The following is a 56,042-nucleotide window of genomic DNA, read 5'->3' as shown; positions in this document are numbered from 1 at the left end:
GCGGGGGACGGACGATGACCTACCGGCGTGCGGCGATACCGGTCCTGACCGGGGGATTGCTGCTCACGGCGCTGTTGTGGTGGGCGGGGTCGAGCGCGCACGCGCTGAACCTGCCGGGCACCGTCGACGTGATCGGCGGCCGGGCGGCCGCGGAACTCGGCACGTGGCTGACCCCCTGGTCGTACGACCCGCCGGGCTGGGGGCAGCCCTTCGGCGCGCCGACGGGCGGCACCGACTACCTCACGCTGTACAGGACCGGGCTGCAGATCCGGTTCGCCGCGGTCTTCGCGTTCTTCGTGCCCGGGGCGCTGCTCCTGCTGCGCAGACTGCCCCCGGTGCACGGCCGGTGGCCCGCCACGCTGCTCGCGGTGTGGGCGTGGGGCCTGGTGGCCGGAACGCTGGCGGTCACCGTCTCCGCGCCGTGGCTGATCGCCTCGCACGGGCACGGCAGCTACCGCTTCCTGCCCCAGCTGGCCTCGGTGATCACCACCGGGCGGCAGGCCGTCGCGGTGGCCGCGCTGCTCGCGGCGGTGGTGACGGTGCTCACGGCGCGCATCACGGCCAAGGGCGCGGACCCGCTCCCCCAGGCGGCCGTCCCGGCGCGTGCGGGCCGTCTGGCCGCGACCGTCGGGACGGCGGTGGTCGCGGTGTCCCTGGTGGTGCTCTCGTACCAGTCGGTCGCCGCCGCCCTCCAGACCTACTCCCCCGGCATCGGCCTGCTCTCCGAGCCGGGCGACCTGCTGCGCCAGTGGCTGCTCCTGGGCGCCTGGACGACCCCGTCCGGCGGCGCGCTGACCGACTGGCTCCTGGCCCGCGCCGCCGACGTGCTGCTGCTCGCCGTGGTCTGGTGGATGCTGCGGCGGCTGCCCGTACTGCTGACACGGGCCACGTTCCCCGCCATGGCGGTCGGCGCGGTCTGCGCGACCGTCCTCGGGCTGATCACCTCGCAGTTGCTGCGGGTCGCCGTGGACGGGGCGGGCCTGCACTGGGGGCTGCTGTACCTCTCCGCCAGCCTGGGCATCGGGGTCCCGGCCGCGCTGACCTTCGGCCTGGCGGCGGGTGTGGCGGCCGCCACCACCCTCCGGGTCGCCGAGCGCCGCGCGGCGGGGGGTGCCTGACACCATGGCCGACCACCACGTCGCCGCCCTGGCGTATCTGTCCTGGAATCCCTCCGCGCCGGCGGACGTCCTGCTGCGGCTGCTCACACACGACGACCAGGCGATCAGGCGGAACGTCGCCCAACGCCGAGGTCTTCCGCCGGGGGTGGTCGACGCGATCGTGACCGACCCCGACCCGGAACTGCGGATCGAATTCGCCACGAGCGCGAACGCGGACCCCGCCCAGCGGGCCCGCCTACTCGACGATCCGTCGCGCAGGGTCGTCATGGCCCTGGCCATCGGCCCGACGCCGTACAGGAAACCCGTGGAGCCCCTGCCCGACCGGGCGTACGAACGACTCCTCGCCCACCCGGACGGGCGGATCCGCTGCGAGACCGTCACCTCGCACGCCGTGCCCGGCCACCTCCTGGCGGGACTGGCGGACCGTCCGGACGGCCCCCTGCGCCAGGCGGCCTGCCGCGCGTGGGACTCCCTCACCGACGACACCAAGGAGGCGCTGCTCCACGACGACGACCTCGACGTGCGACGCACCGCCGCAATGCGCGTCTGCCATCAGGACGCAGAACGCACGGCCTGGCTCGTGGAGAGCCTCGCGGACTCCTGGCTCCAGAAGACGGTGCTCCGCCACGGGAAGCTGAGCCGCGAACTCGCCGAACGCCTGGTCACCGACGACCACCCGGGGTCCGTCGCCGCCAACCCCTCCCTCCCCCCGGACCTCGTCGCGCGGTTGGCCACCCACCCGGATCCACACGTACGGCTGGTCGTCTCCGCCAGGCCGGAACTGACGGAGCGGGAACGCGCGGCCGTCGACTACACCGTGGGCCCCGAGGACCGCCTGGACGTGCTGGACTGGGTGTGGGAGGCCCGGGACGACCCGGAGGTCCTGCGGCGATGTGCGACCTCCGCGCACACGTGGCTGCGCCGCAGCGCCGCCGTGTGCCCTGGCCTGGAGCCCGAGTACGTCGAACTGCTCTCCCGGGACGAGGACTTCGCCGTGCGGCTCCTGCTGTGCGAGTTCCACCCGGAGCCGCCGCCGGAAACCCTGCTGGACCTCTACCTCAACGGCACCCACCGCGCGGTCATGATGTTCGCCTCCCACCTGCGGTTCCCCGCCGCGGGCCTCGCGGAGCGGTTCGCGGACTCGACGGACCCCGAGGAACGTCGTCTCGCCTTGACCGACCCGGACCTGCCCGTGGAGACCCTGGAGGAGTTCGCCCGCGACCCCGACCGGCGCTGGGCGGCGGCCCGTCACCCGCGGCTGCCCGTACCGCTGATCCGCGAACTGCTCGACGACCCCGACACGACCCATCTCGCCGCCGGCAACCCCGGTCTGCCCGCCGAGGACATGCACCGGCTCCTGGACGGCGCCGGGGTCTCCGACTAGCCGGACAACGCCCTTGGCGACCGGGCGGTACGCCCGGTCGCCAAGGGGGACTTCACTGCGGCCGCCTGGGAAGCGGAGCTAGAGCGCGCCGCGCTTCACCCTGCGGAGCAGGAGGAATCCCGCGATCGCCAGGACCGCTCCGAGGCCGGCCGGCCACAGGTTGGTCCCGGTGTCGGCCAGACCGCCGTTGATCGCCTGCTGGTTGGCCTGTCCCGCGGGGCTCGGGGCGAACCCGCCGGGGGCGGGGGACTGCCCGGGCGCCGTCGACTGCTGTCCGCCCTGCTCCTCGCCCTGCTGCCCGCCCTGCTGCTCTCCGTGGTGCTCGTGGCCGCCGGCGGGCGGGTTGGCGGTGTCGTCCTGGCCCGCCGTAGGCGTGGTGTCGGCCTTGGGCGTCACTGTGACGGGAGCGTCGGGGGTGTTGTCGCCTCCGTTCTGGTCGTCGTCCGGGGTGTCGGCCGGGGGTTCTTCGGCGCCGGGGTTGTCGTTGCCCCCATTGCCGGGCTCCTCCGCGCCGGGGTTGTCGTTGCCCCCGTTGCCGGGCTCCTCCGCACCGGGGTCGTCGTTCCCGCCGTTGCCGGGCTCCTCCGCACCGGGGTCGTCGTTCCCGCCGTTGCCGGGCTCCTCCGCACCGTCGTCGCCGGCGCCGCAGGTGCGGCCCTGGTTGATGCAGTCGGCCACCTCCTGCATCAGGCCCTCGTCGAAGATGTTGATGAAGTCGCCGTGGTCGGTGATCGGCTTGTGCAGGTTCTCGGGGAAGGAGTCCACCGCGAACAACGGCACCGTCTTGCCGCCGTCCTGGACGCTCGGCGCCTGGACGTCGTACACGATCCGCTGGACGAGCTGCGGGATGGCCTTGAAGCCCTGCGGGCAGTTGCCGCCCGCGTCGGCGAAGGCCACGTGGGTGCGGTGGTTGGCGCTGTCGACGTTCTGGCCGTCCCAGCAGCTCTGGAACCGGAAGGTGCGGACCACGTCGCTGCCGTCGGGGCAGAGCGGGTACTTGTCCTTCAGCTGCCGGTCCTCCAGACCCGTGCAGCTCCAGGAGGCGTTGGCGTTGGCCGGCCCGTTGACGAAGGCCTTGGCGTCGCCCGTGATGATGCGCAGCAGGCGCGGCATGGGCGTGACCTTGCTGACGGGGTTGCCGACGAACGTGAGCGTGACCTCCTTGGGCGTCACGATCTTCCCGGCGTTGCCCTCGGTGCCGCCGCCGGGCGCCCCGGCGTCCCGCTCCACGGTGCCGTCCTGCACGCGCAGCACGGGCCAGTAGTACGACGACTTGTCGCCCTGGTCCTTGCAGCTGGTCTCCGCCTTGGCGAGGTCGTCGATGGTGGCGAGTCCGTTGTTGGACTGGTTGCCGATGTAGTCGTGGAAGTGGTGGGCGCCGTTGGTCACTCCGGGGGCGACGATGATGTTGTCGGAGTTGAACAGACCGCCTGCGTTGACACCGCATTCGGACGAGAACGTGCCGGAAGAGGCGTCCGACGGCTGCGGGCCGCGCGGCGCGTTCGGGTTCACGCTCATGATGTCGGCGAAGTCCGCCACGACGGGGCCGTTGCCGCCCTGGCCGCCGCCCTGCCCGGCCGGGGCGCCCTGGTCGCCCTGACCGTTCTGGCCGCCGTCACCCGTGGACGGCTGCGGGCTGCCCTCCTGGCCCTCCTGGCCCTGCTGGCCTTCCTGGCCCTGCTGGCCCTCCTGGCCCTGCTGGCCTTCCTGGGCATCGGTGGAGCGGACCGTACACCCCGCGAGGCCCTCGACACCCTGCGGGGGGTCCCCCACACGGTCGATGGCCTGCAGGATGCGCGCGATCGTCGCGGCGCGCTTGTCCTTCAGCGGGCCCAGGACCGCGTTGTCCACGAAACCGGGGTCCTGCTGCTGGGCTGCCGACGTCTCCTTCAGCCTCTGGTAGGCCTCGGCTATCTGCTGGTCCAGAAGGGCGAGTTCCTTGTCGACGTCCTCCTTCGCCTGCTCGGGCACGGAGGTGAGCTCCGTGCCGACGTCCGGACAGTCGACCGTGATCGCCTGGCCCGCGGAGGTCGTCTGGGCCGTCTGACCCGACGAGTCCCCCTCGGTCGCCGAGGCGAACACGTTCGCCGTTACCAGGACACCGCCTCCCAGCATCAGGGCGACGGCTACAAAGGTGCCGCTACGTGTGCCGGTAGCACGTCTGCGCGAATTGCGTACCAAGGAAACCCTCCTGCGCGCCTGATGATTGGCGGCCTGAACACGACAAGCCGTCCACACATACGGACACCACCCCCGGAGTGTTCAACCGCCCCAGGAATTCACAGGAGTTACTGGTCAAGGCCGTGGCCGCCCGGGCCGGGCCCGGTGGCGTCACGCCACCGGGCCCGGCCGGCGGGAGCGCCTCACCAGGTGTGGGCCACGTCGATCACCAGGCGGTCGGAGAGTTGGAACACCCGGAACGGCAGCCGGGCCCGCACACCGAGGCCCACCTGCGTGTCACCCTCGAAGCTCGACGCGAACCTCGCGTCCCGGAAGGTGCGGTAGCCGGTCAGGTCGACGCCCGGCAGCGTCCGCCCCGCCCGGCCCGGGTACGTCGCGGCGCCGGTCTGCGGGTCGTACGAGGGGGCGGCCACCCGGATCTCGATGATCGCCCCGCCGGAGACCGGTATGACCCGCCCCGAGCCGTCCTGGTGGACGGCGTCGACGTACTGCACGGTGTAGCCGATCGCGTCGGTGCCGGCGGTGGGCACGTCGAACACCACACGGTCGTAGCACTCGTGGCTGCCGGTCCTGATGTCGGTCAGTGACCCGAGGTCGGCGTCCGTCCCGGACTTCGGGAGGCTGCCCCAGCCCGTCGGGCACGCCGCCGCGGGCGCCGCGGCCACCGCGGGCGCCGCCACGGCCACCCCCGCACCCGCCATCACCAGGGCGGCCAGCACCACCCCGTATCGTTTCGCACGCATGGTTCCCCCTTGCATTGCGGCTCTTGCTTCCTTTCCATGTACGACATGCCGGGCAAGGGTTTGGTTGTGCCGCGACGCCCGGAACGCACCGTCTGCCCGACGGTCCATGGGCCCGCCGTCTCCCGTCAGCCGCCGGCGCTGGGGAACGCCGTCTTCAGGGCCTGCGTGACCGTGGTGAGGGTGGCGTCCGACGGTTCGCGCAGGCACACGTCGATGCGCACCTCGAAGGGCTTGCCGTACGCCGCCGAGCGGCCGTAACCCCAGGCGAGGATCTCCGTGTCGCCCCGCACTGTTTGGCAGCTCTTGCCGGCGGGTGCCGGCTCGCTCATCCGGAGGGGCTTCGCCAGGTCGGCCTTGCCCGTCGCGGCGGTCCGGAACGTCATCAGCACCCCGTCCTCGCCGAGTTCCTCCAGCGGCTCGCAGGCGGGCAGCGCGTCCTCCGCCAGGTCGGGGCAGGAGTCGCGTGGCGGGAGGCTCAGGGACTGCGAGGAGACGAAGCCCGTCGCCGTGCCGCGATCGTCGACGGACAGGCCGTGCCAGGTCCGCGGCACCCGCAGCGTCAGTCCGGTGCCGCTCAGGAGGCGGACCGTCGTGCGGTCCCCCGTGGCTCCCGGCGACGGCGTCGCGGCGGGGAGGGCGTGCCGCTGTCCCGGCGCGTCGGCCGGCGTCCGTGCCTCACCCGGTGGCCGCAGCCCCGGTACGAAGGTCACGCAGCCCACGACGGCGGCCACCGCCGTGGCCGCGCCGGCGACTGCCGCGCGGCGCCGCCTGCGCCGCCGCACACGCCACCTGATCCGCGTCATGCGGTCGGCGGGGCCGGCGGTCTGCGGCACCGCGTCGTGCAGGAGGCGGCGCAGCGCCTGTTCCGTCTCGTGCCACTGCTCGTCAGGCGCGGCGCGCATGGTCCTCACTCCCCTCCACGGGACGGCCGCCCGGCCCCGACTCCCGCACCGCGCAGGCCCCCTGCCATCGCGCTCCCGTCCCGGTTGAACTCCTCACTCCTGTTCCAACCGGGTGGAGCGCCGTTCGGTTGCCCGGGGAACACACGCCGCCGACCAGGCCTCCCGCCCCGAACCGTGACGTGCGTCACATTGCCGGAAACGGCTCAGCCCTGAGCGGTGGTCCACCGGGTTGAGGACGTCAACGGGGCGCATCGCCCCGCCGTGACACCTTTCGAACGAAGTGATGGAACGACATGGCTCCCACACCCACCACGCGTGCACTGCGGCCGGCAGCGGCCGCCGGTGTCCTCGCGCTCGCCCTCGCGCTCGCCGGATGCTCCCAGGGCGACGGCGGTACCGCCGCATCCGCCGGCTCCTCCTCCGACGGCTCCACGTCGCCCTCGCGGGCCGCCGCCAACGGTGAACTGGCCATTCCCGAGGGAGCCGACGAGGGCACCAGACAGCAATACGTGTCGCAGAACACCATTGCCGCCTGCATGCGGAAGAAGGGCTTCACCTACACCCCGCACGTGTCGGGCGCCGACGCCGCCGCCATCCCGGTCGACGGTCAGGACTACGAACTGGCCAAGAAGTACCGCGACAAGTACGGCTTCGGCTTCTTCGCGGCCGCCGTCTACCCGGACGACCCCGACGTCCCCGGCAGCAAGGCCCACGAGGCCCAGGAGATGACCAACCCGGACGAGGCCTACCTCAACGCGCTGTCCCCGGCCCAGCGCAAGGCCTACGACAAGGCGATGGGCACCGCGAAGCAACTCGCGAGCGGGAAGAAGGTGATGCTTCCGGGATGTGTGAAGGAGGGAATCGAGAAGGCTTACGGGCCGGAGAAGTCCCAGGCCGAACTCGACCGTGAGCACGCCGCGAACGAGGAGCGGGACCGCGCCGCGAAGCAGGCCCTCAACGGGGATCCCCGGTTGATCTCCCTGGCGCAGCGGTTCGCGTCCTGCCTGCGCGACGAGGGCATCGCGGTGACGACGACGCAGCCGACGGCCATCGGGGACATGGTGAAGTTCGCGACGGCCCAGCAGACCCCGCAGGACGGCGTCCAGAAGATGGACCAGGACACGGCGCGGGCCAAGCTCACCCAGGAGATCACCATCGCCCGCAAGGACCTGGAGTGCGGCAAGGAGTTCCGCGCCGCGTACTTCCCCAAGCTCGCCAAGCACCCCTTCTCCGGGATCACCGGATGAGCCGGCGTGTGCCGAGCGGCCCGAAGGGGCGTGGCAAGCAGGTCGGGATGATCGTGGGCGTGGTCGCGCTCGTCGGCGCGGGCGGCTGGTTCGCCGGTACGCAGATGCAGTCCCCGGCCGACGCCGCCGCCTCCCGCCGGCCGCCTGAGGCGGGTCCGGTCACCGTCGCCGTGGAACGCCGGAAGCTGACCGCGAACGTGATCGCGCAGGGCGGCGTGGAGTTCGGGGCACCGCACGGGGTGTCGCTGTCCGGGTCCGTCGGGTCCGCGGGCGGTGCCGGGGACGGCGAGGCGACCCAGCGGGTCACCAGGCTTCCGCAGGCCGGTGCCACACTGCGCGAGGGCAGCGTCCTGATGCAGGTGAACGGCCGTCCGGTGTTCGTGCTGCGCGGCTCGGTCCCGATGTACCGGGCCCTCGGCCCGAGCAGTTCGGGCGACGACGTCAGGCAGTTGCAGAGCGCGCTGCGCAGGATCGGGCACGATCCGGGGGCCGTCAGCGGGGACTACCGGCAGGGCACCGCGTCGGCGGTGACCCGCTGGTACCAGGGCAAGGGGTTCACGCCGCAGCAGCCGGGCGTCGCCGACCAGCAGCAGCTGGGCGACCTGGAGGCCGCCGTCACCGACGCGCAGCTCGCGGTCCTCGCGGCGCAGGGCGGCGGAGCCGACGGCGGGGGCGAGGGCGGCAAGGGCGGTTCCGGCACGGCGGGCCCGCCGGCCTCCGGCGAGGCGTCCGCCCTCGAACTGCGCTCCGCGCGGCAGCGGCTGGACCGGGCCAACGCGGCGCTCAGCGCGTTCACCGCCACGTACGGCACCAAGGTCCCGGCGGGCGAGGTCGTCTTCCTGCCCGATCTGCCGGTGCGGGTCGACAAGGTCAAGGTGCGCCTCGGTGACACCCCGGACGGCGAGGTCGCCACCGTGACGAGCTCCGACGTGGTGGTGCGGGCCGTCGTACCCGGAGCCGACGGCTCCGCGCTGCGCGAGGGCATGCCCGCGCGGATCGAGACGGCGGACGGCACCCGTGTACGCGGCGTCGTCGCGCAGGTGGGCGGCGCCGGGACCCAGGCGGACGCCGGAAAGGACGGCGACGGCGCCAGCGCGGACGCGAAGGACGAGGGCGGGGCCGAACCCGACGCCGACGCCGGCGCGGAGCCGGGCGCGGACCCGTCCGCTCCGGTCCAGCTGGTGATCTCCGTACCCGAACCCGGCCCGTTGAAGGACCAGTCGGGCGGCACCGCCAAGGTGACCATCGAGGTGGGCGCCTCCAAGGGCGCCGTCCTGGTGGTGCCCGTGGCCGCGGTCCACACCAGCGCCGACGGCAGGGCCCGGGTACGGGTGGACCGCGACGGCGAGGTGGTGAACGTGCCCGTCACCGTGGGCCTCTCGGCCGCCGGGCAGGTCGAGGTGAGGGCGGACGGCGGCTCGCTGGACGAGGGCGACCGGGTGGTGGTCGGACGGTGAGGCGCAGACCCGTACCGCCCCGCCCGGCCCCCGAACAGGCGCCGGACCCGGACACCGTGATCCGGCTCAGCGGCCTGGGCCGGGTGTTCGACACCGACCCACCGGTGCACGCCTTGCGCGACGTGGACCTGCAGGTCAGGAGGGGGGAGCATCTGTCGATCGTCGGCCCCTCCGGCTCGGGGAAGTCCACGCTGCTCAACACCCTGGGACTGCTGGACCGGCCCACGTCGGGCAGCTACTGGCTCGACGGGGTCCTCACCAACACCCTGGGCGATCCCGAGCGGACCGCGCTGCGCGGCAGCCGCATCGGCTTCGTGTTCCAGTCCTTCCACCTGCTGCCGTACCGGACCGTGGACGAGAACGTCATGCTCGCCGAGACCTACCGGACCCCTCGCCCGGGCCGCGCGCGCCGCACCCGCGCCGAGCGCGCCCGGGCCGCCCTGACGCGCGTCGGACTCGGGCACCGCTTCGGCTTCCTGCCGGGCCGCCTGTCCGGCGGCGAACGGCAGCGGGTGGCCATCGCCCGGGCCCTGATGGGCGAGCCCGCCCTGCTGCTGTGCGACGAGCCGACGGGCAACCTCGACAGCGAGAACACCGAGTCGGTGCTCGCGCTCTTCGACGAACTGCAGGCCCAGGGCATGACGTTGCTGGTGATCACCCACGACGACGCCGTCAGCGGGCGGGCCGGCCGGCGGGTGCGGATCCGGGACGGCATGCTCCGGCAGGACAGCGCATGAGGCCCGGTATCCGTGGCGTGCGGCGCCGCGCCCACGCCCACGCCCACGAACGCCCCTTCATGGACCCGCGGGACCTGTGGTCGGAGTCCCTGGCCGGGGTGCTCGCCCGCCCGGTCCGTTCCGCCCTGACGACCTTGGGCACGGTGCTGGGCATCGGCACGCTGGTCATCACGATCGGCGTGGCGTCGACGGCGGCGAACCAGATCGTCGGCCGGTTCGACGCCCTCACCGCCACCTCGGTGACGGTCGTGGTGCCGTCCCCGCCACCTGGATCCGCCGATCCGCCGCTGGTGGACTGGCCGGGTGTCGAAGCGGTCGAGCGCCTCGCGGGTGTGGAGTCGGCCGCCGCCCTGTCCGATTCCGAGGGCAGCGCGAACGTCCAGGTCCGGGCCAACGACGTGGTCGCCCCCGGTGCGCTGACCGAGCAGACCCTGGCGGTCGTCGCCGCCACCCCGGCGCTGCCGGAGGCGGTCCGCGGCACGATGGCCACCGGCCGGTTCTTCGACACCGGTGACATCGCACGCCACGACCGGGTCGCCGTCCTCGGCGACCAGGCGGCCCGGCTGCTGGGCATCGACGACGTACGCGACGCCCCCGCGGTCTTCTTCAAGGGGCAGTCGTACACGGTGATCGGCGTCCTCGGCGGGTTCCGCCGTGAGCAGCGCCTGTCCGCCTCGGTGATCCTGCCCCCGACCACGGCGGCGGACCGGATGGGCATGGAATACGTGACCCGGGTCCTGGTCAACACCTCCCTCGGCGCGGCCCGGCAGGTCGCCCGGCAGGCGCCGATCGCCCTGTCCCCCGGACACGAGGAGGCGCTCACCGTGACCGCCCCACCGGACCTGTCCAAGGCCAGGAAGGGCGTCCAGGGCGACGTCAACGGCCTGTTCCTGGTCCTCGGGCTGGTCTCGCTGGTCGTGGGCGCCATCGGCATCGCCAACGTCACCCTCGTCACCGTGATGGAACGCGTCGGCGAGATCGGACTGCGCCGGGCGCTCGGCGCGTCCCGGCGCCAGGTGGCCGGGCAGTTCCTGGCGGAGTCCACCACCATCGGAGTCCTCGGCGGCGTCGTGGGCGCGGCCCTCGGCGTGGTGGTCGTCGTCAGCGTGGCCGCCGTGAAGGACTGGACGCCCGTCCTCGACCTCCGCCTCGCCCTGGGCGCCCCGGTCGCCGGCGCCCTGGTCGGCCTCCTCGCCGGCCTCTACCCCGCCCTGCGCGCCGCCCGGATGGAACCCGTGGACGCCCTCCGCGCCCCGTCCTGACCCCGCGCCGCCGCGGGCCCGGGCGGACGGCGCGTCCGCCCGGGCCCGCGGTGCCCGTCGGCCGCCGCGTAGCCTGGTCCCGTGGTGCGCAGCAGGGCGGCGGACGTCGACGGCTACCTCTCCGAGGTCGCGGAGGACCGCAGGGAGGCGCTGGTCAGGCTGCGTGAGCAGTGCCGGGCCGAACTGACGGGGTTCGACGAGGTGATGGCGTACGGCATGCCCGTCTACGAGCGCGGGGGCACGGCCGAGATCGCCTTCGCCGCCCAGAAGCAGTACATCTCCTTCTACCTCATGCGCGGCGACGTCCGCGCGGCCTTCGAGGACCGCCTCGCCGGGCAGGACATGGGCAAGGGCTGCCTGCGGTTCCGCAAGCCCGAGCGCATGGACTTCGACCTCCTGCGCGACCTTCTGCGGGCCACCGCGGCCGAGCCCGGGGTGAGCGGGACCGGTAGGTGACGACGACCGCCGGTGGGCCTGGGGCCGGCATGGGCCGCTGAACATCGCGGCGATGCATCTGAGCGGAGCGCTCCTGCCGACGGGCTTCATCACGCTGACCGCTACCGACGCCGACGCTGTCTCCTACGGGCAGACCTTCGTGTCGATCGGCATGCCCGCCATGATCGCAGCCGCCCCCCGCCCCGCCGTCCGGGGTGCCGGACGGCGGGGCGGTGCGGCAGCTCAATCCCCGCTCATTCCTCCGTCGGTCCGAGGTCGGGGGTGTCCCGCAGGTCGACCGTCGCGCGGGCGGTGGCGTGCAGTTCGAGGACGACGAGTTCGTTCGTGCCGGGCCGAAGGACCGGGCCGGGGACGTAGAGGCGCCGCTGGGGGCCGCGGGACCAATGGCGGCCCAGGGCGAAGCCGTTGATCCAGGCGTTGCCCTTGGTCCAGCCGGTGAGGTCCAGGTAGGTGTCGGCGGGCTGCTCCACCTCGAACACCCCGCGATGGAACGCGGGCCCCACCGGCTGCGGGCCGCCGGTGGTGAAGGTCAGGCCCGACAGGTCGTCCAGGGGCAGGGGCCTGCTGCTCCAGCCGGTCAGTTCGCTGCCGTTGGCGGTGACCGCGCCGGTGAGGCCCTTGCGGTCGTGGATGCCCTCCCCGTAGTTGACGCGGCCCTGGTTCTCGACGAGGACGGTCAGGGTCGCTCCGCCGGCCGGCACGGTGACGGCCAGGGCGCCTTCGTGCAGTTCGCGTTCGAGGACGCCGACGGCGGCGCCGTCGAGGAAGACCTGTGCCCGGTCCGCGATCGCGGCGAAGTGCAGCAGGGTGGGGCCCGGCTCGCGCAGGGCGGTCTCGTACAGGACGAAGCCGAAGTCCTGGCCCAGTTCCTCCATGGTCAGCGGGCGCGGCCCGGCCACCGCCTCGCCGAGCCGGTCGGCGGAGCCGAGCAGCGGGGCGTTCGCGGGGAGCCGGACGCCGAGGAGGTTGAGCTTCTTGGACGGCTCGGGCAGGGGCTCGTCGGAGACGGTGGTGTGCCGGGCGAGGACGTCGCGGAAGGCGAGGTACTTGCGGGTGATGTCGCCGGCCTCGTCCAGGGGCGCGTCGTAGTCGTAGGAGGTGATGGTGGGACGGTAGGTGTGCTTGTCGTTGGCGCCGTTGGTGAAGCCGAAGTTGGTGCCGCCGTGGAACATGTACAGGTTGACGCTCGCACCGGCCGACAGCATCTCGTCGAGGTCGGCGGCGGCCGACGCGGCGTCACGGACGACGTGCACACCGCCCCAGCGGTCGAACCAGCCGTTCCAGAACTCGGTGCACATCAGCGGCCCGTCGCCCTGGTGCTCGCGCAGCGCGGCCAGGCCCTGCGCGGGACGGCTGCCGAAGTTGACGGTGCCGAGGACGCCCGGGATGCTGCCGCGGGCGAGGTCGGCGGGCTGGTCGCAGGTGAACAGCGGCACGTCCACACCGCCCTGGTGCAACTTGTCCTGAAGGTGCGTCAGATAGGCGGGGTCCTCGCCGTAGGCGCCGTACTCGTTCTCGACCTGCACCGCCAGGACGGGCCCTCCGTTGGTGGCGAGGTAGGGGACGACCAGCGGCAGCAGCCGGTCCAGGTAGTCGTCCACGGCGGTCAGGTAGCGCGGGTCGGCGGTGCGCATCCGGATGCCGGGCGTGGCCAGCAGCCAGGACGGCAGTCCGCCGCCCTCCCACTCGGCGCAGATATACGGGCCGGGGCGCAGCAGCACGTGCAGGCCCTCGTCCTGGGCGAGTTCCAGGAAGGCCGGCAGGTCCAGGCCGTCCTCGGCGCGGAAGGTGTGCGGCCGCGGCTGGTGGAGGTTCCACGGCACGTAGGTGTCGATGGTGTTGAGTCCGAGCAGCCGTGCCTTGCGCAGCCGGTCACGCCACTGGCCGGGGTGGACGCGGAAGTAGTGCAGGCCACCGGAGATGATGCGGAACGGCTCGCCGCCGAGGCGGAATTCGTTCCCTTCGATCCGCAGTACGGGCATGGGCCGTGCTCCTCCAGTGGAGTCGAGTTCTGGTGCGTGTGGTGCGTGCGGTGCGGTGCGGTCACGGGGTGCTCGCCGGTGTCCGGCGGGGACGCCCCGTGACGGGATGTTTGCGTTGCCATCGCGACGGTGCGGTGACCGCGGGGAAACCGGCGGGGGGTGGGCTCAGCGGCCGCGCGGCGGCGGCGCGGTACTGCTGCGCACGACCAGGCTGGTGGGCACCAGCGTGGTGCCCCGCTCCGCCTCGTCCTTGCGGATCTGCCGCAGCACCCCGTCGACGCAGCGCCGGCCGACCTCGGCGAAGTCCTGGTGGATCGTCGTCAGCGGCGGCACGTACGAGGCGGCCTCGGGGATGTCGTCGAAGCCCACCACGCTGACGTCCTCCGGCACCCGACGGCCCTGCTCGCGCAGCGCGCGCAACAGCCCGAGCGCCATCTGGTCGTTGGCGACGAACACCGCCGAACAGCCCGGGTCCTGCGCGATCCGCAGCCCGGCACGGTAACCCGACTCCGCGGACCAGTCCCCGCGCAGCAGCGGCGGCACCTCGCGCCCCGCCGACTCCAGGGCCGCCCGCCAGGCACCCACCCGGCGCTCCGCGGCGAACGACTCCTTCGGGCCGGCGATGTGCCACACCGTGCCGTGACCGAGACCCAGCAGGTGTTCCACGGCCGCCCCGGCGCCGCTGGCCTGGTCGGTGTCGACCACGCAGTACCGGTCCCCGGCGTCGGAGTCCACCACCACCACCGGCGCGGTCGGCGGCAGGGCCACCGTCATCGCGTCCAGCAGATGGACCTCCATGATCATGACGACCCCGTCCACCGCCAGCTCCCCGAGCCGGGTGAACGCGCCCTGGACCCCGTCCTGCGTGGGCACGGTGACGGGCAGCAGCGTCGTGGCGTAGCCCTCCCGGGCCGCGGACGAGGCCACGGCCTCCAGCGTGCGCATGTTGCCGGTGCTGGAGAGGTTGAACAAGATGACGCCGATGGTGCGGAACTCACCCCGCTTGAGGGCCCGGGCCGCGCTGTTGGGCCGGTAGCCGAGCTCCTTCATCGCGGCCAGCACCTGCTGCCGGGTCTCCTCCAGCACCCCGGGGAAACCGTTGGAGACCCGGGAGACGGTCTGCGCCGAGACGCCCGCCAGCTTGGCCACGTCGGCCATCGACGCACCGCGCCGCCGCCGCTGCGCACCCGCCGCCGAGCTCTGTCCGGTCCCGTCCACGTGCGTCGTACACCTCATACGTTTCACTGCCGTTGGTGGTCAGAAGTCTAGGGGGGCCGAGTTGCGCGGACCGGCGGTCCGCGGACCCCCCGGGCCGGCGCCGGCGCTCCCTCAAAGAGGGCCGCCGGGGCCGGCCACGGATCGTGAGGAGGCGTCAGCCGCCGACGCTGAAGCCCTGGTCCTTGCCGTACTTGACCGAGGCGTCCTGCCAGGTGCCCAGCGCGTCGGACAGCGGCGTGGACGACACGTAGGCCTTGCCGACGGTGTCGTTGAAGATCGAGTTGGCGTACACCTGGTACGGCAGGTACGACCAGCCCTTGACGACGTTCGCCGCCGACTCCGCGAAGATCTCGTTGGCCTTCTGGCCGCCGAAGTAGGGGAACGAAGTGTCCAGGAACGCCTGGGAGTTCAGGTCCGCCGTCGTGGCCGGGAAGGCACCGCCCTTGATGCGGGCCTGCACGCCGGCGTCCTTGTTCGCGTACTTGATGAAGGCGTAGGCCAGCGGCTTGTCCTTGGCCGCCTCCATCACCGCCAGCGAACTGCCGCCGTTCTCCGCGCTGGCGCTCTGGCCCGCCTGCCACTGCGGCAGCGCCGCCGCACGCCAGTCACCGGACGCCGAGGGGACGCCGGAGACGAAGTTGGCGGGCATCCAGGCACCGGTCGACAGCGTGGCGATCGTGCCGTCGGCCAGGCCCTTGTACCACTGGTCGCTCCACGACGCGATCGGCGCGAGGAGCTTCTCGGAGATCAGCTTCTGCCAGACCTCGGTGAACTTCCGGGTGCCCGCGTCACCGAAGTCGACGTTCACCTTCGTGCCGTCCACCGTGTACGGGTGTCCGCCGGCCTGCCAGATCAAGCTGGTGACGAAGCCGGCGTCACCGGTGTCGTTGGTGATGTACGCCTTCGGGTCCGCCTTGTGCAGCGCGCGGGCCGCGGTCAGGTACTCGTCCCAGGTCGTGGGCACCGCGATCTTGTACTTGTCGAGGACCTTCTTGTTGTAGAACATGGCCATCGGCCCGGAGTCCATGGGCAGCGCGTACACCCCGCCGTTGACGGCCACGGAGTTCCACGGGCCGGGCGAGTACGCCTTGGACAGGTCCTTGGCGCCGTACGGGCTGAGGTCGGTGACGGACTTGCCGAGCGCGAACTGGCTCAGCGCGTAGTACTCGATCTGCGCCACGTCCGGCGCCCCGGAACCGGCCTGCACCGCGTTCTGCAGCGCGGTGTACTGGTCGTTGCCCGTGCCCGCGTTGACCAGCTTCACCTTGACCTTGGGGTACTTGGCCTGGAAGTCGGTGACCACCTGCTTCAGCGTCGGCTCCCACGCCCACACCGTCAGGCTGCCGCCCTTGTCCAGCGCCGCCTCGACACTGCCCGCGTCCGCGGCCTTGGCACCCGAGCCGGAGTCGTCGGAGGAACCGCAGGCGGTCAGGGACAGCGCCGCCGCGCAGAGCACCGCGATCGCCTGCGCCGAACGGCGCAGTGGCTTGTTCGTCATCGCATCTCACTTCGTTGTGGTGATGGTCTGCGGCACCGCCCGTCGCCATGGCACGGGTGTGCCGGGCGCAGGACCGCAGGGGGAGGTGGGTACGGCGCCGCCGCGGCGCCGGTGATCACTCCTTGACGCTGCCGGCGGCGAGCCCGGACTGCCAGAAGCGCTGCAGGAGGAGGAAGGCCGCGACCAGCGGCACGATGGTCAGCAGCGAGCCGGTGACCACCAGGTTGAAGACCGGCTGCCCGCCCGCGGTGGCGGCTTGGGCGTTCCAGGCGTTGAGCCCCAGGGTGAGGGGGTACCAGTCCGGGTCCTTGATCATGATCAGTGGCAGGAAGTAGTTGTTCCACGTCGCCACCACGGTGAAGAGCAGCACGGTGACGATGCCGGGTCCCAGCAGCGGCAGGCTGATCCTGAAGAAGGTGCGGATCTCCCCCGAACCGTCGACCCGGGCGGCCTCCAGCAGCTCGTCGGGGATCGCCTCGGAGGCGAAGACCCACATCAGGTAGAGGCCGAACGGCGAGATGAGCGAGGGTACGATCACCGCCCACGGGGTGTTGGTCAGCCCCATCTTGCTGAACATCAGGAACGTGGGCACGGCCAGCGCGGCACCCGGCACGGCGACCGCGCCGATCACCACCGCGAAGACCGCGCGCTTGCCGGGGAAGTCGAACTTCGCCAGGCCGTAGCCGCCCAGGACGGCCAGGAACGTCGCGCCCCCGGCGCCGAGCGCCACGTACAGCAGGGTGTTGAGCAGCCACCGCACGAAAATGTGGTCGTCGTAGGTGAGGGTCTGCCGGATGTTGTCCCACAGGGCGAAGTCACCGCTGAACCACAGCCCGAAGGAGTCCAGCAGGCTCTTCTGGGTCTTGGTCGCGCTGATCAGCAGCCAGGCCAGCGGGACCAGGGTGTAGACCGCCACCAGCGCGGTCAGGACGGTGAGCAGGACGCTGCGCCGGGGCCGGTCGGAAGAGTGCCGCCGGCTCGCCGGGCGCTCGGACGGTGCGGCGCCGCTGCGCTCGCGCTGCGGGGCCGTAACGCCCGCCTGGGTGCTCGCCTGGGCCATCGTCAGGCCTCCTTGCGCATGCCGCGCAGCTGCACGACGTAGGCGATGATCATCGTGACGACCCCCATGACGATCGCGACGGTCGCCGCGTAGTTGTGCTGCTGCCCGGAGAAGGACAGCGAGTAGGTGTAGAGGTTCGGCGTGAAGTACGTCGTGATGGCGTTGGGCGCCAACGGCTTGAGGATGCTCGGCTCGTTGAACAGCTGGAAGCTGCCGATGATCGAGAAGATCGTCGCGATGACCAGGGCCCCGCGGATCGCCGGGATCTTGATGGAGGTGATGATCCGCAGCCGGCTCGCGCCGTCGATCTCGGCCGCCTCGTACAGGGACCGCGGCACGACGTGCAGCGCCGAGTAGAAGATCAGCATGTTGTAGCCGACGAACTCCCAGGTCACGATGTTGCCGATGCTCGCCAGCACCAGGCCCGGCGACAGGGGGTTCGGCAGGGAGGCACCGAAGGTGTCGTTGATGTCGGCGACCAGACCGAAGCGGTCCCCGTACATGAAGCCCCACATCAGCGTCGCCACGACCGCCGGGACCGCGTAGGGCAGGAAGATCGTGATCCGGAAGAACTTCCGGCCGTGCAGCCGCCCGCTGTCCAGCGCGAGGGCGACCAGCAGCGCGATGCCCAGCATCACCGGCACCTGGACGACGAGGAACAGCGCGACGCGCCCGAGGCCGGACCAGAACTGGCCGTCCTGCAAGGCCTGGACGTAGTTGTCCAGGCCGACGAAGGAGGTCCCGCCGATGAGGCGGTCGCGGAACAGGCTCAGGTAGATCGAGTAGCCGATCGGCGCCAGGAAGACCAGCGCGAAGACGATCATGAACGGTGCCACGAAGCCCCATCCCAGCCAGCGCCGGCCCCGGCGTCCCCGGGGAGGAGCGGCCCGGCCGGTGCCCGGTGGCGGCGGTATGGCAGCCATGATCCCATCCTTCACATCGTCGTGCGGGGTCCCGCCGCATCGGGCGGGTCCGGGATGGTTGCGCAAACATCAGCGACCGCAGCCGGCGCACGTTTACGCAAACATTTGATGGACGCGATGTTGGCACCGGCCATCAGGACACGTCAAGGGCCCTCACTCGGTTCCTCCCCGACACCGCCCCGCCAGGACGTCCCCGCACGTCAACAGCCCTTTTACCGACCCCACTTGCCAACCGCCGGCCCGCACAGCGGACCGGCGGCACACACCCTCACTCCGTACGCAGCCCGTCCGCCCGCATCATCCGCCACAACGGCGGAAGGCTCAGCACCGTCACCACCAGGACCGCCACCGCACCGATCCCGGCATACGGCAGGAACACCCACCAGTCCCGCACCGGCTTCACCACGACGCCCAGCATCGCCCGCCCCAGGACCAGCCCTCCCACGATCGCCACGACCGTACCCGCCAGCACCGGCACCGCCGTCTGCCACAGCACCGACCACGCCAACGTCCTGCGCCGCGTACCGAAGGCCACCAGCACCGACAGCAGACGCCGGCGCTCCCTCAACTGCTCGATCTGCGCCACCAGCATCCCCGCCGCGATCAACACCACCGTCAACGTCCCGCCGACCCGCAGACCCGTCTGCACACTGGAGTACTGCCGGTCACGCTGCACGTTCACCAGCCCGCCCACCCGCAGCATCGGATCCACCCGCGCCGCGGCATTGCGCAGGTACTCCGCCGCGTCGGGAACCCGGCGGTCGATCGCGACGGACGCGAACGTCGACGCCTGCGGCAACCGGTGCCCGCCCAGCGCCCCCGGAGTGACCAGGATGCCGTCATGGACCTCGCCCACCGGATCCCGGACCGCCACCACCGCCCGAGCCGTCACCGGCAACGTCCACAACTCGCCCTCCGAAACGCCCTCCGAAACGCCGTCGAGATCGATCCGCCCACCCGGCCGGGCAGCCTCATCGGTGAGGAGGTTCGCCTCCCGGGCCCGCCGCGACCCACCCGGCCGGCGAGCCACAAAGGCATCACCGTCGCGGCACGAGGACAACGAGGCCAGCGAACGCAACGTCGCACAACTGCCCACCGTCAACGTGGTCACGGACCCCGGCCCACCACCCGCATCCGCACGACTCACATACGCCTCCACCGTGGCGACCACCCGCCGCACGCCCTTGACCCGCCGGAACTCCTCGGCCATCCGCTCCGCCAGGACCGGATCGCCCACGCTCTCCGAAGCCGCGGCAACCCGGAAATCCGCACGGACGACATCGGCAGGGGCGGAAGACCCACGCCCCGCCTTCGGAGCGGACGGCGAGGCGAAGTCCTCCTGCATGCCGCCGAACACCATCTGCAGCGCGATCGCACCGGCCACCGCCACGGTGATGCCGCTCACCGCCCGCGACGCCGTCCCACTGCTCAACTGCAACCGGCGCACCGCGAGCTGCCACGCGACCGGCCCCCCGCGCAGCCGCCTCACCACGGCCTCCACCAGCCACGGCAACAGCCCGGTCAACCCCACCAGGACCAGCACCGCACCCAGCGCGACCGGATACACACCACCCGACCCCAACTCCCCGTCCGCCGACCCCGTCACCGACAGCACGCCGACACCGGCCACAGGGCTCACCAGCCGCCACCACAACCGGCGCGGCCGCAACGTGGCATGCCGCACGACCCCCAACGGCTCGATCGCCACCGAACGCAGCGCCGACAGGGTGACCGCAACCGCCCCCACCAGGATCGCCACCACGATCAGACCCGCCAGCAGCAGGTCAGGGGCGACGTCGGCGGGAAAGGCACTCACGCCCCACAACCGCACCGACCCCGCCAGCCGGCGCGCCCCCAGGAACACCCCCGTACCGACCAGCAGACCCAGCACGGCGCCGAACAGCGCCTCGCCCGCCGCGATCCGCCGGGTCATCCCGACATCCGCACCGACCAGCCGCAACGCGGCCAGCCTGCGGTCCCTGCGGTCCCCGCCGAACCGGACGGCCGTACCGATGAAGACGCCCACCGGCACCAGCAGGACGACACAGATCAAAGCGACCAGGACCACCAGCTGCGGATCGAACCGCCCCGAGCCGGGGTCATGGCCGTACCCTGCGGACCTGATCGCACCCCCGCTCCTGGTGAGCGTGGCACTCCCCGCGTAGAAGCGCAGCTCCCCCGGTTGGAGCAGACCCCGGTCCGCGATGGTCCCCGTGATCCGGTAACCGAGCCGCTCCTTGAGCAGGGCCCCGGACGACGAGCCCAGCAGCTCGCGCAGAGCGGGCGAGACCGCCATCTCCCCCGGCCCGGGAATCCGCGCCACACCCGGCGGCGGCGGAGCACCGGGACCGTCCGGGCGCAGCAACTGCCCGCCGACGGCCTCGCCACGGTACTCGGTGCTCGCGTCGTACCAGAGGAACGTCGTCTCCGCGCGCCGCACCGACACCTCGCTCTCGAAGTTCGGCGTCTCGCGCGCGTGCCCGCGCTCCGCACGGGCGTCGAGGACGTTCGGCACCGCTGCGGCGAGGAACAGCAGAGCCACCCCGAGCCCGACGCCCACCGCGGTCAGCGCCGTGCGGATCCACCCCTCGCGGCCCCCGGAGCCCGCCAGCCGCACGCCGAGCCACAGATCTCCCAGCGCCGAACGGAACCGCCCCGGCGCGGCCCCGGCACCGTCACGGTTCATGCGGGGCTCCCTGGGCACGGTATGCCGTCGAGCGTGACGGCTCGGCGGTTGCGGGACGCGGCCTGCGGCGGGGGCGGCGCGAACGGGCGTCGGAGCGGGTCGAAGAACATGCAGTGAATATACACGCTGTCTATACACTCGATGTCTACCCACAAGGTGTCATCACAGTGTGCTCGCCGCTTCCCTTCGCCGTCTTCACCGGTACGGCATATCGCCTGGTCAGAGCCGTGCAGTAGGGTCCGCCGGCCGGTCCCGCGCACAGTGGCAGGAGTGTCGACACTGGTGGAGGCGCGGTGTGTCACCGGGCTCGCAGGTGCACCCCAGGCCGGACCCCGGGAGCCGTGGGACCTGGGGACGAGGAAGTCTCGACCCTCGCATTACCCTCGCATTACTTACGCGAACAGCCTCCCCGGCGACCCCGTTTCCCTTGCGGAAACCGGCAGCTGGCACGCCGTTCCCCCACGCCGCCGGCGTGACCGGGCCGAAGGCGCGCGGGCGCGGCTCAATGATGTGGACTGACCAAGATCTCCTGCCGTAATGTCCTCCTGCCCGCCGCTCGACGGGCACGTCTCCATGTTGTGTCCCTGGGGGGGATTCCATGTCGCTCAACCCTGTCGGGCCGCCGCCCGGCGCCCCGTACCCCGTACCCGCCGGGCCTCCGGCGACCACCGCCGTGCTCCGTTCGCCACTGGGTCTGGCGACCGCGGTGACGGTACTGCTGTCGCTGGTGATCGCGGTCGATGTGCTCGCCATCGCCGCGGAGGCCGGTCGCTACGCCCTCATGGGCACGGCGGTCGCCGACGAGCTCGCCACCGTCGACCCGTCCGCGCTGAACCGCTCGGACCTGTGGACGGGTAGCGCCGCCGTCCTGCAACTCCTCGCCCTGGTGGCGACGGCCGTCGTCTTCATCGTCTGGTTCCACCGGGTCCGCTCCAACGGCGAGGTGTTCGCTCCCAACGGGTTCGAGAAGGGCCGCGGGTGGGCGATCGGCGGCTGGTTCATCCCCATCGGCAACCTCTGGATCCCCTCCAAGGTCGCCCGCGAGACCTGGGTCGCAAGCTCCCAGACGACGCAGGACGGCCGCCTGCGGCCCGCCGACTCGGGCCCGGTCTCCTACTGGTGGGCGGCGTGGATAGCCTCCTCCGTGCTGGGCCGGCTCTCGGGGGGCCTGTTCGACGAGAGCTCGCGCTACGCGGACGACCTCCGCGACGCCGCCGGCTTCGCCATCGCCGTGGACGGCGTGGACATCCTCGCCGCGGTCCTCGCCATCCTGTTCGTCCGCAAGCTGACGGCCATGCAGCACCGCAAGGCCACGGAAGGCCCGTTCGCCCTGTCCTGACCCGGGAACGGCCGTAGGTCGGCGGGGCGTCGGGCCCGTGCGGGTGGCGTGTCAGCGCGCGGTCAGCGCCCTGTCAGCGGGGGCGGGCAGTGTTCGGGCATGGACACCGTCAGCGCCGACCGATCCGCCCCTCCCGCCGCCGCCCGTCGCCCCCGCACCGCGGACCCCGTACCTTCCGAGCCGGCGGCGTTCGTGCGCTTCGCCGTGTGCGGCGGCGGTGTGGGGCTGGCGTCCTCCGCAGTGCTGATGGCGCTGTCGGGACCGGTGCCGTTCGCCCTGGCGAACGCGGTGGTGACCGTGGCCTCGACGGTGCTGGCCACCGAGTTGCACGCGCGCTTCACCTTCGGCGGGGGCCGCGCCGGGTGGCGGGCGCACCTGGAGTCGGCGCTGACGGTCGTGGTCTGCTACCTGTTCACCACGGCCGCGATGCTGCTCCTGCAGGCGGTGTGCACCGCCCCCGGCGTACTGCTGCGGCAGTCGGTCTACTTGGCGGCCTCCGCGCTGGCCGGGGTGGGCCGCTTCTTGCTGCTCCGCGCGGTGGTCTTCGCCGGACGGGGCGGCTCCGCCGCGTCGGTGCGGCGCAGCGAGGCGGCGTACATCTCGTCGGGGTCGAGCCGACGCAGCTCCTCGGCGATGAGCTCGGCGGTCGACCGGACCTTCAGTGCGAGGTGCCGGCTGGGCTGTCCGGGGATGGTGAGGTTGGCCAGCGGGCCCTCGGGGCGGTCGATGTGGATGTCGCCGTCCGCGGTGCTCAGCCGGACCGCGGTGACGACCGGGCCGTCGGTGACGACGCGCTCGACCGGTACCCGCAGCCGGTTGCCGAGCCAGCGGGCGAGGAGTTCGGCGCTGGGGTTGTCGGCCTCGCTCTCGACGGCGGCCGAGATGACGGTGGCCCGGGCCTGGTCGAGCGCGGCGGCGAGCATGGACCGCCAGGGCGTGAGCCGGGTCCAGGCGAGGTCGGTGTCGCCGGGGGTGTAGCCGGCGGCACGGGTCTTCAGCTCCTCCAGTGGATGCTCGACGGCGTACGCGTCGGTGATCCGGCGCTGCGCCAGCGCGCCGAGGGGGTCGGCGGCGGGGTTGGCGGGTGCGTCGACCGGCCACCACACCACCACGGGGGCGTCGGGCAGCAGCAGCGGCAGGACCACGCTGTGGGCGTGGTCGGCGAGTTCGCCGTGGAGGCGGAGCAGGACGGTCTCGCCGGTGCCGGACTCGCCGCCGACGCGTACCTCGGCGTCGAGGCGGGCGCTGCGCCGGTCCCGGGGGGAGCGGCCGGGGCGCTTGATGACAACCAGGATGCGCGAGGGGTGCTCGCGCGAGGCGTCGGAGGCGGCCTTGAGGGCGTCGTAGTGGTTGCCCTCGTCGGTGACGATGACCAGGGTCAGCACCATGCCGACGGCCGGACTGCCGATGGCCCGGCGCGCCTTGATCAGCGCCGAATTGATCTTGCTTGAGGTCGTCTCGGTCAGATCGATGTTCATGGCCGGCGCCAGCTCCTGCCGTCTCGTGCGAGCATCTCGTCCGCCGCCTTCGGACCCCAGGTACCGGCGGTGTACTGCTCGGGCTTGCCGTGCCGGTCCCAGTACTCCTCGATCGGGTCGAGGATCCGCCAGGACTCCTCGACCTCCTGGTGCCGGGGGAAGAGGTTGGCGTCGCCGAGCAGGACGTCCAGGATCAGCCGTTCGTAGGCCTCCGGGCTGGACTCGGTGAAGGACTCGCCGTAGGCGAAGTCCATCGTCACGTCCCGGATCTCCATCGAGGTGCCCGGCACCTTCGAGCCGAACCTGATCGTCACGCCCTCGTCCGGCTGGACCCGGATGACCAGGGCGTTCTGCCCGAGCTCCTCGGTCGCGGTGTTGTCGAACGGGGAGTGCGGGGCGCGCTGGAAGACGACCGCGATCTCGGTGACGCGGCGGCCCAGGCGCTTGCCGGTACGCAGGTAGAAGGGGACGCCCGCCCAGCGGCGGTTGTCGATGGCCAGCTTGATGGCGGCGTAGGTGTCGGTCTTGGACTTGGCGTCGATGCCGTCCTCCTCCAGGTACCCGAGCACCTCCTCCCCGCCCTGCCAGCCGTGCGCGTACTGCCCGCGCACGGTGTGCGCGCCCAGGTCGTCGGGGTGCCGGACGGCTTGGAGGACCTTGAGCTTCTCCTGCACCAGCGACTTGGCCTCAAAGGAGGCGGGCTCCTCCATGGCGGTCAGCGCCAGGAGTTGGAGCAGGTGGTTCTGGATGACGTCGCGCGCGGCGCCGATCCCGTCGTAGTAGCCCGCGCGACCGCCGATGCCGATGTCCTCGGCCATCGTGATCTGCACGTGGTCGACGTAGGAGCGGTTCCACAGCGGCTCGAACATCGTGTTGGCGAAGCGCAGCGCCAGGATGTTCTGGACGGTCTCCTTGCCCAGGTAGTGGTCGATCCGAAAGACCTCGGCGGGCGGGAAGACCTGGTGGACGACCCGGTTGAGCTCCTGGGCGCTGGCCAGGTCGTGACCGAAGGGCTTCTCGATGACGGCGCGTCGCCAGGAGCCCTCGGGAGGATCGGACAGCCCGTGCTTCTTCAGCTGCTGGACCACGCTCGGGAAGAACTTGGGCGGCACCGAGAGGTAGAAGGCGAAGTTGCCGCTGGTGCCCCGGGCCTTGTCCAGTTCCTCCACGGTCGCACGGAGAGCGTCGAAGGCGTCGTCGTCGCCGAAGTCGCCGGGCACGAAGCGCATTCCGGCGGCCAGCTCCGTCCAGACCTCCTCGCGGAAGGGGGTGCGCGCGTGCTCCTTGACCGCGTCGTGGACGACCTGCGCGAAGTCCTCGTCCGCCCAGTCGCGGCGCGCGAAGCCGACGAGCGAGAAGCCCGGCGGCAGCAGCCCGCGGTTGGCCAGGTCGTACACGGCAGGCATCAGCTTCTTGCGGGACAGGTCGCCCGTCACACCGAAGATCACCAGCCCGGACGGGCCCGCGATGCGCGGCAGCCGCCGGTCGGATGGATCGCGCAGCGGATTGTTCCAGCTGTCGGTTTCCGTCATGGGTCCACTTCTCTTCATCGTGGGTGCGGCGGTGGTCGTGGCGCGCCCGGGGGTCATGCGGCGCCGAAGAGTTCCAGGAGCGCGTCCTGGCCGAACATGCGGGCGGTGTCGATGGCCGAGGGGGTGCCGGCGGCGGGGTCGGCGCCGCCGTCGACGAGGACGCGGACCACCTCGTCCTCGCCCTTGAAGACGGCACCGGCCAGCGGCGTCTGGCCGCGGTCGTTGGCGCGGTCGGGGTCGGCACCGTGCTGCAGGAGCGCGGCCACGGTGACGGCGTGACCGTGGTACGCGGCCAGCATCAGGAGGGTGTCGCCCTTGTCGTTGGTGAGGTTGGCCGGCACGCCGGCGTCCACGTACGCCGTCAGGGTCTCCGTGCCTCCCCGGCGGGCGAGGTCGAAGAGTTCGGCGGCGAGTCGCAGGACTTCGGGGTCCTGGGCCGGGTCGTTCTGCGGGGTCGGCTCGCTCATCGTTCCTCACTAGGCGTGGCTGCTCGCCGTGCGCGGGCGGAACCGCTTGTGATCCACCCTAAGCGGCCCCTACCGCCCTGGCCTTGCCGGGCGTGCTGCCGGTGCGCGCCGGCACGGGGGGCGCGGACCGCACGAGAAGCCATGGCCGAAGCTTAACGATTTTGATCACTCGAACGGGCGACTTCGATGCTCCGTCGGCGGGGCCTGCCACATGACACGCCGGACGACCGGCGAGGATCACCCCGGAAGAAACAGTTCAGCGAAGCTGAACAGGTGAACTTCCCTACAAATCACCCATTTGCCTCTTTTCAGAACATATTACTATCTGTAATTCTGGAACAACTCATGGTGACAGTCCCCATCACACAGGAGTAGCCCCCATGATCCTGTCCATCTCAGGCGTCGTCCTGCTCGGCATCATCGTCTTCCTGTTCTTCCGCAAGGACGGACTCAAGGCGTCCCACGCGCTCGTCTGCGCCCTCTTCGGCTTCTACCTCGCGGGCACCGCCATCGCCCCGAGCATCAAGGCCGGCGGGGCGAGCCTGGCGAGCCTCCTGGGCGGGATCAAGTTCTAGCGCGGCCGTCCGCACGGCCGATCCACCGGGCCCGGCGCCGCTCCGCACCGGGCCCTTCCCGTTCCGTTCCGTCGTACCGTCCCCGCAACGATCCTCTGGAGCTCCCCGTGGTCCGGCGTCCCCTCTCCGCACTCCTGAGCAGCCGCCCCTCGCTCACCCGCGGCCGTGAGCTCGCGCGGGCCGCCGTCGACAGCACCACGGACGTCCTCCACCCGCTCTTCGTCATCGCGCGCGGGCTGCGCCGCCAGGCCGGCTGGGCGCGCGATTGGTGGGGCAGCACGCCCAAGGACCGGCGCGGACCGGCGCTGATGGCCTCCGTGGGAGCCGGGTTCCTCGTCCTGGTCCTGCTGCCCTACGGTGCCTACCTGATGGTCGCCGCCTGGATGGGTTCCGCCGGCTGGATGGGCCGGGACCGCACACCCGCCCCGACCGGACCGAGCGGCGCGGAGAGCGACCGGCTGACCGCGCTGTACGAGGCCCTGGTGCCGTACCTGTCCGTCGCCGACGACCCCAGCCCGATCTACGCCCACGACGGCAGCTGGGAGAACGCCTTCGGCGACCACGTCTTCGAGGACGGGCGGCTGGTCCGCCTGCACCTCAAGTACCCCGCCTACTTCACCGACGGCGAGGCCACGGCCAGGGCCCGCGTCGAGCACGTGCTGCACGCCAAGGTGGGGCGCGGCCGCGAGTACCGCTTCGAGTGGAACGAGGAGGAGAACCACCTCACCCTCACCGCACTCCCCCCGCTGCCCACGGGCATCGCCGCACAGCGTTTCGTCACCTCCCCGGGCGAGACGGTGCTCGGCTTCACCGACCCCGAGGCGGTGCAGCGCACCGTCCCGGTCGAGGACGGCGAGGAGGTCAGGGACGCGCCCCCGGTCGTGTGGCGCACCGGCCCGCGCTCCACCGAGCCGCACCTGCTCGCCCTCGGCCAGCCCGGCACGGGCACCACCACGCTGCTGCGCTCCATCGCGCTCCAGGTGCTGCCGGAGGGCGACCTCGTGGTCGTGGACGGCAGCGGGACCGGCGAGTACGCGTGCCTGACCGGACGGCCCGGCGTGATGGCCGTCGAGAGCGGCCTCGCGGGCACGCTGGCCACCCTGGAGTGGGCGGCGCACGAGACCGAGCGCCGTCTGATCGCCGTCAACCGGGCCCGGCAGGCGGGACGTACCGCCCCTGACGACGTACGACGCCCCTTGTGGATCCTCGTCGACCGGCCGACCGTGCTCAGCCAGCTCGCGCACGCCGAGAGCCGCCCCGACCCGCAGGAGCTGCTGGACATCCCGCTGCGGCACGGCCGCGCGGCCGGGGTGACCGTCGTCGTCGCCGACCACCTCGACGGCGCCGAGGCGCTCTCCCCGGTCGTCATCGCCCAGACCAGGGCCCGGGTGCTGCTGGGCGCGGTCACCGCGGAGCAGACCCAGGCGGTGCTCGGCGCGCCGCAGTGCTCCACGTCCGCCGCGGAGGTGCCGCCGGGCCGCGGCTACGTGCGGCTGGGCTCGGGGCCGGTGCTCCGGGTGCAGGTGCCGGCGACCCCGGACCCCTTCGACGAGGACGCCAGCGACGGGCACCGCCAGGCGGTCATGGCGCTGCTGCCGCCCGCGGACGTCGCCCCCGGGACGCAGGAGCGGGAGGCGGAGGCCGCGCAGGCTCCCGGGGCGATCAGGGTCTCCGGGCCCTCGGGCGCGGTCCGGCCGGCCGGCGACCCGGCGCTCGAGCACTGAGCCGGACCGTCGCCGCGCGGGTCAGCGTCGCGGCAGTTCGTGCAGCCGCACCTGGGTCAGCGCGCCTCCGGCCGCCTCGGCGGTGAGGTAGGTGCCGTACGGCTGACGCCTGCGGTCGGTCGGCGATCCGGGGTTGAGCAGCCGCAGCCCGCCCGGCGCCGTGCTGTCCCAGGGGATGTGGCTGTGCCCGAAGACCAGGACGTCCAGGTCGGGGAAGCGCTCCTCGCAGCGGCGTTCGCGCCCCTGGGCCGGGCCGCTGTCGTGCACCACCCCGAAGCGCAGTCCGCCCAGCTCCGCCCGGGCGACCTCGGGCAGCCGCGCGCGCAGCTCGGCGCCGTCGTTGTTGCCGTACACGCCGATCACCCGGCGGGACCGCGCCTGCAGCAGGTCGAGGGTCGCCGCGTCGACCCAGTCGCCGGCGTGGAGGACCGCGTCGGCCTCGGGAATCCGGTCGAGTAGTTCGGCCGGAAGCTCCTTGGCACGTTTGGGCAGGTGTGTATCGGACATCACAAGAAGACGCACACGTCCACGCTATCCGCGCGGGGGGACGGGAGCGGCGCCCGGCACGGCGGCCGGAAGGGAGGCCGACGTCGCGGTGTGCCGCAAGGCGGCGTGGCCGGTGGGGCGACCCCGCGGTCGCCGGGACCGCGGCCTCAGCCATGAAGGGCCCACACGTCATGTGCGGTGACACCACCCCCAACCGCTCGGCGGAACTCGTGCAGCCGGCGGAGCCCGCCTACGTGGGCGCCGCGCGGCACTTCACGTCCGAGTTGCTGGGGCTGTGGGGACTGACCGCGGAGGACCGCATCGCCGCCGAACTGATCGTCGACGAGCTCGCGGCGAACGCCGCGCGCCACGGCAGGGCGCAGATGTCGGTCCGGCTGTGCATGCACGACGACGGTCTGGTCATCACCGTCACCGACAGCGGCGCTGCCCGGCACCACGACGGGACCTCCCTCGACAGCACCCCGCCGGACGAGCACGGCCGCGGGCTGGAGATCGTGCGCCGGCTGGCCGGGTCCACGTGCATCCACGACGACGAGCGCGGCCGCCGCGTGGTGACCACGCGGCACCTCGCCCCGCTCCAGCGGTCCGTCGCGGGGGTCACCAGCCCGGCGTCGTAGGCGCACGCGCGTGGGCGACAATGACGGACCGGACAGGACCGGGCCGGCCCAACGTCCCCGGGAGGCGAGCCACATGGGTGCCGGCGCCACTCCCGCCGGACGCCGGCCCGCACCCCGAGGAACGAGAGTGACGCCCCGCGTGAACCCGCACAAGCCCTCCGGGACCGCCCCCGCCGTCCCGCCGCACCGCGTCCTGGTGCTGCTGTTCGACGGGCTGCAGCTGATGGACGTGACCGGTCCGCTGGACGTGTACGCGGCGGCGAACGAGTACGGCGCCCACTACGTGATGAGCACCGTCTCGCCGGACGGCGGGCCCGTGACCACCACCGCGGGGCTGCGGCTCATGCCGGACCTGTCGCTGGGCGAGGTGGACTTCCCGGTCGACACCCTCGTCATCCCCGGGCGTCCCGACTGGTGGGCGGCGGTCTCCGACACCGCGCTCGTGGAGGGCATCACCCGGCTCGCGGACCGCTCCCGCACCGTCGCCTCCGTCTGCGCCGGCGCTTTCCCACTTGCCGCGACAGGGCTGCTGGACGGACGGCGGGCGGCGACGCACTGGCGGCTGGCGGGCGACCTCGCCGCCCGCTACCCGAAGGTGGAGGTGGACGACGACGCGATCTTCGTACGGGACGGCCGGTTCATCACCTCGGCGGGCATCAGCGCCGGGATCGACCTGACGCTGTCCCTGGTCGAGTCCGACCTCGGGCCGGACATCGCCCGCAGGGCCGCCAAGTTCCTGGTCGTCTTCATGGCGCGGCCGGGCGGCCAGTCGCAGTTCAGCGTGCGGCAGAGCCCGAGGCACCCCGCGCACTCGGTGCTCCGCGAGGTGCTCGACCAGGTGGCCGCCGATCCCTCGGGGGACCACGGCCTGCCCGCGCTGGCGGCGCGGGCGGGGGTGAGTTCACGTCATCTGACCCGGCTGTTCCGCACCGAGACGGGCGGCACGGCCTCGGAGTACGTCGAACGCGTCCGGGTCGAGGCCGCGCAGGCGCTGCTGGAGGCGGGCGACGACGCCCTCGACGTGGTGGCCCGGCGCAGCGGTTTCGGGTCGGAGGAGACGATGCGCCGGGCGTTCCGGCGCCGTCTGGGCGTCAGCCCGGGGGCGTACCGCGACCGCTTCCGCACCACCCGGCCGCACGGCACCCGGGAGGGGTGAGGGGCGGGCCCGCCCCGGCCACCCCGGCCGCCGTGGCCGCCTCCGGCCGGATCACTCCGCCCAGGGCGACTGCAGGATGGTGTCCACGAAGTTCCCGCGGACGAAGCCCGGTACGAAGCGCTCCAGGACGTCGGCCTTGACGTTGCCGAACGTCGTGCCGGGGCGCGGCGCGATGCCGTGGGTGAACTCCTTGAGGATGTTGTTCTTGAAGTCGGGCCGCGGGTGGACGGCGACGACCGCCTCGCGCTCCTCGGGCGTGATCTCGTCGTACCCGAAGCCGAGGACGTCGACCTCGACGCCCGAGGTGACCAGGGCGATCTCGGGCGCCATGTGCCACGGGATCTCCGGCGTGGTGTGCAGGGCGATCGCCTCCCACACCACCCGCGCGCGGTCCTCGGCGACGTCGTGCTCCAGCAGGAAGCGGCGGGCCTCGTCGGCGCCGTCGATCTCGAAGCGCTGGTCGGTACGGGCGTAGGTGTCGGTCAGTCCGAGGTCGTGGAAGAGGGCGCCGACGTACAGCAGCTCGGGGTCGAAGTCCCACCCGCGGTTGCGGCCGCGCATCGACGCCCAGAAGTACACCCGGCGGGAGTGGTGGAAGACCACCGGGTCGGCGGCCTTGCGCACCAGTTCGGTCGCCTCCGTCACGAGCAGGGTGCCGGGCACCTCGATGTCCGCGATGATTTCAGCCACGTCGAATCTCCTGACAGGTTTCCGGTTCCGGCGGCGTCCGGGCGGGCCGCCCGGTGCCGTTGGATCCATCGTCGGACGCGGCGGCGGTCCCCGCCGGATGCCGGACGGACGTGCGACCCTCGGATCGGGACACGCGTCCGGCCGGCGGTACCCGGCGGGACGGGGGTCAGGACGCGTCGGCGAGTTCCGCGATGACCTGCGCGTGGCACGGCTCGGGCAGGCACCAGCAGCCCAGCCTGCGCCCGCGCAGCGCGGGCAGCATCGCGAGCAGGTCGGGGCGGCCCAGCAGGTGTTCGCGGTACTTGTCGAGGACCTCCTGGCGGGTGCCGTCCGGCCCCGGGCGGTAGGGGCTGGCCAGCGGGGAGCCGGCCAGGTGCCAGCCGCCGCGGTGCGTCGGGCGGCCCACGTAGACGACGTCCGCGTACGCGGGGTCGTCGCGGTGGCCCTTGAGGTTGACGACGGTGGTGCTGGGCTCGGTCTCGCTCATGACCTGTTCCTTCCCACGGTCCGGGGCGCCGATGGGCGTCAGGGCAGCTTGGCCGCCAGGACGTCCACCGGGCGGATGTCCGGCGGCGAGCCGAGCGTCGTCTTCGCCGCCTCCGCCAGGGCGGCGGCGATGCGGCCCGACAGGTGGTCGGCGCGCCCCGCCTCGTCCTCGAAGGTGTCGAAGACCCCGAAGGTGGTGGCGTCCTCGCGGAACGCGAACCAGGTGACGGTGTGCTCCTCCTCCCGGGCCGCCGCCAGTGCGTCGCGCAGCATGGCCGCGACCTCCTCCGCGTGCTCGGGCCTGGCCTCGATGCGGGCCAGCAGACCGATCTTCGTCATCGTGTGCTCCGTCTCGGTGGTCGTGCGGTGGTGGACGTCGTCCGGCCGGACACCGGAAACCTATGCCGCGCGGCACCACTCCCCCCAGCGTCGGAAACGACGCGTTCGATACCGTTTCCGTCATGGACGTGGCAGTGGTGGCGTACGACGGTGTGTTCGACTCCGGTCTCTCGGCGGTCCTCGACGTCCTCGAGGCGGCCAACGCGATGCGCGGCGAGCTCCCGCAGCCGCCGCCCGCCTGGAACGTGACGACGGTCGGCCCGCGCCGCCGGGTCCGCACCGGCGCCGGGCACACGGTGGCGACGTCACCGGCCGGCGAGGCCGCCAGCGCGGATCTGCTGCTCGTCCCGGCACTCGCGGAGCGCCGGCCGGACGCCCTCGTGGAGCGCGTCTCGGGGCCCGGCACGGCCGCGGTGCGCCGTCTGGTGGCGGCCACGCGCGAGCGCGGCAGGCCCGTCGCCTCGGCGTGCACGGGCACCTTCCTGCTCGCCGAGTCCGGGGTGCTGGACGGGCAGCGCGCCACGACCAGCTGGTGGCTGGCCCCGGTCTTCCGGCAGCGCTACCCGGCCGTCACGGTCGACGAGACCCGCATGGTGACCAGTTGCGACGGCGTCACGACGGCGGGCGCGGCCTTCGGCCACGTCGACCTGGCGCTGGCGGTGGTGCGCATGTCCAGCCCGGCACTGGCCGATCTGGTCGCCCGCTACCTGGTGGTGGACGAGCGCCCGTCGCAGTCGGCGTACACCATCCCCAGCGCCCTGGCCCAGGCCGATCCGACGGTGGCCGGCTTCGAGCGCTGGGTGCGGCTGCGTCTGGAGGAGCCGATCAGCATCGCCGAGGCGGCCCGCGCCCTGGGGGTCGGTGAGCGGACCCTGCAGCGGGCCGTGCGGCGGGTCCTGGGCGTGTCCCCGGTCCGTTTCGTGCAGGACCTGCGCGTCGAACAGGCCACGCACCTGCTGCGCACCACCGACCTCCCCGTCGAGGTCGTCGCCCGCCGCGTGGGCTACGAGCACGCCAACACCCTGCGCGTCCTGCTCCGCGACCGCACGGGCACGACGGCCGGGGCCCTGCGCGGCCGATGAGCCCTGTGATCCCGGCAGGCCCCGTCGTCGCGGCAGGCAATCGGCGCGCGCCTTCCCCCGGACGCTTGTACGGTGCGGAGCCGTGGGAACGGACATCTACGCCGGCGTCGAGCCCGCCATCCGCCGGCAGGTACGGAGTTCCACGACGGCGAACCCCGGGTCGGCGCGATGGACCTGTGGCTGCTGCACGACGAGGTCGACCACGCCTCCTTCGGCTTCCTCTTCGGGGTGCGCAACACCCTCGGGTTCCGCCCTCTCGCGGCGGGCCGGGGCCCGCCGGAGGACCTGTCCGGCCGCTTCCGCGAGGGGCTCGCGCCGTGGGTGGAGTCCGGGGCGATGGACGGGGCCGGCTGGGTCACCTGGGCCGAGCACGCCGCCGCCGACCGGGCTGCCGTCCCCGAGCACTTCGTGGGCCGGGTGACGTGGTGGCGGCCGTCGCAGCCGGGACCGCCCGACCGGTGTTTCGTACCGGCCGTGTGGCCGCCGGACGTGGTCGCGGCCTTGGGGCCGCGGCCGCCCGAACTGGACGGCGCCACGGGCGGGTTCACCTGGAGCGGGCCGGCGGGGGAATGCCGTTACGAGCCGCTGACCGCGGGCCTGGTCCTGGGCGAGGGCACGCACCGGCCCCATGTCTTCGCCGTGATGGAGGCCCTCGCGGGCCGCTTCGGGCCGGACGGCGTCCGGCTGGTGGTCGCCTTCGACTGAGCCGGTCCGTCCTACGCTGAGGGTGTGATCACCCAGCGGCGCGCCCGGGGCGCCGCCGCGGCTCCGGCCGTGGCGTGGTCGCTGCTGACCGTGTTCCTGCTGGCGGTGACCGCCTTCACCGCGGCCCACGGCGCGTACGAGACCGGGGTGATCGGCCGCGAGGTGCGGGTGCTGCTGACCGAGTGCGAGCAGCGCCCCGAACGCGGCCGCGCCCCCATGCAGTGCACGGGCGTCCCGCTGGGGGCCGTCACGGGCCGGGATCCGTCACCGGAGCCCGTGAAGGTGCGCCACGCGGGCAGCCCGGGGCAGGTGGTGGGCGTGGTGCGGACGACGTGGGGGACGCACATGGCCACGGACCGCGGTCCCGGGGCGCGGGCGACGGCGGTCCTGGCGACCATGGTCCCGTTCACCGTCGCCGTGCTGTGCGGCTGCGCCGCCGCCCGGCGGGCGGTACCGGGCAGGGGGCGTCAGGGACGGACGTAGCGCAGGACGCCGAGCATGGCGTCGGCGGGCAGTTCCTCGCCCGGGGCGGCGACGCAGGCGTCGAGGCCCTTGCGCAGGGCGTCCGCGTCGAGCCCCGCACCGATCATCACCAGCCGGGTGGCGCGGGACTCGCCCCGGGACCAGCCGGACGGCAGGAAGCGCAGGAAGCCGCCGACGGAGTGCAGGGTGTACTTCTGCTCGTGGGCTGCGGCGGCGAAACGCAGGAAGCCCTTCATCCGGTACAGGCCCGCGGGCCTGCCGTCGAGGAACTCCATCAGCCGGCGCGGGTGCAGCGGCGCCTCGGAGGTGAACTCCACGCTGTCGTAGGCCGCGTGGAGATGGCCGGTGTGGTCGCCGTCCGCGTGGTGCTCGTGCCCGTCGTCCGCGTACAGCTCGTCGAACGACAGCTGGCGGGCGGCCGTGCCGTCGACCGCGCGCGGCCGGGGCTCGAAGAGCAGGGCGGGGTCCACACGGCCGTGGGCGGCCTCGACCAGGGGCGTCCCGGGGGCCACGGCGGCCAGTGCTTCGCGGACCCGTTCCCGGCCGGCGGCGCCGACGCGGTCGGTCTTGTTGAGGACGACGAGGTCGGCGGCCCGCACATGGCGGTCGAGTTCGGGGTGCCGGGCGCGTACCGCCTCGTACTCGGCGGCGTCGACGACCTCGACCAGCCCGCCGTAGGTGATGGCGGTGTCGGTGCTGGCCAGCAGCAGCCGGATCATGCCCTGGGGCTCGGCGAGACCGCTCGCCTCGATGACGATGACGTCGATGCGGGCCTGCGGACGGGAGAGCCTGGCGAGCATGTCGTCCATCTCCGTGGCGTCCACGGCACAGCACAGGCAGCCGTTGTCGAGGGCGACCATGGAGTCGACCTGGCCGGCGACGGAGAGCGCGTCGATGTTGATGCTGCCGAAGTCGTTGACGATCGCGCCGATGCGGGTACCACCGCTGTTGCGCAGGAGGTGGTTGAGGAGCGTGGTCTTTCCCGAGCCCAGGAATCCCGCGATGACGACGACCGGAATCCGTTGCTTGGCCAAGGCTTCCTCTCCGGGTACGGGCTGCCGGCCCCTCATCGTAAGCCCCGCGCACCCCGAGGTGCTTCGTGCGGGTGAACCGGCGCCGGGCGCAGAACCGCGGCGGGGGCCGCGCGGTCTTCGCAGGCGTCCACGGGGATGGCTCTACGACGGAGGAGGCGCCCATGGCGGAGCAGGAGGCGGGCCGCGGCACGGTCCTGGTGTGCATCGCCGCGGAGGACGAGGAGACGGCGTACCGCATCGTCGACCTGATCTCCGGGCGGCACCCGGCGACGGAACCACAGCTGCGGCGCACCCGCGAGGGCACGGTCGCGTGCGCGCTGCGGGCCCAGACGCTCCGGGTGCTGGGCGACGGCTGACACGGTTCGGCGGGCCGGTCCGCCGGCCCGCCGAGCGCCCAGCGCCCAGCGCCCAGCGCCCAGCGCCGAGGAACGTGCCGGGTGCTAACCGAACTCGCCCTCGCGCACACCCTCCCGGAACGCCGTCCACTCCTGTGCGGTGAACCGCAGGGGCGGCAAATCCCTGTTCTCGGAATCACGGATGGCCACGGCTCCACCGCCGAGGTCCGCCACCTCGACGCACTCCGGCAGATAGCCGCTCTTGCTGCTCTTGACCCAGCGCGCTTCCCTCAGGTCCCGCGCGTAGAGGTCGGCTTTGCTCGCTCGCATGAGAACCTCCGTTCGAGGTTCGTGCGGAGGTTCCCTCCTCGCCCTCACTCCGACCCCTGGCCCCGCGCGACCATCGAGGTGCGGCCCGTTGCCCCGGGCAACGGAGCCGTCGGCGATCCCGGGCCTGGCGGGCCCGCTCACCGGGGCGGTCGATCGGCCCCGGCGGGCCGGCCCGTCAAGCCGGGTGGGACGTGATGGGCCCTAGCCGAACTCGCCCTCGCGCACACCCTCCCGGAACGCCGTCCACTCCTGCGCGGTGAACCGCAGCGGTGGGAGGTCCCGGTTGTTCGAGTCGCGGATCGCGACGGCTCCGCCGGCGAGCTCCGCCACCTCGACGCAGTCCGTCCGGTAGGGGCTCTTGCTGCTCTTGACCCAGCGCGCTTCCGTCAGGTCCCGCGCGTACAGTTCGGTCTTCCTCGCTTGCATGAGAAGCTCCGTTCGGATCTCGATCGGATGTTCCCCCTTCCCACCCTCATCCCGTCCCTCCCACCTCGCAACCGGCGCTCTGCCCGTGCTCAGGACGCAGACCCGGACCAGCTCAAGTACCCACGGCCGAGGGGTTGCTGACGGCACGTCGCCAATCGGTCGCGCCCTGTCGCGAATCGCCGGGACGGGGCACCATCGAACACATGGCGACATCCTCGGGGTGCGATGTCTGCGGGCGGGAGGACGACACCGTCCGCGACTGCGGCATCCGCCACCTCCCGCTCGCCGTGTGCGACGCGTGCTTCGCGGACATGGCGCGAGCCCGGCGCGGCCCGCTGCCGCGTCCGCTGGACGGCGCGGAGGTGATGGCCGCCGTGCTGGAGGCGCTTCACGAGGACAGCCGGCGCTCCTCCTGAGCGGGGCCGGGCGCGGGCGGATCGGCGAAGGTCGACGGCAGCACGGCCCGTCCCCGGACCGCCCCCACCGGCACGGGGCGGGACCGCCGCGGGTCGGCGGCGGACAGCCCCTCGGCCCGCAGGGCCACTGCGCGCACGGGGTCGCCGTGCGGGCCGAGGGCCTCGTGCATGGCGTAGGCGGCCTCGGCGAGTTCGCCGGGGTCGGAGGTGGGCTCCGGCAGGGTGCGGCTGCGGCTGACGGACGAGCCGCCGGCGAGCCGCACGGTCAGGGTGAGCCCGGTGGCGGTGCGGCCGGTGCTGCGCAGCCGGTCACCGAGGCCGAGCCCGAGTTCGAGGACGGCCCGGCTCAGCGCGCCCCGGTCGGTGGCGTCGGCGGTGAACAGGCGGTCGGCGGCGAGCGAACCGGGCGGGTGCCCGGGGGTGATCGGGGCGGGGTCGAGACCGTGCGCGCGTTCCCACACGCCGCGCCCGGGAGCGGCGCCGAGGATCGCCTGGACGTCGGGCAGCGGCGCGGCGGCGACCCTGCCGACGGTGTCCAGCCCGGCTGCGACCAGTGCACGGACGGCCTCCGCCGTGATCCCGGGGAGCGCCGTGACCGGCTTGGCGCGCAGGAAGTCGGCGACGGCCCGCGGGTCGGAGTCGACGGCCCGGATCCGGCCGACCAGGACGTCGTACGCGGCCATGGCGGCGACCGTGCGGCTCCCGGCGACGCCGATCGTGAGGCCCACGTCGTACAGGGCGGAGGCCCGGGTGCTGATCATGAGGGCGAGCTGCTCGGGCAGCAGCCCGTAGAAGCTCACCGCGGAACGCACGTCGGCCACGACCGCGTCCGGCGGCTCGGCGCGGACGACAGGGGTGAACCGGCCGACGAGCCCGGCCAGCGCCGCGAGTGTCGCCGGGTCGGTCCCGCCGCAGCGGATGTAGAGCACGCAGGGCCCGGGGTCCTGGTGCGGCTCGGCCTCGACCATGGTCTGCCCGCCTCCACCTCGTTCGAACAACTGCTCGAATTCGAGTGTAGGGCATTCCAGGTCCCCGCGTCCGGCTCATAGGGTCGTCGCATGACCCTGACCGCCGTGCAGCGCCGAGCCCTGCTGGAGTCCGACGCCAACACCGGGCAGCTGGGCGCGCGCGAACCGACCTGCGCGGCGCTGGCCAGGCAGGGCCTCGCCGTGCGGTACGGCCGCACCGGCGCCTGGTACCTCACCCAGGAGGGCCGCCGGGTGCGCTCGGAACTGGCCCGCGTAGAACTCCCCCACCCGGAGGCCGGGGCGACGCCACGGACGGAGCCGGAACCTCGCACCGGGCCCGCCGAGCGCGGCTTCGCGGCCGACGACGGGCACGGCACGGGCGCCGCCGCCCCCGGTCGCGCCGCCGAGGTCGCATCGGCCTGGTCGGGGCTGCTGGAGATCCGCCGCGTCCTGCAGGACGGCGACACCACGCGGCCCGCGCCCTGGGAACGCGAGCGCCACGTCCACGCGGTGGCCCTGGCCCTGGAGGCGGCCGGACGGCCACCGTCCGCGCGCGACACCGCCGGGCGGCCCCCGGCCGCCGGCTACGCCGTCGCGCCCGCCGCCCAGAGCGGGGTCGCCGAGGTGTCCTGGCACTCCCCCGCCGGGGACGCCCCCGGCACCGCCGAGGCCGAGCTGGCCCGGTGCCAGGGCGTCCTGGAGGCGTACGGCTGGCAGTGCACCCTCCACCACGACCGCCGGCGGCGGGCGTTCCTCCTGGTCTCGCCCCGCCGGGCCTGAGGGAGCAGGATGGAGGCAGCGACCGTAGGAGGTCCGCCATGAAGTCCAATTCCTCGGACGCCGATCCGTACCTCTACGCGGAGACCCCCTCCCAGGCGGAGGGCGAACGGATCTACGACGACGCCGAGCGAAGCACGATGGAGATCCACCCGGACGTGCCCCGGACGACCCCCTCCCAGGCGGAGGGCGAGCGCACGGACGACATCCCGCCCAAGTGAACCGCCGGCGCGGGCCCGCGCCGTCCGCCCGTCCGTCCGTCAGCGATCCCTGCGGGACAGCACCGCCAGGGCGAGGACGAGGACGGCCAGTCCCGCCCAGGACAGCGGTGTGGGCCGCTCCCCGAGGACGGCCACCCCGAGCAGGGCGGCGACGGCGGGCTCGGCGAGGGTGAGCGTGGTCGCGGCCGAGGCCGGTGTGTGCCGCAGTCCGCGCCCGAACAGCCGGTAGGCCAGGAAGGTCGTCAGCACCGCCAGGTGCAGGACCACCCCGGCGCCGCGCGGCGCGCCGAGCCACACCACTCCCGCGGCGAGCACCACCGGGAGGGTCAGCAGACCGGCGGAACCGAAGAGCACTCCCATCACGGCGCCCGGTGCCTGCCCGCGTCCGATGAAGTGCCCGCCGACCAGGGAGTACACCGCGTACGAGAGCCCGGCCAGGGCCGCCAGTGCCACCCCCGCGGCGTCCGTGCGCGCGGCGGGACCGGCGTCCGCGCCGCCGAGCACCAGCAGCCCGCAGCCGAGGACGGCCACGGCCGTCGCGGCGGCCCACCGGCGGCTCGGGCGGTGCAGGCCCACCGCCCAGGCCAGCAGCCCGGTGAAGACGGGCGCGCTGCCCAGGGCGATGACGGTGGCCACGGCGACCCCGGTACGGGAGACCGCCGGGTAGAAGGAGAGCGGGTAACCGGCGACGGCGAGGGCACCGACGGCGAGCAGCGCCCCTCCCCCGCGCCCCGCGGCGCGCAGCAGGGTCCGTGCGCCCCTGGCGCCGGCCAGGAGCAGGAGCCCGCCGAGGGTGAGCCCGGCGCCGCCGACCGCGGCGGGCGGGGCGCCGGCGGGCGCGAAGGACGCGGCGGTGCCGGTGGTGCCCCACAGCAGGGCGGCGGCGAGGATCGGCAGCGCGCCCTGGACGAACCGCGGCCGGGGGGCGGCAGCGGGCGCGAGCGGGCGTGCGGGGGCGAGGGAGGGGGTGCGGTCCGGCACGGGGGTGGCCTTTCGTCACGAATCGGTGGAAGCGGATCCGGAACGGGCGCACCGCACCTGCCCCTGGCGGCCGGGCGGCCTGCCGGGGGTGGCGGTCCGAGTCGTCAGTGAGTGCGCCCGGTCAGGCGCACAGCGGCGGAAGGACGACGTGCCAGTAGCAATTCACCCGACGATCCTACCGAAGGGCGGGCATGGCAGGGTGAACGCATGCCGATCACTGATGTCACCGATGAGCAGCCCGGACGGGTCATCGACCTGCGCAGCGACACCGTCACACGGCCCGGCGCGGACATGCGCCGCGCCATGGCGGAGGCCGTGGTGGGCGACGACGTCTTCGCCGACGACCCGACCGTGGGCGCACTCCAGGACCGGATCGCGGAGCGGCTCGGCTTCGAGGCCGCGTTGTTCGTCTCGTCCGGGACGCAGAGCAACCTGTGCGCGCTGCTGACGCACTGCGGCCGCGGTGACGAGTACATCGCCGGGCAGTCGGCGCACGTGTACCGCTGGGAGGGCGGCGGCGGTGCCGTGCTCGGCGGGATCCAGCCGCAGCCGCTGCCCCACCGGGCGGACGGGACGCTGGACCCGGCCGACATCGCGGCCGCGGTGAAGCCCGACGACCCGCACTTCCCGCGCACCCGGCTGCTGTGCCTGGAGAACACCATCGGCGGCCGGGTCGTCCCCACGGACTACCTGCGGGCCGCGACCGGGCTGGCGCGTGAGCACGGGCTCGCCACGCACCTCGACGGGGCCCGGCTGTTCAACGCGGCGGTTGCCGCGGGCGGCGACCCGTACGAGCAGGCGCGGCTGATCGCCGGCCACTTCGACAGCGTCTCGGTCTGCTTCAGCAAGGGTCTGGGCGCACCGGTCGGCTCCGCGCTGCTGGGCAGCCGGGAGTTCGTGGCGCGGGCGCTGCGCTGGCGCAAGGCGCTCGGCGGCGGGATGCGGCAGGCGGGCATCGTTGCGGCGGGCGCGCTGTACGCGCTGGAGCACCAGGTGGCGCGGCTCGCCGAGGACCACGCGAACGCGGCGCTGTTCGCGGAGGGGATCAAGGGCGTGCCGGGTCTGGTCGTGGGCGACTCGCAGACCAACATGGTCTTCGCCGAGCCGGCGCCGGGGCTGTCCGCCGAGGAGGTGCAGGAGCGCCTCGCGCGGCGCGGGCTGCACTGCGCCGGCTACCCCGGGCGGCTGCGCTTCGTCTTCCACCTGGACGTGTCGCGGGCCGACACGGAGGAGGCCGTGCGCATCGTCCGCGAGGCCCTGGACGGCGCCGCGCGCGGCTGACGGTCCGCCACTTCCCTTTCCCGTACCGGTCGTTCCGCAACCTCTGGTGCCTCCCGGTTGTCCTAGGGGGTGAGGTCGTCACGCGACGGCCTCACCGGGGAAGGGGATGCGATGAGAGCGGGAGCGTCAGCGGGACGACGGGCGGGGGCCGCCCTCGCGGTGGCGGTGATGGCCGTGACACCGGTCGTGGCGGGGGGCGGCACGGCGCAGGCCGCGTCGTCGTGCACGACGAGCAAGGGGCCGTACCAGAAGCAAGTGGAGAAGTTCCTGGGGCGGCCGGTGGACGGGAAGCAGTCGGCGGCCGACTGCAAGGCGATACGCGCCTTCCAGACGAAGAACGGGATATCCCCGAACATCGGCTACGCGGGCCCGGTGACCTGGGGCGTCATGAAGATCATGAACGCCCAGAAGGCCGCGGGCAGCAATCCCAACAAGGCCGGCAAGTGCCCCACGAACAAGGGGCGGATCGCGTGCGTGGACCTCACGCGGCAGCTGAGCTGGATACAGGACGGCAAGAAGCTCACGTTCGGGCCGGTCCCGGTGCGGACGGGCCGCAACGGCTACGAGACGCGCACCGGGTCCAAGAAGATCTACTGGCGCCACAAGGACCACTGGTCGACGCTCTACAACGTGGCCATGCCCTACAGCCAGTTCTTCGACGGCGGGCAGGCGTTCCACTCGATCGCGGGCAGCGTGTGGTCGCCGCCGGGGTCGCACGGCTGCGTGAACATGCGCAGCGGGGACGCCAAGAAGTACTGGAGCCTGCTGAAGAACGGTGACGACGTGTATGTGTACGGGCGCAAGCCCGGTACGTGACGCGTCGCGGCGCCGGCAGGGGCGGGCGGGACCGGGCGGGACTCCGCGCGGGCCCGCCCGCCCTTCTTGGTCCAGACCTCTTGACGGCGCCTGGGGGCGGCAGTTCAATCACGGCGTGAACTAAGCCTTGAACGCATACGGACGGGAATCCCGCGCCCCCACGCACGAGGGTTCAAGAAATGTCAGGTGCATGACTATCGTGCCCGGCCCTCCGTCCGTCACCCCCCACGACCGCCCCGAAAGGCAGCGCCCCTGTGAAGGCACTCCCCCCACGCCCCCGCCCGCGCCGACGCGTGCGCGCCCGCGGCCTGCTCACCGCCGCCACCGCCGGACTCCTCGCCCTCGCCGCCCTCACCACCACCGGTCCCGCCGACCGCCCCCTCCCCGCGGCCCCCGCCGCCACCGCCGCCGTCACCACCTTCGCCGACGAGTTCGACGGCGCGGCCGGCAGCGCCGTCGACGGTGGCAAGTGGCAGATCGAGACCGGTGACAACGTCAACAACCACGAACGGCAGTACTACACCGCCGGGAACCGCAACGCGGCCCTCGACGGCCAGGGCCACCTCGTCATCACCGCCCGCAGGGAGAACCCCGCCGGTTACCAGTGCTGGTACGGCAGTTGCCAGTACACCTCCGCCCGGCTCAACACCTCGGGCCGCTTCACCACCACCTACGGCCACGTCGAGACCCGGATGAAGATCCCGCGCGGCCAGGGCATGTGGCCCGCGTTCTGGATGCTGGGCAACGACATCGGCGACGTCGGCTGGCCCGCCAGCGGCGAGATCGACATCATGGAGAACGTCGGCTTCGAGCCCGGCACCGTCCACGGCACGATCCACGGCCCGGACTACTTCGGCTCCGGCGGCATCGGGGCGGGCTACACCCTGCCGGGCGGCCAGGCCTTCGCCGACGCGTTCCACACCTTCGCCGTCGACTGGAGCCCGGACGCCATCAGCTGGTCCGTCGACGGCACCGTCTACCAGCGGCGCACCCCCGCCGACCTCGGCGGCCGCCCGTGGGTGTTCAACAAGCCGTTCTTCGTCATCCTCAACCTCGCGGTGGGCGGCTACTGGCCGGGCGACCCCGACGGCAGCACCGCCTTCCCGCAGCAGCTGGTCGTCGACTACGTCCGCGTCACCACCTCCGACAGCGGGGGCGGGGGCGGCACGACGGGCCGCATCACGGGCCTGGCCGGCAAGTGCGTCGACGTCGCCGGGGCCAACCCCGCCAACGGCACCCCCGTCCAGCTCTACGACTGCAACGGCACCGCCGCCCAGCAGTGGACCGCGGCCTCCGACGGCACCCTGCGCGCCCTGGGCAAGTGCCTGGACGTCAAGGACTTCGGCACCGCCGACGGATCCCAGCTGCAGCTGTGGGACTGCGGCGGCGGCACCAACCAGAAGTGGGTCCTCTCCGGTGCGCGCGACATCGTCAACCCGCAGGCGAACAAGTGCCTGGACGTCACCGGCAACAACTCCGCCAACGGCACCCGGCTCCAGTTGTGGACCTGCACCGGCGGCGCCAACCAGAAGTGGACGCTGACCCCCTGACCCCCTGACCCGCTGACCCGCTGACTCCCTGACCGCCGCGCCCCTGCCCTCAGGTCGCCGGCACCCTGGAAACTGACGGTCCGTCATGGCAGTGTCATCCCATGGCGGAACCCCTCCCCCTCGCCGGACGCGCGGCGCTGGTCACCGGCGCGTCCGGCGGGATCGGCCTGGCCGTCGCCGCGGAACTGGCCGCCGCGGGCGCGCGCGTCCTGCTGACCGCCCGCGACCCGGTCCGGCTGGAGGCGGCGGCCGGGCGGCTGCGCTCCGCCGGGCACACCGTGGCCACCCTGGCCGGGACGGTCGCCGACTCCGGCCACCTCGCGGAGTGCGCGGCGCTCGCGGTGCGCGCGCTCGGCGGCCTGGACGTCCTGGTCAACAACGCCGCCACCAACCTTCCGTACGGTCCGCTGGTGGAGGCCGACCCGGACCAGTGGCGGGCCGCGTTCGCGGTCAACGTCGAGGCGCCCCTGCGGCTGACCCAGCTGGCGTGGCGGGTCTGGATGCGCGAGCACGGCGGCGCGGTGGTCAACGTCTGCACCGAGGGGGCCGGGCACGTCGGGCCGAACGTCGGCGCCTACGGCACCAGCAAGGCGGCGCTGCTGCACCTGACGGCGCAGCTCGCGGGCGAACTCGGCCCGGCGGTGCGGGTCAACGCGGTCTCCCCCGGCCTGGTGCGCACCGAGATGGCGCGCTTCGTGTGGCAGGACGCCGAGCGCGCGATCGCCGCCGGGCTGCCGATGGGACGGATCGGCGAACCCGGCGACGTGGCCCGGGCCGTGCGCTGGCTCGCCTCCGACGAGGCGGCTTGGATCACGGGCGCCGAGCTGGTGGTGGATGGCGGGACACGGGTCCGTGCCGCCCGCACCGGCGGCACGGACGGCGTGGGCGGCACGGAGCGGTCGGGCGCCGGCGGCGGTGCCGCCGACGCCGTGCGGGAGCGGCTGCTCGGCCGCCGGCCCGCTGCGGAGGGTCAGAACTGCACGTCGGAGCAGGCGTAGAAGGCGTTGCCGGTGTCCGCCACGGACCAGACGGCCAGGATGATGTGCCGTCCGGTCCTGCTGGGCATGGTGCCCTGGTGGGTGACGGTGGCGGGCGGCCGGGCGCCGTTGTAGTTGACGGTCAGGAACGGTGTGAGGGTCAGCGCGGAGCGGGTGAGCGGCCGGCTGGGGTCGAAGCCCTGCTTGGTGATGTAGTACCTGAAGTCGCTGGTCGCGTGCGAGGCGGTGAACTGCCAGCGGAAGCTGTAGTTCTGACCTGACGTCACCTTCGTGGTGGGCCAGCCGGTGCCGCCGCGCGGGTTGTCGAGCTGGGCGAACCGGCTGTTGCCGCCGGCACAGAGGGTGCCGTCGGACGGGCCGGAGGACGGGAAGCCCTTGGGGCCCTCGACGCTCTGCGGCTCCCACTGGATGTCGCCGCAGTTGGTCACGGTGCCGTTGGCGCAGAGCTTCTGACGGCTGATGGGGGCGTCGGTGTAGCCGTGGCTCCAGGCGCTGCCGGTGCCGAGCAAGGACAGCCCGACGAGGCCCAGGCCGACGACGGCGGCGCCGAATTTCCTGTGCATGCTTCGCTCCTCGGAGAACGTGGGGGAGTTCTGAGAGCAGTGCGCAGCCCGCAGGCACTAGGTCTAGACCAACAGCGAAGGTACTCCCATGAGTTGGTCATGTCTAGACCAAAAACAAAGGGAAAGCCCCGGCCAGGACGGGGGGATCTGGCCGGGGCAGCTGGGGGTTCGCCGCGGACGCTCCTGGGTCCGCCGGGCGATCTGAAACTAGTTTAACAGTGAAAGAGGAGTGCTTCGTGCCACTCAAACTTGTCAACGTTGTGGTGCCCCGCACATTCGTGGGTCCAGCACCCGTTGCAGCCGGTACGCCACCGGCCGGAAGCCCACCTCCGGCCAGTGCGCCGCCGACACCGGCGAGCCCGCCGGCCAGCTGGCCGTGATGTGCCGGTAGCCGCTGTCGTACGCCCACGCCAGCGCCGTCGCGAGCAGCACCCGGCTGATGCCCTCGCCCCGCGCGGCCTGGGTCACGTACGCCTCGACCAGTTCCACGCACCCGTCGGGCACGACGGGGCCCGGCGCGGCCGGTGTCAGTACCACCATGCCGATCTCCTCGCCCCTGCGGGCGGCGACCCACGCCCCGCAGCGCGCGTCGGCCAGGGCGGTCGCGTAGTGCGTCCGCAGTCTCGCCAACGCCCCCTCGGGCTGCGGCCGGAACACCGCCGTCCCGCGGTCCGCGCGTGCCGCCTCCACCGCCATCCGCCCGATCCGGTCCAGGTCGCCGGGCCCCGCGCGGCGCACCGACAGCGCGTCCACACCGCGCGGCTGCCGTCCGCGCGGCCGCACCGCCATCAGGCCCCGCACCCGCTCCAGACCGAAGCCGGTACGGAACCAGGCCGAGGCGACCGCCTCGTCGGCGGGCAGGTCCACGTAGTGCACCGGCCGGCGCTCCGCGACCAGGCGCGCGGCCACCGCCGCGTACAGCCCGCGCAGCACGTCCTCCCGCACCCCGTCCCGGCCGCCGCGCAGCGCGTGCCCTCCGTACGAGACCAGCGCGGAGCGCGGATGGACGCGCAAGCCCGCCCGGTCGTCCTCCGCGAGGTCGAGCGGGGTCGCGGCGAGGTAGCCGGTGAGCGCCCCGTCACCGCCTCGGGCGAGGACGGCCTCCACGCGCGGCTCGGCCAGGATCTTGCCCAGCAGCTCCTCCCCCGGCGGCGGCGCGGTGGTCCGGCCGGACTGGTGGGGCAGCGCCTTGCGGGCCCTGGCGTGCCAGCGGTCGAGGAGGGCCGCTGCCTCGGGGACGTGCTCGGTGGTCAGCGGAGCGATGGCGACAGTCATGGTGGTCCGCGACGCTAACGGTCACCGCGGTGCGGCGGCAAGGGCCGCCGGGTCACCCGGTCCAGGCCGGGTGCCGCGGGTCGTCGGTGTGCACCAGGACGTCCGCGCTCTCGCCGGGCGCCGTCTCCTGCTCGTAGCGGGCGTACGCCGGGAGCGTCCATCGCTCGTCCTCCGGTGTGCGGCGAGCCAGGGCCGCCCCCGACATCCGCAGGTGGATGCAGAGGTCGAAGGGGAAGCCGTAGCCCTGCAGGAGCGCGCCCTCCAGCAACAGCACGCCCCCGGGCGGGAGTTCCTCGTACCCGGCCCGCGTCGCGCGGTCGGTCACCGGGTCCCGCAACGAGGGCAGCACCCGCCCGGTGCCTCCGGGCGCGAGCGGGTCGAAGACCTCCCGCCACAGGGCCCCGTTGTCCAGCCAGCGCTCGTAGTAGGCGTCGGAGTCGTGGCGCCCCGGTTCGTAGCGCTGCGAGGCGGGCCGCCAGTAGGTCTGTGCCCGCACCCGGACGACCGGCCGGCCCCTGAGCCGCAGCGCCTGTGCCAGCGCCTCCCCCAGCACGTCCGGGCGCGCGGCCGGGGCCCCGTCGATGGCGACCCTGGGACGCTCGCCGCCGTCGTCGGGCTTCAGCTCCAGCACGCGGTCCACGACGGCCTCGGTCAGCCGTTCCCAGGTCACAGGCGTCAGTCGCACGCCCCCATACTGCCGGTCGAGGTCCCCGCCCGCGCAGGCGGCCCGTGTTCACCCCTCGCCGGACACCTCGCGCGGCTCGCACGGCACCCGCAGGTCGACGGTCGTGCCCTCGCCCGGGGCGCTGCGGACGGCGAGCCGGGCGTCGATGAGCTCGGCGCGCTCGCGCATCGCGGACAGGCCCATGCCCCGGGTCTGCGGCGACGGCGGCTCCGCGGCGCGGAAGGTGCCGCGGCCCGCGGCGGTCGCCGCGGCCATGCCGTGCCCGTTGTCGGTGATCGCCACGTGCACGGAGCGCTGGTCGCTCTCCAGGCTGACCACGACGCGGGTCGGCTCGGCGTGCTTCACGGCGTTGGTGATCGCCTCCTGGACGATCCGGTACATCTGCGCCTGCGTCTCGGCGGTGAGCAGGCCGCCGACGGTGTCCGCGTGCGCGCCGAGCCGCAACTCGGTGCGGATGCCGTACGTCTCGAAGGAACGCCGGCACAGCGCCTGCAGCGCCGGGCGCAGCCCCAGCTCGTCCAGGACCACCGGACGCAGGTCGACGATCAGGTGCCGCAGCGAGGCGATCTGGTTGCCGACGAGGCCCCGTGCCTGGTCGATGGCCTCCCGCATGGCCTCCGGCCGCCCGTCCGCGGCGGCGGTGGACAGCACTACCTGGACCGCCCCCAGTTCCTGCAGGGTGTCGTCGTGCAGCTCACGCGCCCAGCGGCGGCGCTCGCGCTCCTCGCCGTCGTGCCGGGCCCTGACGCGCTCGCGGCGCAGCCTCGCATCCCGGCGCGCCGAGGAACGCACGGCGAAGAGCGCGTAGGCGACCAGCAGCAGCGGCAGCACGTGCAGGACGTTCAGCGAGGGCTGCTGGGCGACGCGGACCGTCCCGGCCACCGTCAGCATCAGCGCGAAGGCGATGGCCACCACCAGCCACAGCCGCTGCCGCGGCGCCACCAGGGGGGTGAGCAGCACATAACAGACGGCCGCCGCGAGGGCGAGGACGAGCTCCCAGCCCTGCGAGCGGTCGGTGACCTCCATGACGGTCGCCGCCGCCAGGAGGCAGGTGCCCAGCCCCTCCAGGGCCAGGCGCGTCCCGGTCCTTCCAGGGCCGGACGGCGTCATGCCACCAGCCCGCGCTCTCTGGCCGCGGCGATCAACTCGGCCCGGCTGTCCTTGCCGAGCTTGTCCCGCAGCCGTGACCGGTGGGTCTCCACCGTCCGTACGGAGACGAACAGGCGCCGGGCGATCTCCTGGTTGGTGTGCCCCAGCGCCAGCAGGGTCAGCACCTGCGCCTCCCGGTCGGTGAGCGGCTCCTCGTGGTGCCGTTCCGCCAGGTCCAGGTCCTCGACGGCCAGCCGCGCCCCCAGCGAGGGCTGCACATAGGTGGCGCCACCGGCGACCTGGTGGGCGGCGGCGAGCAGTTCCTCGGCGGCGGCCTCCTTCAGCAGGTAGCCGGCCGCCCCCGTGCGCAGCGCCTCCCGGGCGAACGCCGGGTCCTCCTGCATGGTCAGCACCAGGATGCGGGTCCTCGGCGACTCGGTCAGCAGTGCCGGGATCGTCGGCAGGCTGGACCTGCCCGACATGGTCAGGTCCAGGACGAGCACCCTCGGGTGGTGGCGCCGGACGGCTTCCATGGTCTCCGGAACGGTGGAGGTCTCGGCGACGATCTCGAAGGCCGGGTCGGCGGCCATCAGCAGCCGCATGCCCGCGCGCACCACCAGGTGGTCGTCGGCGAGTACGACCGAGATGACCGGGTGCGGCTGCCTGCCGTCGGGGCGGCTGAGGACGTCCATAGCACACACGGTAGATCGGGCGCGCGCGGCGGGCAGCCCGCGCCGCCGGTGTTGCGGGAAACCCGCAGTCACCTCTGCGGGAAATCCCGGATGACCTCTGCGGATCGACGGGGATGCGTTCGCCCGGCCGGAGAGGCAACCTCGAAGGCAGAAGACAAGTGTTTGAAATGCCTACCAAACACTCCGCCGACCCCGACCTCACCCGAGGCGACCGTCATGCTCTGTGCCACCCTCCCGCCCCAGGCCGGCCCTGTGGACCGGCCGTGGTCCTACGACGCAGCCCAGCAGCTCGTGGATTCAGCCGTGCCCACCGTGGCCGACTTCGCCGCCGTCGAGGTCTCGGACGCCACCGTCTCGGAGCAGGCCGCCATCTCCGGACTGCCCGCCACCGGACTCACCTTCCGCCGGGCGGCCTTCCGGGCGGCCCGGGGCACCGCGATCCCGCGCGCCTACGAGGTCGGCGACGTCAGCAGCCTGCCGCCCAGGACTCCGTACCACGCGTCGCTGACCGACCTGCGGCCGCACCTGGTGATGAACCTCCGCCCGCAGACGGGGTGGCTCGCCCGCGACCCGGTGCGCGCCCCCCTGCTGCGGATCACCGGCACGCACTCCCTGCTCGTGATGCCGCTGGACGTCGGCGGTGTCGTCCTGGGGGTCGCGGCCTTCTACCGGACGACGGGCTCCCCCTCCTTCTCCCGGGCCGACCTGATGGCGGCCGGCCGTCTGGCCCGCAGGGCCGCCCGGCTGCTGGACGGTGCCCGCCGGCGCCTGGTCCAGAACGCCGCCGGACGGATCCTGCAGCAGGCCCTGCTGGCGCCGCAGGGGCCGCGGGTCACCGCGATCGAGGATCCCCAGGGGCATCTGCCGCCTGCCGCGGCCCCGGGGGCCTGGGTGGACGTCATCCCGCTGCCCAGCGCCCGGGTGGCCCTGGTGACCGGTTCGGTACGCGGGCAGGGCGTCCCCGCGGCGACGGCGATGAGCCAGCTCAAGGCCGCGGTCCGGGCGCTGATACTGCTCGACATGAGCCCTGGCGAGGTCATCTCCCGGCTCCACCGGCCCACCGCGACCCCCGTCGCCGACGAGGCCGACCGGTGCCTGATCGTCGTCTACGACCCGGTGGCCTGCCGCTGCACCGTGGCGTGCGGCGGCTACCCCGCCCAGGCGCTGCCCGCCACACCCCTGGATGCGGCGGAGGAGGCCGCTCCCGTGCCCGGCGAGCCGGAGGTCACCGAGTGCGACGTGCCGCCCGGCAGCGTGCTGCTGCTGAGCTGCGGCACGGACGGGCTCCCCGTCGGCTCGGAGGGCGCCGGCCAGGTCACCGGGCTGCGCGTGCTGCCCGCCGGCGGCGAGGAGGCGGCCGAGCCGGCGACGGTGCTGGACGGCGTCCTGCGCACCGCCGCGCCCGGCTCGGAGCCGGTGCTCCTCGCCGCCCGCACCCGCGCCCTGGACGCCGGCGACGTCGCCACCCGCGAGGTGTCCAACGACCCCGCGGCGGTGGCCGAGGCACGGGCCTGGACGGACCGGCTGCTGACCGACTGGAAGCTCCCGGAGCTGTCCTTCACCACCACCCTGGTCGTCAGCGAACTCGTCACCAACGCCATCCGGTACTCCACGGGGCCGATCCGGCTGCGGATCATCCGCGACCGGGTCCTGGTCTGCGAGGTGTCGGACTCCTGCAGCGCCGCCCCGCACCCGCGCCACGCGGCGCCCAGCGACCAGGACGGCCGGGGGCTGTCCATCGTCGCCCAGCTCACCGACGCCCAGGGCACCCGCTACACCGAGACCGGCAAGACGGTCTGGGCGGAGCAGGTGATCACCCCACCGGTCGCCGCGTAGGCCCGGCCGTGACCGGGCCCACGCGACATCAGGCGTCAGCCGGCGTCAGTCGGCCGGGTTCTCCGAGCGGTCGCCGCCCCAGAGCGTGTGGAAGGAGCCGGGCTTGTCCACCCGCTTGTAGGTGTGGGCGCCGAAGAAGTCGCGCTGCCCCTGGATGAGCGCGGCGGGCAGCCGCTCCGCCCGCAGGGCGTCGTAGTACGCCAGCGCCGCGGAGAACCCCGGCGCGGGCACGCCGAGTTGTGCCGCCGTGGAGACGACCCGCCGCCATGCCGCCTGGGCGTTGCCGAGTGCCTCGGCGAAGTGCGCGTCCGTCAGCAGGGTGGGACGGCCCGGCTCGGAGTCGAACGCCTCCTTGATGCGGTTGAGGAAGCGCGCCCGGATGATGCAGCCGCCGCGCCAGATCGTCGCCATCGAGCCCGCGTCGATGTCCCAGCCGAACTCGTTGCTGCCCGCCTGGATCAGGTTGAACCCCTGGGCGTAGGCGACGATCTTGGAGGCGTACAGCGCCTGCTCGACGTCGTCCGCGAAGCGGTCGCCCGCCGCGCTGTCCAGCCAGGTCTCCGCCGGTCCGGGCAGTCCGCGCGAGGCGGCCCGCAGCTCCGCGCTGCCCGACAGCGACCGTGCGAAGACCGCCTCGGCGATGCCGGAGACGGGGACGCCGAACTCCAGGGCGTTCTGCACCGTCCAGCTGCCGGTGCCCTTCTGGCCGGCCTGGTCCAGCACCACGTCGACGAACGGCTTGCCGGTGTCGGCGTCCGTGTGGGCCAGCACCTCCGCGGTGATCTCGACGAGGTACGACTCCAGGCGGCCGGAGTTCCAGGTGCGGAAGATCTCCGCGATCTCGCCCGGCCGCTTGCCCGCGGCGTGCCGCAGCAGGTCGTAGGCCTCGGCGATGAGCTGCATGTCGGAGTACTCGATGCCGTTGTGGACCATCTTGACGAAGTGCCCGGCACCGTCCGGGCCCACGTGGGTGCAGCAGGGCACCCCGTCGACCTTGGCGGCGATGTCCTCGAGGATCGGGCCGAGCGACTCGTACGACTCCACGGAGCCGCCCGGCATGATCGAGGGACCGTTGAGGGCGCCCTCCTCGCCGCCGGAGATCCCGGTGCCGACGAAGTGCAGACCCTGTTCGCGCAGCGCCTTCTCCCGGCGCCGGGTGTCGCGGTAGTCGGCGTTGCCGCCGTCGACGACCATGTCGCCGGGCTCCAGCAGCGGCACCAGCTCGTCGATCACGGCGTCGGTGGGGGCACCGGCCTTGACCATGATGATGATGCGCCGGGGCCGTTCGAGTGAGTCGACGAACTCCTTGAGGGACTCCGCCGGATGGAACTCGCCCTCGCCGCCGAACTCCTCCACGAGGGAGCGCGTCCTGGCCGGGGTGCGGTTGTACAAGGCCACCGGGTGGCCGTGCCGCGCGAGGTTCCGGGCCAGGTTGCGGCCCATGACCGCGAGTCCGGTGACGCCGATGCGGGCCTGCTCCGCCATCTGCGGTTCCTCTCTGTGCTGTGGTGCGGGGGGCACGTACGGCGTCCAGCCTGTCAGCGAACCGGCCGGGCGGCCGGGATTCCAGCGGATCCGTCAGCTGCCCGTGCCGATCCGGCCCTGACCTGCTACACGGGCCATCGCACGGCGCAGCCCCCTGGCCGGCGGCGCGGGAACGGCTCCGACGACCTCGCCCGCCGGTGCCCGGGCCTGGGCCGCCCTGAGCGGCCCCATCGCCGCAGGTGGTGGCGGAGGCGGCAGCAGGGGCGGCGCCACGGTGTGGTCGCCGAGGGCCTCGCGCAGCCGGCGCGCGTCCTCCGGGAGGTCGCGGCGCCAGGCCCAGCCCAGGAAGGGGCTCAGCAGCAGCATGCCGCCGCCGAGCTGGCAGGTGACCTGGAGCTGGACGAACGCGCCCCGCGAGTGCGGCAGCATCCGGAACGCGAACTCGGGCGTCTGGGTGCCCAGCGGGCTCCACATCCGCCGGCCGCGGTAGGCGATCCGCCGGCAGGGCTGGTAGACCGAGCATTCCAGCCGGTGCTCCCGGTGGCGGCCCGGATAGTGGTAACGGTAGACGGCCCGCTCGCCGGGGGGTACGGCGTCCGCCGCCACGGCGGCGATACCGGAGTTCCACGACGCGAGGTTGCGGGCGTCGGCAAGGAAGGTGAAGACCTCTTCCACGGTACGGGTGACGATCACGCTCGTAGACACCGTCGGCATCGCAGACCTCCCCGGTGCCGGCGCGGCCAGCATGTGAGCAGAGTGGCTTCTTGGCTCCTCACCGACAGCCTGCGTCCAATCGGGCGGTGTGTCGTGGCGGGTGAGCCGTCCGGGTGAATCCAGGGTGCGTGACCGGCGCGAACGGTATGCCGGCGGACCCTCACCGTCAGTGCCCGAGGGGCTCCGAACCGCTCCTGCGGTCGCGGAATTCGCACCACACTGCCTTGCCCGAACCGTGCGGCTCCACACCCCACGCGTCGGCGAGCCGGTCGACCAGCAGCAGACCGCGCCCGGACACCTCGCCGTCGCCGGGTCGGCGCCGGCGCGGCCAGTTCGCCGCGAGGTCGTGCACCTCGATGCGCAGCCGCCGGGTGGCGTCCGGCGTGGCGTGGGCCAGGGACGCGTCGGGGAGCATGCGCAGGGTGAGCACGGCGCCGCCGTCGGTGTGCACCAGCGCGTTGGTGATCAGCTCGCCGGCGGCGAGTTCGGCCTCGTCCACCCGGTCGCGCAGGCCCCAGCCCGCCATGGCGTCACGGACCATGGCCCGGGCCTCGGAGAGTGCCTCGGGGTCGCCGGGGGCGATGTGCCGGTGCAGCCGGTGCGGCGGGTGCGGGGAGGCGTCGCTGTCGCGCCGGAGCAGCAGCAGGGCCATGTCGTCGTCGGTGGCCTGCTCGCCCATGACGGCGGTGAGGTGGTCGGCGAGGTCCCCGACCTCGCGCGGGCCTTCGCCCAGTGCCCCGGACAGCCGCCGCACGCCGACGTCGAGGTCGGCGCCGGGCCGCTCGACGAGTCCGTCACTGAACATCAGGAGGGTGTCGCCGGGGCCGAGTTCGGCGGGGGTGACCGGGTAGTCGGGCCTGCCGAACTGGGCGGACAGGCCCAGCGGCAGCCCGCCCGCGGTGGGCAGCACGCGCACGGTGCCGTCGGCCTGCCGGACCAGCGGGTCGATGTGGCCCGCCCGCACCAGCAGGGCGGACCCGGTGGCCGGGTCGACCTGCGCGTACAGGCAGGTGGCGAAACGGTCGGTGTCGAGCTCGTACAGGAAGGCCGAGGCCCGCGCCATGACGCTGGCGGGCGGGTGGCCCTCGCCGGCGTAGGCGCGCAACGCGATCCGCAACTGGCCCATGACGGCCGTGGCGTGGGTGTCGTGGCCCTGGACGTCGCCGATGATGACGGCGACCCGGCCGCCGGGCATCGCCACGACGTCGTACCAGTCGCCGCCGATGTCCCGGGCCAGCCGCGCGGAGCGGTAGCGCACCGCTATCTCGGTGCCGGGGATGCGCGGGATGGTGCGGGGCAGCATCGCGGTCTGCAGACCCTGCGCGATGTCGTGCTCCTGGTCGAAGAGGATGGCGCGCTGCAGGCTCTGCGCGATGCTGCCGCTGAGCGCGATCAGCAGGTGGCGCTCCTGCGGGGAGAAACCCTGCTTGTGCCGGTACAGCAGGCCCAGGGCGCCGATGGGCTGGCCCTGGGCGATCAGCGGGAGGTACGCGGCGGCGGAGGCGCCGAGCGGTTCGATGTGCGGCCACAACTTGGGGTAGCGCCGGGCGAACTCCTCGCCGGAGGTGATGAAGCGCGGGACGAGGGTCCGTACGACCTCGCTCATCGGGAACTCGTCCTCGATCCGCGTGTACTGCAGCGACGGCACCCAACTGCTGGCCTTGGCGTCGCTCACCACGTGGACCCGGCCGGCCTCGACCTGCCCGAGGAAGAGGCTGGCTATGCCGAGCCGGTCCATCCTGGGGTTCCCGGTGAGGGCCGCGGTCACGTCGCGCACGGTCACGGCCCGGGCCAGCGACGCGGTGACCTCCATGACCAGGTTGCTCTCGGTCGGGTGGTCCTCGTCCGCGCGCAGGCACTCCGCCGCCTGGGCGAGTTCGTCGGTGGCGTCGCTGACGATGCCGATCACCCGGTTCGCCCGGCCGGTGCCGTCGCGGACGATGCGGCCCTGGAAACGGATCCAGCCGCGGCGGCCGTCGCGCCGGGTGAGCCGGCTGAAGGCGCGGAAGGAGGAGTGGCCCTCGCCGAGGGCCTGGGTGATCGTCCGGGTGACGTCGCCGGCCTCGTCGGGCGCCAGCCGGGAGAACAGCGCCTTCGGATCGCCGTCGAAGTCCTGCGGGCGCAGGTCGACGGTCCGCAGGGCGTGTTCGTCGAGGTGCATGCGGTCGCGGTCGAGGTCCCAGTCGAAGCCGCCGACGTCGTTGAGCGACATGTGGGCGGCGGCGGGAGCCGGCCAGGCGACCGTCGCGGGCGCAGGGGGCGCCCACTCCCGAGACTCAGCCATCACGCCCTCCGGACCTGCTCCCCGCTGCGTCGAGCCGCACCGGAACGGTGACAGCGTACCCATAGTCCGGTAGGGGGACATGCTACAGACGGGACCCGTGGGAGAGCCGGGTTTCCGCCGGTTCCGGGAACGCTCCCGGCCGCCGCCCGGCCCCCCTCCGCCGTCCGCCGGACGGCTCAGCGGGCGGCCGGCGGCGCGTACTTGTAGCCGACCCGGCGCACGGTCACGATGCTGCCGCGGTGTTCGGGGCCGAGCTTGCGGCGCAGCCGGGCGATGTGGACGTCGACGGTGCGTCCGTCCCCGACGTGGCCGTACCCCCAGACCGTGGTGACGAGCTGGTCGCGGGTGTGCACGCGGTGCGGGTGCGCCACCAGGTGGGCGAGCAGCTCGAACTCCAGGTAGGTGAGGTCGAGTGCGCGGCCCCGCACCTGGGCGACGCGGCGCTCGCCGTCGACGGTGACCGGCAGGTCGGCGGATGCCGGGGACGGGGGCACCGCCTGTCCCTCGACGGGGACGAGGACGAGGTAGCCGACCATCGGCGGCCCGCCGACGCCCGTGGGCATCAGGTGGCCGGGGGCGGGCAGCCAGGTCGCGCCGGGCGGGAGGAAGTCCGGCACCGGCGGGACGTCGCCGGTGCGGACGGCGCGCAGGTGCTGGCGGCCCGCGGCGGGCAGGGGCAAGGACTGGGTGCTGGAGGACATGGAGGTCTCGGCTCTCGCGCGAAGGGTCGTGGGACGACGTATTGCGCGGGACCGCCGGGAGGCCGGCAGCGGGCGGCGACCGGGGGACGGCGTCAGCTGTGGGCCGGGGTCCGCGCGGGGACCGCGCGACAACACTCCCGGTCGAACTGGTACTCCTGCCTGGACGGCCAGAACGGCTCGAGGTCGCTGCGACCTGTCGCGGTGTCAGTGAGGCTGGCCATGGCACCCATTGAACCAGACGCGACGCCCACCGGGACAGGGACAGCTCGCTTCACGGCCTTGACCAGGCATTACAGAGGTTGCGGCGCCGGCTGGGGTTCGGGCTCGGGCTCCGGCTGCGGGGGCGGCGCGGGCACGGGGTCGGGGGTCGGTCCGGGGACCGGATGCGGGGCGGGCGGTACGGGGTCGGGCGGGAAGGGCGGCACCGGGCTCGGGGCGGGCGGCACGGGCGGCACGGTGGCCCGGCGTGCTGGGGCGGTCATGGCGGTCTGCCTCCTGGGACTCGCCGGAACGGATCTTGCGCTGCGCTTACCCGGCCCTCCTCGTCCTAC

54 protein-coding genes and 1 pseudogene are annotated in these 56,042 nt (G+C 73.3%); 25 read left to right on the top strand and 30 right to left on the bottom strand.

The genetic code is table 11. The features are described 5' to 3' along the window. The first annotated feature begins 14 nt into the window (after positions 1–14). Positions 15–1,118 (top strand): hypothetical protein, encoded by a 1,104-nt coding sequence (locus OG937_37165; protein ID WUD76936.1) that lies wholly within the window; start codon positions 15–17, stop codon positions 1,116–1,118. Between the two features lie 4 nt (positions 1,119–1,122). After that, positions 1,123–2,502, top strand: a complete 1,380-nt coding sequence (locus OG937_37160; GenBank protein WUD76935.1) for a hypothetical protein — start codon at positions 1,123–1,125, stop codon at positions 2,500–2,502. A 78-nt stretch (positions 2,503–2,580) separates the two neighbouring features. Here the strand turns inward: OG937_37160 and OG937_37155 are convergent, their stop codons facing one another. The 3 genes from OG937_37155 to OG937_37145 form a co-directional block, all read right to left on the bottom strand. Further along, positions 2,581–4,617, bottom strand: coding sequence for a DUF1996 domain-containing protein (locus OG937_37155; GenBank protein ID WUD76934.1), 2,037 nt, complete (start codon positions 4,615–4,617; stop codon positions 2,581–2,583). Positions 4,618–4,865: 248 nt separating this feature from the next. Further along, positions 4,866–5,426, bottom strand: coding sequence for a hypothetical protein (locus OG937_37150; protein ID WUD76933.1), 561 nt, complete (start codon positions 5,424–5,426; stop codon positions 4,866–4,868). Between the two features lie 125 nt (positions 5,427–5,551). Beyond that, entirely contained in the window at positions 5,552–6,328 is a 777-nt protein-coding gene (locus OG937_37145) for a hypothetical protein (protein ID WUD76932.1), read from the bottom strand. Between the two features lie 293 nt (positions 6,329–6,621). Here OG937_37145 and OG937_37140 point away from each other — a divergent pair, with 293 nt between their 5' ends. From OG937_37140 to OG937_37120, 5 genes are all read left to right on the top strand, one after another. After that, positions 6,622–7,575: a hypothetical protein gene (locus OG937_37140; GenBank protein WUD76931.1), complete on the top strand. Its 954-nt coding sequence runs from the start codon at positions 6,622–6,624 to the stop codon at positions 7,573–7,575. Further along, entirely contained in the window at positions 7,572–9,032 is a 1,461-nt protein-coding gene (locus tag OG937_37135; protein ID WUD76930.1) for a peptidoglycan-binding protein, read from the top strand. The genes OG937_37140 and OG937_37135 overlap by 4 nt, the downstream gene beginning before the upstream one ends. After that, on the top strand, positions 9,029–9,769 hold the full coding sequence (locus OG937_37130; protein ID WUD76929.1) for an ABC transporter ATP-binding protein: 741 nt from the start codon (positions 9,029–9,031) through the stop codon (positions 9,767–9,769). Before OG937_37135 ends, OG937_37130 begins: the two co-directional genes overlap by 4 nt. Then, complete coding sequence (locus OG937_37125) at positions 9,766–11,031, top strand: ABC transporter permease (protein WUD76928.1); 1,266 nt, start codon at positions 9,766–9,768, stop codon at positions 11,029–11,031. Before OG937_37130 ends, OG937_37125 begins: the two co-directional genes overlap by 4 nt. Positions 11,032–11,112: 81 nt before the next feature. Beyond that, entirely contained in the window at positions 11,113–11,487 is a 375-nt protein-coding gene (locus OG937_37120; GenBank protein WUD76927.1) for a DUF1801 domain-containing protein, read from the top strand. A gap of 233 nt (positions 11,488–11,720) precedes the next feature. On the opposite strand, the gene OG937_37115 is transcribed toward OG937_37120, so the two are convergent. From OG937_37115 to OG937_37090, 6 genes are all read right to left on the bottom strand, one after another. Further along, entirely contained in the window at positions 11,721–13,469 is a 1,749-nt protein-coding gene (locus OG937_37115) for a beta-galactosidase (protein WUD76926.1), read from the bottom strand. A 165-nt stretch (positions 13,470–13,634) separates the two neighbouring features. After that, the gene (locus OG937_37110) at positions 13,635–14,687 is read right to left on the bottom strand and encodes a LacI family DNA-binding transcriptional regulator (protein WUD76925.1); all 1,053 of its coding nucleotides are present in this window, start codon (positions 14,685–14,687) and stop codon (positions 13,635–13,637) included. 154 nt (positions 14,688–14,841) lie between these two features. Next, a complete protein-coding gene (locus OG937_37105) occupies positions 14,842–16,185 on the bottom strand; it encodes a sugar ABC transporter substrate-binding protein (protein WUD76924.1) in 1,344 nt (447 codons plus the stop codon). A gap of 115 nt (positions 16,186–16,300) precedes the next feature. After that, the gene (locus OG937_37100; GenBank protein WUD76923.1) at positions 16,301–17,245 is read right to left on the bottom strand and encodes a carbohydrate ABC transporter permease; all 945 of its coding nucleotides are present in this window, start codon (positions 17,243–17,245) and stop codon (positions 16,301–16,303) included. Positions 17,246–17,247: 2 nt separating this feature from the next. Further along, positions 17,248–18,168: a sugar ABC transporter permease gene (locus OG937_37095; GenBank protein ID WUD76922.1), complete on the bottom strand. Its 921-nt coding sequence runs from the start codon at positions 18,166–18,168 to the stop codon at positions 17,248–17,250. 268 nt (positions 18,169–18,436) lie between these two features. Then, complete coding sequence (locus OG937_37090; GenBank protein ID WUD76921.1) at positions 18,437–20,728, bottom strand: ABC transporter permease; 2,292 nt, start codon at positions 20,726–20,728, stop codon at positions 18,437–18,439. A 724-nt stretch (positions 20,729–21,452) separates the two neighbouring features. Between OG937_37090 and OG937_37085 the strand changes: the two genes are divergently transcribed. Both OG937_37085 and OG937_37080 read left to right on the top strand, forming a co-directional pair. Then, entirely contained in the window at positions 21,453–22,193 is a 741-nt protein-coding gene (locus tag OG937_37085) for a DUF4328 domain-containing protein (protein WUD76920.1), read from the top strand. Positions 22,194–22,385: 192 nt separating this feature from the next. After that, positions 22,386–22,742 (top strand): annotated as a pseudogene (locus tag OG937_37080) (hypothetical protein). Here OG937_37080 and opcA read toward each other — a convergent pair. From opcA to OG937_37065, 3 genes are read right to left on the bottom strand one after another with little or no spacing between them, the layout of a single operon-like run. Beyond that, a complete protein-coding gene (gene opcA, locus OG937_37075; protein ID WUD76919.1) occupies positions 22,676–23,671 on the bottom strand; it encodes a glucose-6-phosphate dehydrogenase assembly protein OpcA in 996 nt (331 codons plus the stop codon). The pseudogene OG937_37080 and the gene opcA sit on opposite strands and share 67 nt — an antisense overlap. Further along, the gene (gene zwf, locus OG937_37070) at positions 23,668–25,203 is read right to left on the bottom strand and encodes a glucose-6-phosphate dehydrogenase (protein ID WUD76918.1); all 1,536 of its coding nucleotides are present in this window, start codon (positions 25,201–25,203) and stop codon (positions 23,668–23,670) included. Before zwf ends, opcA begins: the two co-directional genes overlap by 4 nt. Before the next feature lie 53 nt (positions 25,204–25,256). Continuing rightward, positions 25,257–25,670 carry an ankyrin repeat domain-containing protein gene (locus tag OG937_37065; GenBank protein ID WUD76917.1) on the bottom strand — a complete coding sequence of 138 codons (414 nt, stop codon included), beginning with the start codon at positions 25,668–25,670 and terminating at the stop codon, positions 25,257–25,259. A gap of 380 nt (positions 25,671–26,050) precedes the next feature. On the opposite strand from OG937_37065, the gene OG937_37060 reads away from it, so the two are divergent. Both OG937_37060 and OG937_37055 read left to right on the top strand, forming a co-directional pair. Next, positions 26,051–26,245, top strand: coding sequence for a hypothetical protein (locus tag OG937_37060; protein ID WUD76916.1), 195 nt, complete (start codon positions 26,051–26,053; stop codon positions 26,243–26,245). 107 nt (positions 26,246–26,352) lie between these two features. Beyond that, positions 26,353–27,969 carry a hypothetical protein gene (locus OG937_37055; GenBank protein WUD76915.1) on the top strand — a complete coding sequence of 539 codons (1,617 nt, stop codon included), beginning with the start codon at positions 26,353–26,355 and terminating at the stop codon, positions 27,967–27,969. 21 nt (positions 27,970–27,990) lie between these two features. On the opposite strand, the gene OG937_37050 is transcribed toward OG937_37055, so the two are convergent. Further along, positions 27,991–28,491, bottom strand: a complete 501-nt coding sequence (locus tag OG937_37050) for a metallophosphoesterase (GenBank protein WUD76914.1) — start codon at positions 28,489–28,491, stop codon at positions 27,991–27,993. 155 nt (positions 28,492–28,646) lie between these two features. Here OG937_37050 and OG937_37045 point away from each other — a divergent pair, with 155 nt between their 5' ends. Together OG937_37045 and OG937_37040 are read left to right on the top strand one after the other, a co-directional pair. Next, positions 28,647–29,093, top strand: coding sequence for an ATP-binding protein (locus OG937_37045; GenBank protein WUD76913.1), 447 nt, complete (start codon positions 28,647–28,649; stop codon positions 29,091–29,093). Positions 29,094–29,220: 127 nt separating this feature from the next. Then, positions 29,221–30,249 carry a GlxA family transcriptional regulator gene (locus OG937_37040; protein WUD76912.1) on the top strand — a complete coding sequence of 343 codons (1,029 nt, stop codon included), beginning with the start codon at positions 29,221–29,223 and terminating at the stop codon, positions 30,247–30,249. A 51-nt stretch (positions 30,250–30,300) separates the two neighbouring features. Here OG937_37040 and OG937_37035 read toward each other — a convergent pair whose 3' ends face one another. The 3 genes from OG937_37035 to OG937_37025 all read right to left on the bottom strand — a co-directional run bounded on the left by OG937_37035 (position 30,301) and on the right by OG937_37025 (position 31,764). Beyond that, entirely contained in the window at positions 30,301–30,939 is a 639-nt protein-coding gene (locus OG937_37035) for an HD domain-containing protein (protein ID WUD76911.1), read from the bottom strand. Positions 30,940–31,105: 166 nt separating this feature from the next. Then, positions 31,106–31,426 (bottom strand): DUF4326 domain-containing protein, encoded by a 321-nt coding sequence (locus OG937_37030; GenBank protein ID WUD76910.1) that lies wholly within the window; start codon positions 31,424–31,426, stop codon positions 31,106–31,108. A 38-nt stretch (positions 31,427–31,464) separates the two neighbouring features. After that, the gene (locus tag OG937_37025) at positions 31,465–31,764 is read right to left on the bottom strand and encodes an antibiotic biosynthesis monooxygenase (protein ID WUD76909.1); all 300 of its coding nucleotides are present in this window, start codon (positions 31,762–31,764) and stop codon (positions 31,465–31,467) included. 122 nt (positions 31,765–31,886) lie between these two features. Here OG937_37025 and OG937_37020 point away from each other — a divergent pair, with 122 nt between their 5' ends. From OG937_37020 to OG937_37010, 3 genes are all read left to right on the top strand, one after another. Continuing rightward, positions 31,887–32,846 carry a helix-turn-helix domain-containing protein gene (locus OG937_37020; protein WUD76908.1) on the top strand — a complete coding sequence of 320 codons (960 nt, stop codon included), beginning with the start codon at positions 31,887–31,889 and terminating at the stop codon, positions 32,844–32,846. A 168-nt stretch (positions 32,847–33,014) separates the two neighbouring features. After that, complete coding sequence (locus OG937_37015; GenBank protein WUD76907.1) at positions 33,015–33,551, top strand: hypothetical protein; 537 nt, start codon at positions 33,015–33,017, stop codon at positions 33,549–33,551. Between the two features lie 24 nt (positions 33,552–33,575). Continuing rightward, a complete protein-coding gene (locus OG937_37010; GenBank protein ID WUD76906.1) occupies positions 33,576–34,034 on the top strand; it encodes a hypothetical protein in 459 nt (152 codons plus the stop codon). Here the strand turns inward: OG937_37010 and OG937_37005 are convergent. Then, on the bottom strand, positions 34,019–35,068 hold the full coding sequence (locus OG937_37005; GenBank protein WUD76905.1) for a GTP-binding protein: 1,050 nt from the start codon (positions 35,066–35,068) through the stop codon (positions 34,019–34,021). The genes OG937_37010 and OG937_37005 overlap by 16 nt on opposite strands. A 161-nt stretch (positions 35,069–35,229) precedes the next feature. Here OG937_37005 and OG937_37000 point away from each other — a divergent pair, with 161 nt between their 5' ends. Beyond that, positions 35,230–35,424 carry a DUF3906 family protein gene (locus tag OG937_37000; GenBank protein ID WUD76904.1) on the top strand — a complete coding sequence of 65 codons (195 nt, stop codon included), beginning with the start codon at positions 35,230–35,232 and terminating at the stop codon, positions 35,422–35,424. Positions 35,425–35,508: 84 nt separating this feature from the next. On the opposite strand, the gene OG937_36995 is transcribed toward OG937_37000, so the two are convergent. Further along, positions 35,509–35,733, bottom strand: a complete 225-nt coding sequence (locus OG937_36995) for a DUF397 domain-containing protein (protein ID WUD76903.1) — start codon at positions 35,731–35,733, stop codon at positions 35,509–35,511. A gap of 201 nt (positions 35,734–35,934) precedes the next feature. Continuing rightward, positions 35,935–36,159, bottom strand: coding sequence for a DUF397 domain-containing protein (locus OG937_36990; GenBank protein ID WUD76902.1), 225 nt, complete (start codon positions 36,157–36,159; stop codon positions 35,935–35,937). A 203-nt stretch (positions 36,160–36,362) separates the two neighbouring features. Between OG937_36990 and OG937_36985 the strand changes: the two genes are divergently transcribed. Next, on the top strand, positions 36,363–36,575 hold the full coding sequence (locus OG937_36985) for a hypothetical protein (GenBank protein ID WUD76901.1): 213 nt from the start codon (positions 36,363–36,365) through the stop codon (positions 36,573–36,575). Here the strand turns inward: OG937_36985 and OG937_36980 are convergent. Further along, complete coding sequence (locus tag OG937_36980) at positions 36,548–37,543, bottom strand: hypothetical protein (GenBank protein WUD76900.1); 996 nt, start codon at positions 37,541–37,543, stop codon at positions 36,548–36,550. The two genes, OG937_36985 and OG937_36980, sit on opposite strands and share 28 nt — an antisense overlap. A 90-nt stretch (positions 37,544–37,633) precedes the next feature. On the opposite strand from OG937_36980, the gene OG937_36975 reads away from it, so the two are divergent. Together OG937_36975 and OG937_36970 are read left to right on the top strand one after the other, a co-directional pair. Beyond that, the gene (locus tag OG937_36975) at positions 37,634–38,323 is read left to right on the top strand and encodes a hypothetical protein (GenBank protein ID WUD76899.1); all 690 of its coding nucleotides are present in this window, start codon (positions 37,634–37,636) and stop codon (positions 38,321–38,323) included. A 38-nt stretch (positions 38,324–38,361) separates the two neighbouring features. Continuing rightward, entirely contained in the window at positions 38,362–38,541 is a 180-nt protein-coding gene (locus OG937_36970; protein ID WUD76898.1) for a hypothetical protein, read from the top strand. Positions 38,542–38,580: 39 nt separating this feature from the next. On the opposite strand, the gene OG937_36965 is transcribed toward OG937_36970, so the two are convergent. Further along, on the bottom strand, positions 38,581–39,522 hold the full coding sequence (locus OG937_36965) for a DMT family transporter (protein ID WUD76897.1): 942 nt from the start codon (positions 39,520–39,522) through the stop codon (positions 38,581–38,583). A gap of 207 nt (positions 39,523–39,729) precedes the next feature. On the opposite strand from OG937_36965, the gene ltaE reads away from it, so the two are divergent. The 4 genes from ltaE (at position 39,730) to OG937_36945 (ending at position 44,167) form a co-directional block, all read left to right on the top strand. After that, the gene (gene ltaE / locus OG937_36960; protein WUD76896.1) at positions 39,730–40,803 is read left to right on the top strand and encodes a low-specificity L-threonine aldolase; all 1,074 of its coding nucleotides are present in this window, start codon (positions 39,730–39,732) and stop codon (positions 40,801–40,803) included. 168 nt (positions 40,804–40,971) lie between these two features. Then, positions 40,972–41,619 carry a L,D-transpeptidase family protein gene (locus OG937_36955; protein ID WUD76895.1) on the top strand — a complete coding sequence of 216 codons (648 nt, stop codon included), beginning with the start codon at positions 40,972–40,974 and terminating at the stop codon, positions 41,617–41,619. Between the two features lie 254 nt (positions 41,620–41,873). Further along, positions 41,874–43,169 carry a family 16 glycosylhydrolase gene (locus tag OG937_36950; GenBank protein ID WUD76894.1) on the top strand — a complete coding sequence of 432 codons (1,296 nt, stop codon included), beginning with the start codon at positions 41,874–41,876 and terminating at the stop codon, positions 43,167–43,169. Between the two features lie 101 nt (positions 43,170–43,270). Beyond that, positions 43,271–44,167 (top strand): SDR family oxidoreductase, encoded by an 897-nt coding sequence (locus OG937_36945; protein ID WUD76893.1) that lies wholly within the window; start codon positions 43,271–43,273, stop codon positions 44,165–44,167. On the opposite strand, the gene OG937_36940 is transcribed toward OG937_36945, so the two are convergent. The 5 genes from OG937_36940 to OG937_36920 all read right to left on the bottom strand — a co-directional run bounded on the left by OG937_36940 (position 44,140) and on the right by OG937_36920 (position 48,471). After that, entirely contained in the window at positions 44,140–44,730 is a 591-nt protein-coding gene (locus OG937_36940; GenBank protein WUD76892.1) for a lytic polysaccharide monooxygenase, read from the bottom strand. The two genes, OG937_36945 and OG937_36940, sit on opposite strands and share 28 nt — an antisense overlap. 252 nt (positions 44,731–44,982) lie before the next feature. Further along, positions 44,983–46,005 (bottom strand): GNAT family N-acetyltransferase, encoded by a 1,023-nt coding sequence (locus OG937_36935; protein WUD76891.1) that lies wholly within the window; start codon positions 46,003–46,005, stop codon positions 44,983–44,985. A gap of 52 nt (positions 46,006–46,057) precedes the next feature. Beyond that, positions 46,058–46,690 (bottom strand): uridine kinase, encoded by a 633-nt coding sequence (locus OG937_36930; protein WUD76890.1) that lies wholly within the window; start codon positions 46,688–46,690, stop codon positions 46,058–46,060. A gap of 48 nt (positions 46,691–46,738) precedes the next feature. After that, complete coding sequence (locus OG937_36925; GenBank protein ID WUD76889.1) at positions 46,739–47,800, bottom strand: ATP-binding protein; 1,062 nt, start codon at positions 47,798–47,800, stop codon at positions 46,739–46,741. Continuing rightward, a complete protein-coding gene (locus OG937_36920) occupies positions 47,797–48,471 on the bottom strand; it encodes a response regulator transcription factor (GenBank protein ID WUD76888.1) in 675 nt (224 codons plus the stop codon). The genes OG937_36925 and OG937_36920 overlap by 4 nt, the downstream gene beginning before the upstream one ends. Before the next feature lie 216 nt (positions 48,472–48,687). Between OG937_36920 and OG937_36915 the strand changes: the two genes are divergently transcribed. Next, positions 48,688–50,307 (top strand): serine/threonine-protein phosphatase, encoded by a 1,620-nt coding sequence (locus OG937_36915; GenBank protein WUD76887.1) that lies wholly within the window; start codon positions 48,688–48,690, stop codon positions 50,305–50,307. 45 nt (positions 50,308–50,352) lie between these two features. Here OG937_36915 and gndA read toward each other — a convergent pair whose 3' ends face one another. The 4 genes from gndA to OG937_36895 all read right to left on the bottom strand — a co-directional run bounded on the left by gndA (position 50,353) and on the right by OG937_36895 (position 55,491). Then, complete coding sequence (gndA, locus tag OG937_36910; protein WUD76886.1) at positions 50,353–51,792, bottom strand: NADP-dependent phosphogluconate dehydrogenase; 1,440 nt, start codon at positions 51,790–51,792, stop codon at positions 50,353–50,355. 93 nt (positions 51,793–51,885) lie between these two features. Then, positions 51,886–52,506, bottom strand: coding sequence for an SRPBCC family protein (locus tag OG937_36905; GenBank protein ID WUD76885.1), 621 nt, complete (start codon positions 52,504–52,506; stop codon positions 51,886–51,888). A 166-nt stretch (positions 52,507–52,672) separates the two neighbouring features. Next, complete coding sequence (locus OG937_36900) at positions 52,673–54,790, bottom strand: SpoIIE family protein phosphatase (protein ID WUD76884.1); 2,118 nt, start codon at positions 54,788–54,790, stop codon at positions 52,673–52,675. A gap of 176 nt (positions 54,791–54,966) precedes the next feature. Continuing rightward, positions 54,967–55,491, bottom strand: a complete 525-nt coding sequence (locus OG937_36895; GenBank protein ID WUD76883.1) for a winged helix-turn-helix domain-containing protein — start codon at positions 55,489–55,491, stop codon at positions 54,967–54,969. Between the last annotated feature and the right edge of the window lie 551 nt (positions 55,492–56,042).

Origin of the sequence: Streptomyces sp. NBC_00510 (genome assembly GCA_036013505.1) — a bacterium.
GTDB lineage: Bacteria > Actinomycetota > Actinomycetes > Streptomycetales > Streptomycetaceae > Actinacidiphila.
The sequence above is the reverse complement of the archived record's forward strand: the minus strand, read 5'-3'. Positions and strand labels throughout refer to the sequence as shown.

Excerpts from the sequence above, each read along its gene's own strand:
- OG937_36940 (WUD76892.1), bottom strand. The coding sequence starts at position 44,730 with ATGCACAGGAAATTCGGCGCCGCCGTCGTCGGCCTGGGCCTCGTCGGG.
- OG937_36920 (WUD76888.1), bottom strand. The coding sequence starts at position 48,471 with ATGGACGTCCTCAGCCGCCCCGACGGCAGGCAGCCGCACCCGGTCATC.
- OG937_37020 (WUD76908.1), top strand. The coding sequence starts at position 31,887 with ATGGACGTGGCAGTGGTGGCGTACGACGGTGTGTTCGACTCCGGTCTC.
- OG937_36985 (WUD76901.1), top strand. The coding sequence starts at position 36,363 with ATGGCGACATCCTCGGGGTGCGATGTCTGCGGGCGGGAGGACGACACC.
- OG937_37100 (WUD76923.1), bottom strand. The coding sequence starts at position 17,245 with ATGGCCCAGGCGAGCACCCAGGCGGGCGTTACGGCCCCGCAGCGCGAG.
- OG937_36925 (WUD76889.1), bottom strand. The coding sequence starts at position 47,800 with ATGACGCCGTCCGGCCCTGGAAGGACCGGGACGCGCCTGGCCCTGGAG.
- OG937_37045 (WUD76913.1), top strand. The coding sequence starts at position 28,647 with ATGTGCGGTGACACCACCCCCAACCGCTCGGCGGAACTCGTGCAGCCG.
- OG937_37140 (WUD76931.1), top strand. The coding sequence starts at position 6,622 with ATGGCTCCCACACCCACCACGCGTGCACTGCGGCCGGCAGCGGCCGCC.
- OG937_36955 (WUD76895.1), top strand. The coding sequence starts at position 40,972 with ATGGCCGTGACACCGGTCGTGGCGGGGGGCGGCACGGCGCAGGCCGCG.
- OG937_36980 (WUD76900.1), bottom strand. The coding sequence starts at position 37,543 with ATGGTCGAGGCCGAGCCGCACCAGGACCCCGGGCCCTGCGTGCTCTAC.
- OG937_37155 (WUD76934.1), bottom strand. The coding sequence starts at position 4,617 with ATGCTGGGAGGCGGTGTCCTGGTAACGGCGAACGTGTTCGCCTCGGCG.
- OG937_36945 (WUD76893.1), top strand. The coding sequence starts at position 43,271 with ATGGCGGAACCCCTCCCCCTCGCCGGACGCGCGGCGCTGGTCACCGGC.
- OG937_37145 (WUD76932.1), bottom strand. The coding sequence starts at position 6,328 with ATGCGCGCCGCGCCTGACGAGCAGTGGCACGAGACGGAACAGGCGCTG.
- gndA (WUD76886.1), bottom strand. The coding sequence starts at position 51,792 with ATGGCGGAGCAGGCCCGCATCGGCGTCACCGGACTCGCGGTCATGGGC.
- opcA (WUD76919.1), bottom strand. The coding sequence starts at position 23,671 with ATGAACATCGATCTGACCGAGACGACCTCAAGCAAGATCAATTCGGCG.
- OG937_37105 (WUD76924.1), bottom strand. The coding sequence starts at position 16,185 with ATGACGAACAAGCCACTGCGCCGTTCGGCGCAGGCGATCGCGGTGCTC.
- OG937_36895 (WUD76883.1), bottom strand. The coding sequence starts at position 55,491 with ATGTCCTCCAGCACCCAGTCCTTGCCCCTGCCCGCCGCGGGCCGCCAG.
- OG937_36900 (WUD76884.1), bottom strand. The coding sequence starts at position 54,790 with ATGGCTGAGTCTCGGGAGTGGGCGCCCCCTGCGCCCGCGACGGTCGCC.
- zwf (WUD76918.1), bottom strand. The coding sequence starts at position 25,203 with ATGACGGAAACCGACAGCTGGAACAATCCGCTGCGCGATCCATCCGAC.
- OG937_37025 (WUD76909.1), bottom strand. The coding sequence starts at position 31,764 with ATGACGAAGATCGGTCTGCTGGCCCGCATCGAGGCCAGGCCCGAGCAC.
- OG937_36990 (WUD76902.1), bottom strand. The coding sequence starts at position 36,159 with ATGCAAGCGAGGAAGACCGAACTGTACGCGCGGGACCTGACGGAAGCG.
- OG937_37150 (WUD76933.1), bottom strand. The coding sequence starts at position 5,426 with ATGCGTGCGAAACGATACGGGGTGGTGCTGGCCGCCCTGGTGATGGCG.
- OG937_37095 (WUD76922.1), bottom strand. The coding sequence starts at position 18,168 with ATGGCTGCCATACCGCCGCCACCGGGCACCGGCCGGGCCGCTCCTCCC.
- OG937_37115 (WUD76926.1), bottom strand. The coding sequence starts at position 13,469 with ATGCCCGTACTGCGGATCGAAGGGAACGAATTCCGCCTCGGCGGCGAG.
- OG937_37085 (WUD76920.1), top strand. The coding sequence starts at position 21,453 with ATGTCGCTCAACCCTGTCGGGCCGCCGCCCGGCGCCCCGTACCCCGTA.
- OG937_36970 (WUD76898.1), top strand. The coding sequence starts at position 38,362 with ATGAAGTCCAATTCCTCGGACGCCGATCCGTACCTCTACGCGGAGACC.
- OG937_37125 (WUD76928.1), top strand. The coding sequence starts at position 9,766 with ATGAGGCCCGGTATCCGTGGCGTGCGGCGCCGCGCCCACGCCCACGCC.
- OG937_37160 (WUD76935.1), top strand. The coding sequence starts at position 1,123 with ATGGCCGACCACCACGTCGCCGCCCTGGCGTATCTGTCCTGGAATCCC.
- OG937_36995 (WUD76903.1), bottom strand. The coding sequence starts at position 35,733 with ATGCGAGCGAGCAAAGCCGACCTCTACGCGCGGGACCTGAGGGAAGCG.
- OG937_37000 (WUD76904.1), top strand. The coding sequence starts at position 35,230 with ATGGCGGAGCAGGAGGCGGGCCGCGGCACGGTCCTGGTGTGCATCGCC.
- OG937_36915 (WUD76887.1), top strand. The coding sequence starts at position 48,688 with ATGCTCTGTGCCACCCTCCCGCCCCAGGCCGGCCCTGTGGACCGGCCG.
- OG937_37135 (WUD76930.1), top strand. The coding sequence starts at position 7,572 with ATGAGCCGGCGTGTGCCGAGCGGCCCGAAGGGGCGTGGCAAGCAGGTC.
- OG937_36935 (WUD76891.1), bottom strand. The coding sequence starts at position 46,005 with ATGACTGTCGCCATCGCTCCGCTGACCACCGAGCACGTCCCCGAGGCA.
- OG937_37165 (WUD76936.1), top strand. The coding sequence starts at position 15 with ATGACCTACCGGCGTGCGGCGATACCGGTCCTGACCGGGGGATTGCTG.
- OG937_36905 (WUD76885.1), bottom strand. The coding sequence starts at position 52,506 with ATGCCGACGGTGTCTACGAGCGTGATCGTCACCCGTACCGTGGAAGAG.
- OG937_37030 (WUD76910.1), bottom strand. The coding sequence starts at position 31,426 with ATGAGCGAGACCGAGCCCAGCACCACCGTCGTCAACCTCAAGGGCCAC.
- OG937_37015 (WUD76907.1), top strand. The coding sequence starts at position 33,015 with ATGGACCTGTGGCTGCTGCACGACGAGGTCGACCACGCCTCCTTCGGC.
- OG937_37065 (WUD76917.1), bottom strand. The coding sequence starts at position 25,670 with ATGAGCGAGCCGACCCCGCAGAACGACCCGGCCCAGGACCCCGAAGTC.
- OG937_37060 (WUD76916.1), top strand. The coding sequence starts at position 26,051 with ATGATCCTGTCCATCTCAGGCGTCGTCCTGCTCGGCATCATCGTCTTC.
- OG937_36975 (WUD76899.1), top strand. The coding sequence starts at position 37,634 with ATGACCCTGACCGCCGTGCAGCGCCGAGCCCTGCTGGAGTCCGACGCC.
- ltaE (WUD76896.1), top strand. The coding sequence starts at position 39,730 with ATGCCGATCACTGATGTCACCGATGAGCAGCCCGGACGGGTCATCGAC.